The organism is Bacillus methanolicus (genome assembly GCF_028888695.1).
GTDB lineage: Bacteria > Bacillota > Bacilli > Bacillales > Cytobacillaceae > Bacillus_Z > Bacillus_Z methanolicus_B.
On record NZ_PNFF01000001.1, the window covers coordinates 115,343 to 168,704 of the forward strand.

At 39.6% G+C, this 53,362-nt stretch carries 78 protein-coding genes and 1 pseudogene; 70 read left to right on the forward strand and 9 right to left on the reverse strand.

What is annotated here, in order from left to right:
• The first annotated feature begins 5 nt into the window (after positions 1-5).
• Positions 6-503 carry a preQ(1) synthase gene (queF, locus tag C0966_RS00470; RefSeq protein WP_274853197.1) on the forward strand — a complete coding sequence of 166 codons (498 nt, stop codon included), beginning with the start codon at positions 6-8 and terminating at the stop codon, positions 501-503.
• Positions 504-589: 86 nt separating this feature from the next.
• Here queF and C0966_RS00475 read toward each other — a convergent pair whose 3' ends face one another.
• The 3 genes from C0966_RS00475 to C0966_RS00485 all read right to left on the reverse strand — a co-directional run bounded on the left by C0966_RS00475 (position 590) and on the right by C0966_RS00485 (position 3,627).
• Complete coding sequence (locus C0966_RS00475; protein ID WP_274853198.1) at positions 590-865, reverse strand: acylphosphatase; 276 nt, start codon at positions 863-865, stop codon at positions 590-592.
• 164 nt (positions 866-1,029) lie between these two features.
• Entirely contained in the window at positions 1,030-2,262 is a 1,233-nt protein-coding gene (locus tag C0966_RS00480; protein WP_274853200.1) for an aminopeptidase, read from the reverse strand.
• 81 nt (positions 2,263-2,343) lie between these two features.
• Entirely contained in the window at positions 2,344-3,627 is a 1,284-nt protein-coding gene (locus tag C0966_RS00485; RefSeq protein ID WP_274853202.1) for an MDR family MFS transporter, read from the reverse strand.
• A gap of 185 nt (positions 3,628-3,812) precedes the next feature.
• Here C0966_RS00485 and C0966_RS00490 point away from each other — a divergent pair, with 185 nt between their 5' ends.
• Positions 3,813-5,165, forward strand: a complete 1,353-nt coding sequence (locus C0966_RS00490; RefSeq protein ID WP_274853203.1) for a hypothetical protein — start codon at positions 3,813-3,815, stop codon at positions 5,163-5,165.
• Positions 5,166-5,539: 374 nt separating this feature from the next.
• Complete coding sequence (locus tag C0966_RS00495; protein ID WP_274853204.1) at positions 5,540-6,736, forward strand: IS256 family transposase; 1,197 nt, start codon at positions 5,540-5,542, stop codon at positions 6,734-6,736.
• 106 nt (positions 6,737-6,842) lie between these two features.
• Here C0966_RS00495 and C0966_RS00500 read toward each other — a convergent pair whose 3' ends face one another.
• Positions 6,843-8,936 (reverse strand): DNA topoisomerase III, encoded by a 2,094-nt coding sequence (locus tag C0966_RS00500; protein WP_274853206.1) that lies wholly within the window; start codon positions 8,934-8,936, stop codon positions 6,843-6,845.
• A gap of 185 nt (positions 8,937-9,121) precedes the next feature.
• Between C0966_RS00500 and C0966_RS00505 the strand changes: the two genes are divergently transcribed.
• Positions 9,122-9,586 carry a GNAT family N-acetyltransferase gene (locus C0966_RS00505; RefSeq protein ID WP_274853207.1) on the forward strand — a complete coding sequence of 155 codons (465 nt, stop codon included), beginning with the start codon at positions 9,122-9,124 and terminating at the stop codon, positions 9,584-9,586.
• Positions 9,587-9,627: 41 nt separating this feature from the next.
• Here the strand turns inward: C0966_RS00505 and C0966_RS00510 are convergent.
• The 5 genes and pseudogenes from C0966_RS00510 to C0966_RS00530 form a co-directional block, all read right to left on the reverse strand.
• Positions 9,628-9,885, reverse strand: a pseudogene (locus tag C0966_RS00510) (YbjQ family protein); the annotation flags it as partial.
• A gap of 38 nt (positions 9,886-9,923) precedes the next feature.
• Positions 9,924-11,372 (reverse strand): recombinase family protein, encoded by a 1,449-nt coding sequence (locus tag C0966_RS00515; protein ID WP_274853211.1) that lies wholly within the window; start codon positions 11,370-11,372, stop codon positions 9,924-9,926.
• A gap of 16 nt (positions 11,373-11,388) precedes the next feature.
• Positions 11,389-11,871 carry an ImmA/IrrE family metallo-endopeptidase gene (locus C0966_RS00520; protein WP_274853212.1) on the reverse strand — a complete coding sequence of 161 codons (483 nt, stop codon included), beginning with the start codon at positions 11,869-11,871 and terminating at the stop codon, positions 11,389-11,391.
• 74 nt (positions 11,872-11,945) lie between these two features.
• Positions 11,946-12,572 (reverse strand): DUF4352 domain-containing protein, encoded by a 627-nt coding sequence (locus C0966_RS00525; protein WP_274853213.1) that lies wholly within the window; start codon positions 12,570-12,572, stop codon positions 11,946-11,948.
• 162 nt (positions 12,573-12,734) lie between these two features.
• Positions 12,735-13,109 carry a helix-turn-helix domain-containing protein gene (locus C0966_RS00530; protein ID WP_274853214.1) on the reverse strand — a complete coding sequence of 125 codons (375 nt, stop codon included), beginning with the start codon at positions 13,107-13,109 and terminating at the stop codon, positions 12,735-12,737.
• Between the two features lie 144 nt (positions 13,110-13,253).
• On the opposite strand from C0966_RS00530, the gene C0966_RS00535 reads away from it, so the two are divergent.
• From C0966_RS00535 to C0966_RS00860, 66 genes are all read left to right on the forward strand, one after another.
• Positions 13,254-13,493, forward strand: a complete 240-nt coding sequence (locus C0966_RS00535; RefSeq protein WP_425535906.1) for a helix-turn-helix transcriptional regulator — start codon at positions 13,254-13,256, stop codon at positions 13,491-13,493.
• Positions 13,494-13,528: 35 nt separating this feature from the next.
• Positions 13,529-13,708: a hypothetical protein gene (locus tag C0966_RS00540; RefSeq protein WP_274853215.1), complete on the forward strand. Its 180-nt coding sequence runs from the start codon at positions 13,529-13,531 to the stop codon at positions 13,706-13,708.
• Positions 13,705-14,457, forward strand: a complete 753-nt coding sequence (locus C0966_RS00545; RefSeq protein ID WP_274853216.1) for a phage antirepressor — start codon at positions 13,705-13,707, stop codon at positions 14,455-14,457. Before C0966_RS00540 ends, C0966_RS00545 begins: the two co-directional genes overlap by 4 nt.
• Before the next feature lie 72 nt (positions 14,458-14,529).
• Positions 14,530-15,045, forward strand: a complete 516-nt coding sequence (locus tag C0966_RS00550) for a helix-turn-helix domain-containing protein (RefSeq protein ID WP_274853217.1) — start codon at positions 14,530-14,532, stop codon at positions 15,043-15,045.
• Positions 15,042-15,308, forward strand: a complete 267-nt coding sequence (locus C0966_RS00555) for a hypothetical protein (protein WP_274853218.1) — start codon at positions 15,042-15,044, stop codon at positions 15,306-15,308. Before C0966_RS00550 ends, C0966_RS00555 begins: the two co-directional genes overlap by 4 nt.
• Before the next feature lie 335 nt (positions 15,309-15,643).
• Complete coding sequence (locus tag C0966_RS00560; RefSeq protein WP_274853219.1) at positions 15,644-15,808, forward strand: hypothetical protein; 165 nt, start codon at positions 15,644-15,646, stop codon at positions 15,806-15,808.
• Between the two features lies 1 nt (position 15,809).
• Positions 15,810-16,025 carry a YqaI family protein gene (locus tag C0966_RS00565; RefSeq protein WP_274853220.1) on the forward strand — a complete coding sequence of 72 codons (216 nt, stop codon included), beginning with the start codon at positions 15,810-15,812 and terminating at the stop codon, positions 16,023-16,025.
• Positions 16,026-16,124: 99 nt separating this feature from the next.
• Positions 16,125-16,328, forward strand: coding sequence for a hypothetical protein (locus C0966_RS00570; protein WP_274853221.1), 204 nt, complete (start codon positions 16,125-16,127; stop codon positions 16,326-16,328).
• Positions 16,322-16,885, forward strand: a complete 564-nt coding sequence (locus C0966_RS00575; protein ID WP_274853222.1) for a host-nuclease inhibitor Gam family protein — start codon at positions 16,322-16,324, stop codon at positions 16,883-16,885. The genes C0966_RS00570 and C0966_RS00575 overlap by 7 nt, the downstream gene beginning before the upstream one ends.
• A 2-nt stretch (positions 16,886-16,887) precedes the next feature.
• On the forward strand, positions 16,888-17,706 hold the full coding sequence (locus C0966_RS00580; protein ID WP_274853223.1) for a hypothetical protein: 819 nt from the start codon (positions 16,888-16,890) through the stop codon (positions 17,704-17,706).
• Between the two features lie 181 nt (positions 17,707-17,887).
• The gene (locus C0966_RS00585; RefSeq protein WP_274853224.1) at positions 17,888-18,847 is read left to right on the forward strand and encodes a hypothetical protein; all 960 of its coding nucleotides are present in this window, start codon (positions 17,888-17,890) and stop codon (positions 18,845-18,847) included.
• Positions 18,804-19,613 (forward strand): ATP-binding protein, encoded by an 810-nt coding sequence (locus tag C0966_RS00590; RefSeq protein ID WP_274853225.1) that lies wholly within the window; start codon positions 18,804-18,806, stop codon positions 19,611-19,613. The genes C0966_RS00585 and C0966_RS00590 overlap by 44 nt, the downstream gene beginning before the upstream one ends.
• Positions 19,606-19,782, forward strand: coding sequence for a hypothetical protein (locus tag C0966_RS00595; RefSeq protein WP_274853227.1), 177 nt, complete (start codon positions 19,606-19,608; stop codon positions 19,780-19,782). The genes C0966_RS00590 and C0966_RS00595 overlap by 8 nt, the downstream gene beginning before the upstream one ends.
• Before the next feature lie 116 nt (positions 19,783-19,898).
• Positions 19,899-20,084 (forward strand): DUF7336 domain-containing protein, encoded by a 186-nt coding sequence (locus tag C0966_RS00600; RefSeq protein WP_274853228.1) that lies wholly within the window; start codon positions 19,899-19,901, stop codon positions 20,082-20,084.
• Positions 20,081-20,365 (forward strand): hypothetical protein, encoded by a 285-nt coding sequence (locus C0966_RS00605; RefSeq protein ID WP_274853229.1) that lies wholly within the window; start codon positions 20,081-20,083, stop codon positions 20,363-20,365. The genes C0966_RS00600 and C0966_RS00605 overlap by 4 nt, the downstream gene beginning before the upstream one ends.
• Positions 20,362-20,550, forward strand: a complete 189-nt coding sequence (locus tag C0966_RS00610) for a hypothetical protein (protein WP_274853230.1) — start codon at positions 20,362-20,364, stop codon at positions 20,548-20,550. Before C0966_RS00605 ends, C0966_RS00610 begins: the two co-directional genes overlap by 4 nt.
• 20 nt (positions 20,551-20,570) lie before the next feature.
• The gene (locus C0966_RS00615) at positions 20,571-21,176 is read left to right on the forward strand and encodes a hypothetical protein (protein WP_274853231.1); all 606 of its coding nucleotides are present in this window, start codon (positions 20,571-20,573) and stop codon (positions 21,174-21,176) included.
• 202 nt (positions 21,177-21,378) lie between these two features.
• Positions 21,379-21,606, forward strand: coding sequence for a hypothetical protein (locus tag C0966_RS00620; RefSeq protein ID WP_274853232.1), 228 nt, complete (start codon positions 21,379-21,381; stop codon positions 21,604-21,606).
• A gap of 137 nt (positions 21,607-21,743) precedes the next feature.
• A complete protein-coding gene (locus tag C0966_RS00625; protein WP_274853233.1) occupies positions 21,744-21,917 on the forward strand; it encodes a hypothetical protein in 174 nt (57 codons plus the stop codon).
• Positions 21,918-21,950: 33 nt separating this feature from the next.
• Positions 21,951-22,184, forward strand: coding sequence for a helix-hairpin-helix domain-containing protein (locus tag C0966_RS00630; protein ID WP_274853234.1), 234 nt, complete (start codon positions 21,951-21,953; stop codon positions 22,182-22,184).
• Between the two features lie 21 nt (positions 22,185-22,205).
• Complete coding sequence (locus C0966_RS00635) at positions 22,206-23,177, forward strand: hypothetical protein (RefSeq protein ID WP_274853235.1); 972 nt, start codon at positions 22,206-22,208, stop codon at positions 23,175-23,177.
• 29 nt (positions 23,178-23,206) lie between these two features.
• Entirely contained in the window at positions 23,207-23,479 is a 273-nt protein-coding gene (locus tag C0966_RS00640; RefSeq protein WP_274853237.1) for a hypothetical protein, read from the forward strand.
• Between the two features lie 51 nt (positions 23,480-23,530).
• The gene (locus tag C0966_RS00645; protein WP_274853238.1) at positions 23,531-24,061 is read left to right on the forward strand and encodes an HNH endonuclease; all 531 of its coding nucleotides are present in this window, start codon (positions 23,531-23,533) and stop codon (positions 24,059-24,061) included.
• Positions 24,062-24,241, forward strand: coding sequence for a hypothetical protein (locus C0966_RS00650; RefSeq protein ID WP_274853239.1), 180 nt, complete (start codon positions 24,062-24,064; stop codon positions 24,239-24,241).
• 67 nt (positions 24,242-24,308) lie between these two features.
• Complete coding sequence (locus tag C0966_RS00655; RefSeq protein ID WP_004438565.1) at positions 24,309-24,491, forward strand: DUF3954 domain-containing protein; 183 nt, start codon at positions 24,309-24,311, stop codon at positions 24,489-24,491.
• Between the two features lie 39 nt (positions 24,492-24,530).
• Positions 24,531-24,836 carry a hypothetical protein gene (locus C0966_RS00660; protein WP_274855687.1) on the forward strand — a complete coding sequence of 102 codons (306 nt, stop codon included), beginning with the start codon at positions 24,531-24,533 and terminating at the stop codon, positions 24,834-24,836.
• Between the two features lie 43 nt (positions 24,837-24,879).
• On the forward strand, positions 24,880-25,032 hold the full coding sequence (locus C0966_RS00665) for a hypothetical protein (RefSeq protein WP_274853240.1): 153 nt from the start codon (positions 24,880-24,882) through the stop codon (positions 25,030-25,032).
• Positions 25,033-25,168: 136 nt separating this feature from the next.
• On the forward strand, positions 25,169-25,363 hold the full coding sequence (locus C0966_RS00670; protein ID WP_274853241.1) for a hypothetical protein: 195 nt from the start codon (positions 25,169-25,171) through the stop codon (positions 25,361-25,363).
• A 12-nt stretch (positions 25,364-25,375) separates the two neighbouring features.
• A complete protein-coding gene (locus C0966_RS00675) occupies positions 25,376-25,864 on the forward strand; it encodes a sigma-70 family RNA polymerase sigma factor (protein WP_274853242.1) in 489 nt (162 codons plus the stop codon).
• A gap of 118 nt (positions 25,865-25,982) precedes the next feature.
• Positions 25,983-26,183 carry a hypothetical protein gene (locus tag C0966_RS00680; protein WP_274853244.1) on the forward strand — a complete coding sequence of 67 codons (201 nt, stop codon included), beginning with the start codon at positions 25,983-25,985 and terminating at the stop codon, positions 26,181-26,183.
• 42 nt (positions 26,184-26,225) lie between these two features.
• A complete protein-coding gene (locus C0966_RS00685; RefSeq protein WP_274853246.1) occupies positions 26,226-26,456 on the forward strand; it encodes a hypothetical protein in 231 nt (76 codons plus the stop codon).
• Between the two features lie 53 nt (positions 26,457-26,509).
• Positions 26,510-27,364 (forward strand): terminase small subunit, encoded by an 855-nt coding sequence (locus C0966_RS00690; protein ID WP_274853247.1) that lies wholly within the window; start codon positions 26,510-26,512, stop codon positions 27,362-27,364.
• Positions 27,342-28,607: a PBSX family phage terminase large subunit gene (locus C0966_RS00695; protein WP_425535907.1), complete on the forward strand. Its 1,266-nt coding sequence runs from the start codon at positions 27,342-27,344 to the stop codon at positions 28,605-28,607. Before C0966_RS00690 ends, C0966_RS00695 begins: the two co-directional genes overlap by 23 nt.
• A gap of 14 nt (positions 28,608-28,621) precedes the next feature.
• Positions 28,622-29,989 (forward strand): phage portal protein, encoded by a 1,368-nt coding sequence (locus tag C0966_RS00700; protein ID WP_274853250.1) that lies wholly within the window; start codon positions 28,622-28,624, stop codon positions 29,987-29,989.
• A 47-nt stretch (positions 29,990-30,036) separates the two neighbouring features.
• Entirely contained in the window at positions 30,037-30,162 is a 126-nt protein-coding gene (locus C0966_RS00705) for a hypothetical protein (RefSeq protein WP_274853251.1), read from the forward strand.
• A 14-nt stretch (positions 30,163-30,176) separates the two neighbouring features.
• Complete coding sequence (locus C0966_RS00710; protein ID WP_274853252.1) at positions 30,177-30,470, forward strand: hypothetical protein; 294 nt, start codon at positions 30,177-30,179, stop codon at positions 30,468-30,470.
• A 129-nt stretch (positions 30,471-30,599) separates the two neighbouring features.
• Complete coding sequence (locus C0966_RS00715; RefSeq protein WP_274853253.1) at positions 30,600-31,319, forward strand: DUF4355 domain-containing protein; 720 nt, start codon at positions 30,600-30,602, stop codon at positions 31,317-31,319.
• Between the two features lie 15 nt (positions 31,320-31,334).
• Positions 31,335-32,198, forward strand: a complete 864-nt coding sequence (locus C0966_RS00720) for a phage capsid protein (RefSeq protein WP_274853254.1) — start codon at positions 31,335-31,337, stop codon at positions 32,196-32,198.
• A gap of 51 nt (positions 32,199-32,249) precedes the next feature.
• Positions 32,250-32,399 (forward strand): DUF7302 family protein, encoded by a 150-nt coding sequence (locus C0966_RS00725; protein ID WP_274853255.1) that lies wholly within the window; start codon positions 32,250-32,252, stop codon positions 32,397-32,399.
• Positions 32,396-33,322, forward strand: coding sequence for a phage minor head protein (locus C0966_RS00730; protein WP_274853256.1), 927 nt, complete (start codon positions 32,396-32,398; stop codon positions 33,320-33,322). Before C0966_RS00725 ends, C0966_RS00730 begins: the two co-directional genes overlap by 4 nt.
• The gene (locus C0966_RS00735) at positions 33,295-33,549 is read left to right on the forward strand and encodes a hypothetical protein (protein WP_274853257.1); all 255 of its coding nucleotides are present in this window, start codon (positions 33,295-33,297) and stop codon (positions 33,547-33,549) included. The genes C0966_RS00730 and C0966_RS00735 overlap by 28 nt, the downstream gene beginning before the upstream one ends.
• Before the next feature lie 9 nt (positions 33,550-33,558).
• Positions 33,559-33,858 carry a head-tail connector protein gene (locus tag C0966_RS00740; RefSeq protein WP_274853258.1) on the forward strand — a complete coding sequence of 100 codons (300 nt, stop codon included), beginning with the start codon at positions 33,559-33,561 and terminating at the stop codon, positions 33,856-33,858.
• Entirely contained in the window at positions 33,855-34,466 is a 612-nt protein-coding gene (locus C0966_RS00745; RefSeq protein ID WP_274853259.1) for a hypothetical protein, read from the forward strand. The genes C0966_RS00740 and C0966_RS00745 overlap by 4 nt, the downstream gene beginning before the upstream one ends.
• A gap of 10 nt (positions 34,467-34,476) precedes the next feature.
• Positions 34,477-34,818: a hypothetical protein gene (locus C0966_RS00750; RefSeq protein WP_274853260.1), complete on the forward strand. Its 342-nt coding sequence runs from the start codon at positions 34,477-34,479 to the stop codon at positions 34,816-34,818.
• Entirely contained in the window at positions 34,815-35,294 is a 480-nt protein-coding gene (locus tag C0966_RS00755; RefSeq protein WP_274853261.1) for a phage neck terminator protein, read from the forward strand. The genes C0966_RS00750 and C0966_RS00755 overlap by 4 nt, the downstream gene beginning before the upstream one ends.
• A 1-nt stretch (position 35,295) precedes the next feature.
• Positions 35,296-36,312, forward strand: a complete 1,017-nt coding sequence (locus C0966_RS00760) for a DUF3383 family protein (RefSeq protein WP_274853262.1) — start codon at positions 35,296-35,298, stop codon at positions 36,310-36,312.
• Between the two features lie 12 nt (positions 36,313-36,324).
• The gene (locus C0966_RS00765) at positions 36,325-36,720 is read left to right on the forward strand and encodes a phage structural protein (RefSeq protein ID WP_274853263.1); all 396 of its coding nucleotides are present in this window, start codon (positions 36,325-36,327) and stop codon (positions 36,718-36,720) included.
• Between the two features lie 5 nt (positions 36,721-36,725).
• Positions 36,726-37,073, forward strand: a complete 348-nt coding sequence (locus tag C0966_RS00770) for a hypothetical protein (protein ID WP_274853265.1) — start codon at positions 36,726-36,728, stop codon at positions 37,071-37,073.
• A 215-nt stretch (positions 37,074-37,288) separates the two neighbouring features.
• Positions 37,289-41,188: a transglycosylase SLT domain-containing protein gene (locus tag C0966_RS00775; protein WP_274853267.1), complete on the forward strand. Its 3,900-nt coding sequence runs from the start codon at positions 37,289-37,291 to the stop codon at positions 41,186-41,188.
• Complete coding sequence (locus C0966_RS00780) at positions 41,188-41,730, forward strand: lytic transglycosylase (protein ID WP_274853268.1); 543 nt, start codon at positions 41,188-41,190, stop codon at positions 41,728-41,730. Before C0966_RS00775 ends, C0966_RS00780 begins: the two co-directional genes overlap by 1 nt.
• A gap of 9 nt (positions 41,731-41,739) precedes the next feature.
• Positions 41,740-42,078, forward strand: coding sequence for a phage baseplate plug family protein (locus C0966_RS00785; protein WP_274853269.1), 339 nt, complete (start codon positions 41,740-41,742; stop codon positions 42,076-42,078).
• Positions 42,068-42,874 (forward strand): phage protein, encoded by an 807-nt coding sequence (locus C0966_RS00790; RefSeq protein ID WP_274853270.1) that lies wholly within the window; start codon positions 42,068-42,070, stop codon positions 42,872-42,874. The genes C0966_RS00785 and C0966_RS00790 overlap by 11 nt, the downstream gene beginning before the upstream one ends.
• Complete coding sequence (locus C0966_RS00795; protein ID WP_274853271.1) at positions 42,874-43,215, forward strand: hypothetical protein; 342 nt, start codon at positions 42,874-42,876, stop codon at positions 43,213-43,215. The genes C0966_RS00790 and C0966_RS00795 overlap by 1 nt, the downstream gene beginning before the upstream one ends.
• Complete coding sequence (locus C0966_RS00800; protein WP_274853273.1) at positions 43,212-43,577, forward strand: DUF2634 domain-containing protein; 366 nt, start codon at positions 43,212-43,214, stop codon at positions 43,575-43,577. The genes C0966_RS00795 and C0966_RS00800 overlap by 4 nt, the downstream gene beginning before the upstream one ends.
• On the forward strand, positions 43,564-44,745 hold the full coding sequence (locus tag C0966_RS00805; RefSeq protein ID WP_274853274.1) for a baseplate J/gp47 family protein: 1,182 nt from the start codon (positions 43,564-43,566) through the stop codon (positions 44,743-44,745). The genes C0966_RS00800 and C0966_RS00805 overlap by 14 nt, the downstream gene beginning before the upstream one ends.
• Positions 44,742-45,374 (forward strand): hypothetical protein, encoded by a 633-nt coding sequence (locus tag C0966_RS00810; protein WP_274853276.1) that lies wholly within the window; start codon positions 44,742-44,744, stop codon positions 45,372-45,374. The genes C0966_RS00805 and C0966_RS00810 overlap by 4 nt, the downstream gene beginning before the upstream one ends.
• Positions 45,375-45,386: 12 nt before the next feature.
• Positions 45,387-47,558, forward strand: a complete 2,172-nt coding sequence (locus tag C0966_RS00815) for a phage tail protein (RefSeq protein WP_274853277.1) — start codon at positions 45,387-45,389, stop codon at positions 47,556-47,558.
• A 281-nt stretch (positions 47,559-47,839) separates the two neighbouring features.
• Positions 47,840-49,543 carry a hypothetical protein gene (locus tag C0966_RS00820; RefSeq protein ID WP_274853278.1) on the forward strand — a complete coding sequence of 568 codons (1,704 nt, stop codon included), beginning with the start codon at positions 47,840-47,842 and terminating at the stop codon, positions 49,541-49,543.
• An 11-nt stretch (positions 49,544-49,554) separates the two neighbouring features.
• Complete coding sequence (locus C0966_RS00825) at positions 49,555-49,944, forward strand: hypothetical protein (protein ID WP_274853279.1); 390 nt, start codon at positions 49,555-49,557, stop codon at positions 49,942-49,944.
• Entirely contained in the window at positions 49,944-50,096 is a 153-nt protein-coding gene (locus C0966_RS00830; protein ID WP_274853281.1) for a hypothetical protein, read from the forward strand. Before C0966_RS00825 ends, C0966_RS00830 begins: the two co-directional genes overlap by 1 nt.
• Positions 50,089-50,247, forward strand: coding sequence for a hypothetical protein (locus C0966_RS00835; RefSeq protein ID WP_274853282.1), 159 nt, complete (start codon positions 50,089-50,091; stop codon positions 50,245-50,247). The genes C0966_RS00830 and C0966_RS00835 overlap by 8 nt, the downstream gene beginning before the upstream one ends.
• 47 nt (positions 50,248-50,294) lie before the next feature.
• A complete protein-coding gene (locus C0966_RS00840; protein WP_274853283.1) occupies positions 50,295-50,594 on the forward strand; it encodes a hypothetical protein in 300 nt (99 codons plus the stop codon).
• A gap of 6 nt (positions 50,595-50,600) precedes the next feature.
• Positions 50,601-50,873, forward strand: a complete 273-nt coding sequence (locus C0966_RS00845) for a hypothetical protein (RefSeq protein WP_274853284.1) — start codon at positions 50,601-50,603, stop codon at positions 50,871-50,873.
• Positions 50,857-51,483, forward strand: coding sequence for a M15 family metallopeptidase (locus C0966_RS00850; RefSeq protein ID WP_274853285.1), 627 nt, complete (start codon positions 50,857-50,859; stop codon positions 51,481-51,483). The genes C0966_RS00845 and C0966_RS00850 overlap by 17 nt, the downstream gene beginning before the upstream one ends.
• 98 nt (positions 51,484-51,581) lie before the next feature.
• Positions 51,582-51,776: a hypothetical protein gene (locus C0966_RS00855; RefSeq protein ID WP_274853286.1), complete on the forward strand. Its 195-nt coding sequence runs from the start codon at positions 51,582-51,584 to the stop codon at positions 51,774-51,776.
• A gap of 288 nt (positions 51,777-52,064) precedes the next feature.
• On the forward strand, positions 52,065-52,730 hold the full coding sequence (locus C0966_RS00860) for a DUF3800 domain-containing protein (protein WP_274853287.1): 666 nt from the start codon (positions 52,065-52,067) through the stop codon (positions 52,728-52,730).
• Positions 52,731-53,362 lie beyond the last annotated feature (632 nt).

Sequence of the window (53,362 nt, forward strand, 5' to 3'; positions counted from 1 at the left end):
TTTTTATGTCTGGAAGAAAACAGGAAGAATTGAAAGATTTAACGCTGCTTGGAAATCAAGGGACGAAGTATGTGTTCGATTATGCACCGGAAGTGTTAGAGGCGTTTGATAATAAACATCCGAATCGTGATTATTTTGTAAAATTCAATTGTCCGGAGTTTACGAGCTTGTGCCCGATAACTGGCCAGCCTGATTTTGCGACCATATATATCAGTTATATTCCTGATAAAAAAATGGTCGAAAGCAAATCTTTAAAACTATATTTATTCAGTTTCCGCAACCACGGAGACTTTCATGAAGACTGTATAAATATTATTATGAATGATTTGATTGACTTAATGGACCCGAAATATATCGAAGTGTGGGGGAAATTTACTCCTAGAGGCGGCATTTCCATTGACCCTTATGTAAACTACGGCAGACCGGGCACAAAATATGAACAAATGGCAGAATATCGCCTGATGAACCACGATCTTTACCCGGAAAAAATTGATAATCGCTAAAAGAAGAATATTAATGGATACTGGGATCCCAAGGTTTGTCATGGAAGATGGAAACAAAAGGAACAAAGTGGATCGCTTTGTTCCTTTTAATATTTAATCGTAAAAGATGTAAAACCGCTGATTTCATTTGTTTCTTCTGTTTCTATATGGCTGACCCTTGAAAAAGGGTTTCCTTCCTTAATGCTTTTGAGAAAAAGTACTAAGTCATCCTTATTTCCTTCTGCGATGATTTCTACATTGCCATTAGACAGATTTCGCACCCAACCTGTTATACCATACGTATTGGCCTTCATTTGTGTAAAATAACGAAAGCCCACTCCTTGAACTTTTCCTGAAACAATGATCCGTAATTGTTGTACCATAACGTTTCCCCCTCCGATTATAAAATTACGGATTTCATAAAAGTGACAGTAGCTTTTATCCTCCCATATTTACGGGAAAGTTGCAATGACTCTTGTCACACTGCGGGGGTCTTTTCAAAAAAAGATCATGCCAAAAAGGGTGCATGATCTTTTCAAAGGTGTTTTTAAAAAGCCCAGTTGCCGCTCCTGAATACAGGCTCTGATTTTCTGTCAGCTGTAATTCCATCAATATCCATTTTTGCTGAACCGATCATAAAATCAACGTGCGCGATGCTTTCATTTACACCATTTGCTTTTAATTCTTCTGATGACATTGATTTTCCGCCTTCAAGACAAAACGCGTACCCACTCCCGATTGCAAGGTGGTTAGAGGCGTTTTCATCAAATAAAGTATTATAGAACAAAATGTTTGATTGGGAGATCGGCGAGTTATGCGGAACAAGTGCAACTTCACCAAGGTAGTGGGAGCCTTCGTCCGATTCGATCAACCGTTTTAATATTTCTTCTCCTTCTTCAGCTTTCACTTCGACAATTTTTCCATTTTCAAAAGTAAGCGTAAAGTTATTGATGATATTTCCGCCGTAGCTCAAAGGCTTTGTACTTGAAACATATCCGTTTACTCCATCTCTGTGCGGAACGGTGAATACTTCTTCCGTCGGCATATTGGCCATGAAATCGATGCCTTTTTCATTTACGCTGCCTGCACCTACCCAAAGATGTTTTTCCGGCAATTCGATTGTTAAATCTGTACCGGGAGCTTTGTAATGCAGCTTTTTATACCGTTTGCTGTTCAAATATTGTACTTTTTCGTGAAGGGTTTCATTATGTTTTTTCCAGGCTTCAACAGGGTTATCCAAATCAGTGCGCGTCGCTTTAAAAATAGCATCCCAAAGCATTTGGACCCTTGTTTCTGCAGGTTCATGAGGGAATACCTTTTCCGCCCATGCCTCTGATGGAGCAGCGATGACAGTCCAGCTGATTTTATCGGATAGGACATATTTGCGGTAGTTCGCGAGTGCTTTTCCTGCTGCCTTTTGAAAGTTGGAAATGCGCTCCGGATTTACTCCTTTTAATAAATCAGGGCTGGAAGAAACAATTGACATAAAGGCCGCACCTTTTTCTGCTAATTCTTCGGTTTCCTTTGCCCGCCACTTAGGATATGTAAGAAAAGCTTCATCAGGAGCCAAATCATATTTGATTCTTGTGACAATATCGTCGGACCAATTAACGACGACATTATCCGCACCGGTTTCGTAAGCTTTTTTTACAACAAGCCTTACTAATTGTGCAGCATCGATCGCTGCGTTAACCACGAGCGTTTGCCCTTTTTGAATATTGACACCGACTTTGACTGCCAGTTCAGCGTATTTTTCTAAATTCGTTTGAAAATCATTCATCTTTTTTATTCTCCTTATCAGAATCTTTTTTAATATTGTACTCGATTCTACTCTTAATATGAAACTCTGTGAAAGTTGTTCCTAAACCGATCCTTTTTCAATTGTCCTTATGCGATTGCCTTCGTATACTTTGAACATTAACCAATAAAGAAAGCCGCTCAATAATGATAATAAAGAAAGAACTGCAACTGTCCAATCATATCCAATCCAAACGGTCATTGGGATCGATATTGGGGCAATTGTTCTCCCGATTGTGAACCTTAAAATTGCGGCCGCAAAATATTGGCCCCTCATCTGTTCAGGAGCAATTTTTGAAATGAAGCTTTGCTGAATGCCTGCCGTCATCAGTTCTCCGACGGTAAATAGTAACATTGCAAAAATCAGCCCCCAAATCCACTCCAATTGCCCGAATAAGTAGATGGCAATCGCATATGTGACCGATGATAAAATAAACACATTTTGTTCCCTAAATTTCGTCATCCATTTTGTTACAAAGACAGTAAACAAAGCAACGAGAAAACCGTTCTCGGACAGAAGGATTCCAAATGCTTGTTCACCGCTTACAGTTAAAGAACAATTTCCAAAAGAAAGGATTGTTTGTTGATCGATAACCTCTTTCGTATAAACCGGAATAAGCAAATCAAGCTGCATAAAAGTTTGGGCCACTAATATTCCTGCTAAAATGTATAGTAAGAAGGTTTTATCCTTTATAATAATCTGATAATCTTTCAACTGGTTTTTTAGGAAAGAATACCACTTTTCATTCTCATTTGATGTGATTTTATGCTGATTGGGGGCAGTTTCCCGCGTCCATTTTACAAAAATGAAAGCAAGCGTCATACAACTGAAGCCGGCAACGAGCAATAATTCATTCCAGTAATTTGCATAAAAAATAGCACCGAGAATCGGACCGACAACAACGGCAATATTAATAGAAGTATAGAAAACTGCAAATACACTGCTTCGGTGTTTTTCTTCAACGACATCCGCTACCATCGCTTGGCTTGCAGGCCAATAAAAGGAACTGAAAATTCCTACAAGGGTAAAACTAAAAAATGCGAGCCAGGGAGAGGAGAGGCCAGGGATGTTTGCCAGCGCGAATAAAAGAAATGAAAAGCCCTGCCCGAAAGCTGACAACACCATCATTTTCTTTCTGCCGTATCGGTCAGCACAATAACCCCCCATTAAATTTGCAAAAACTGAAAAAAGCTGGGAAAAAATGAAGAGAAATCCTACTTTGTCTTTTCCAAACTCATCAGCAAAGTAAATCGTCAAAAACGGAAAGAACATCCAAAAAGTAATATTCATGAGTGCTTCTCCGAACAGGCGAACTTTCAGGTTTTGATCCCAGTCTTTGATTCTCATTAAAAACTCCCCTTTTTGGTCAATAAAGCTATCATACTACTGAATGAATTAGTCAATCAAACCTTTCAACTAATCGAAACAATTTGAATGAACAAAATATATCCGGTGCCCCGGCAAATTGAAAAGAAAGAATGCCACTTCTGTCTAAAAGCATGGTATCCTTATTTGGAAGGGAGAACGATATGTTGAAGAAGTTTTTTTTGATGTTTTTAGGATTAGCAATTTTAACTGCTTGTGCAAATGAGAAAACGACAAAAGAAGATGAAACTCCAAAAGCAGAGTTACAACAAACATTTACGAAGGAAGACTGGATCCGTGAAAGCGGAATTCAAGATGATATAGAAACGACTGAAAAACCAACGATTGAAGTGCTTCATTTATCCGGGGGAAAAACTCCGGAAATAATAGCGACTTATACAACCATTGATAAAAACAAAGTACAAAAAGGCGTTTTAATGGCAAAAAGCTACAATGAGGAAAATAATAAATGGGAAATCTTTTTTAAGGAAGAAGTTCCCGGTGCAACTCGTTTTGCTATAGCAGGACCGCTTACCATTGACCAAAACGGAAAACGGGAAACGAGGCTTGTTGTTGAACACCAGCAAAAAGCAGGCACAACAAGCCAAACAGAAGCCTGGTTGTACGGTTATGATCAAAATTCCCTCCAGAAGCTTCAAAAACTAAAAAGTGAATACGTTCAATCCGGGGAAGTGAAAATTGAGGATAATTTGCTCGTATTTAAAGGGAAAGAGCAGCAAGAGACTTTTCACTGGGAGAATGAAATTTTTAGAGGCAGCCCGCAATTTTTCAATGTACGGAATCATTTGAAAGAAAATTGCGATGTTTTATTAGAATATGAGACTTTAGGGGAAGAACTGCATGTAAAAGGAATATCAGATCATACGATAAGAGTAAAGCCTGGCGATACAATTGGGATCAGGCAGTCCGGACTTGTCAAAGGAACGGTACAAATTCGCCATAATTTAGCAGAAGAAGAGGATGAAGGACAATTTATTATTACGGTTGAGGATCATAACCGTGAAATTGTATTTGACTACGAAAATGGAAAGCAAGTTGTAAAAATTACGATTCAACTCCGAACAGAACTCGAAAAAAAGGCGAGTAAATCTGTTTATTTTGACCACACTTTTTCAGATGAAATAAGAAACGGCAGGCTGAAGGGGGTTCCTTATTCGATCGGCACACTGGTTAAACTGATTAAAGATGAGAAAGGAACACCAGATTTTGAGGAAAATTGGAACGGATCACTTGTTTTTGGCTACAGTGACCATGTTTATGGCTATTTACAATCTGATCAGCCATCTATTCACTTCATAAGCTATTTTCCAAAGAAAGAAAAGCTTTATATGAAAGATGCAGAGAAAATCATGGGGCTTCCTGCAGCAGAAGGAATCAGTGAAATGGACGGCCATTATTTTCAAACGTATATCATTAGCGGCGGAAAAGAATTATGGCTTGAAGGATCTTCTGAATCAAAAGACGATCCAATCAAGGAAATAAGGTTGATTCAAAAATAAGAAATGGCATGAAAACATTATAAAGGCAAATAAGAACCAGGCGAGCATTCGCCTGGTTAATTGAGTTAAGGCTTATAAATCGGACTGAAGGCTCATTTATCGGAACGACGGCTCATAAATCCGGATAAAGGCTAATAAACGAGAATGACGGCTCATAAATCAAAAAGAAGGCTGATAAGTCAGAACGACGGCTCATAAATCGAAATAAAAGCTCATAAACGAAATTGAAGGCTTATAAGCCAGAATTTAAGCTCCTAACCATCCCGGATTTGATTAAGTCCGTATAATTGTGTAAAAAGAAAAAGGGTCAAATTAATCCCTTTTGGTTACAATGTTTTAATGCCTACATAAAACATTGAAAAGGAGATTTAATTATGACCCAATTACAGTTTACCCTAAATATGGACCTTTTAAAAGATTCGGTCATGAATTCAAATATTGATGCGGTAGTTAAATCAACCATTGTTTTAGTCTTGAATGAGTACATGGAAAAAGAGCGTGATGAGTATTTACAGGCTAAGGCTTATGAGCGCACCTCCGAACGCCAAGACTACCGAAATGGCTACTATGACCGTGACTTTATTGTAAGTATTGGAAAGATTAAATTAAGAGTTCCCCGTACACGTAATGGTGACTTTTCACCATCTGTTTTTGAACGCTATGCGCGTGTGGACCAAACCTTTGTCTTATCCATGCTCGAGATGGTTGTAAATGGAGTGTCTACACGCAAAGTGACGAATGTTGTAGAACAATTATGCGGGGAAAAAGTTTCGAAATCCTTTGTTTCATCCTTGACAGAAAAGCTTGATCCAGTTGTCAAACAATGGGCAAACCGACCGTTAAATGTCCAATATTACTCTTATATTTTTGTAGATGCCATGTATATCAAAGTGCGTGAACACCATAAAGTCGTCTCTAAAGCGGTGTATATTGCGACCGGCATTAACCAGGACCAAAAAAGGGAAGTGATCGGTTTTAAAATCGATCATAAAGAAAGCTATGAAGCATGGCGGGAATTTTTGAGTGAGTTAAAGTCAAGGGGGTTGCAATCCCCCAAGCTGGTGATTTCAGATGCCCATAAAGGATTAAAGAAAGCGATAGAAAAGGAATTTATCGGAACATCATGGCAGCGTTGTACCGTTCATTTCAAACGAAATATCATCGAAGCATTGCCTAAAAAAGGCATGGGAGAGGTCATTGTCGATTTAAAAAGGATATTCGAAGCCGTTACGGTAGAAGATGCCCGTTTCTTTCGCAATGTGTTCTTTAAGAGCTATGAAGAGAATCCGAAACTTGAAAAGGCACTGGAGATATTAGATGAGGGCTTTGAAGACGCCATCCAATATTTAAGTCATCCCGCAAAATGGCATCGCTTAATCCGTAGCACCAACTCTCTGGAACGATTAAATCAGGAAGTTCGCCGTCGTGAAAGGGTGATCCGCATATTTCCAAATACGCAGTCTGCCTATCGGCTGATTGGAGCTGTCTTAATGGATTATGATGAGGAACAAGCCAAGAAAAAAAGCATTTTTGCGAAAAACGAGAATGTCCCGCGCGAGCGCGAAATTTAATTTGATTGGAAGGGGGTACCCCCTTCCAATCAAATTAAATAAATAGGCTAAAACCTTGTAATTAGTATTTTACACAATATTAAGGACTTGACTCCGGATTTGGCATTTATTCTTTATCTTCCAACGCCTGCTTCAATAAATCTCCCAAACTTGTTCCAAAGGGCTCATTTTTTTGGCTGTATTTCTGAATCAATTTTCGTTCCTCACGCTTTGTTACGGCTTTTTTCTTTTCTTCCGCTTTTTCGACGACATTACATGGGCGGCATTGGAAATAGACTCCGGCTTTGCCTGCGTGAATTTCCATCCGTTTTTTGCATTGCGGGCAGCGCCGTTTTGAAAGTTTCGGATCTTTATGTTTACGGAAACGGCATTCCATATTCGAACATACTAAAATTCGGCCTTCTTTTGTCGACCGTTCTTTTAAGAACGAACCGCATTCTGGACATTTTGAACCAGTCAGATTATGGGCCCGATAGGAGCGGTCGCTTTTTTTAATTTCAGAAACTAGATGTTCTGTTTGCTTGCGAATATTTTGCAGAAATGTTTTCGGATTTCCTTTGCCGCGGGCAATCGCTTCAAGTTCCTTTTCCCAGCGGGCAGTCAACTCCGGAGATTTTAATTCTTCGTTAACGAGTTCAATCAGCTGTTTCCCTTTCCTTGTCGGATAAATCCTTCCGTTTTGGCGTTCAACTACCTCTGTTTCGACAAGCCTTTCAATAATGTCCGCCCTTGTTGCCGGTGTTCCGAGACCATACTTTTCCATCTGCGAAAGAATGTCGGCTTCCGAATACCGAAGCGGGGGCTCGGTCAGCTTTTGATCCATCACCACATTTTTAACCGTAAAAGATTGGCCTTTTGTAAGGTCACCAAGCTGCTCGTTGTCCGGCTCATCGTCATTTTTGCCAAGAACTGCTTTAAATCCGGGATCGACAACTACGGTTTCACGGGCGGAAAGTGTTTCTCCGTTTACGTCAAAGACCGCATGGACAGTTTCATATTGGTATGCTGGATAAAACAGCGCCAAAAAGCGGCGGGCAATCAGATCATAAAGTTTTCGTTCATCGGCGGAAAGGTCGCTAATATTCAAGCATTCTTCCGTCGGGATAATGGCATGGTGATCGGTGACTTTTTCATTATTAAATACCCGTCTTGCGATGACTCGCCCCTTGTTGGCAAGCAACGGACGAACTTCTTCTTTGTAGCCTGAAGACATTGCCTGAAGGCGGTCAAGCATAGTAGCTTCCATGTCCGTTGTTAAATAGCGGGAGTCTGTTCTTGGATAAGTCACAAGCTTATACTGCTCATACAGCCTTTGCAAAACAGACGATGTTTTCTTTGCTGAAAAGCCGAAACGCTTGTTGGCATCCCGCTGAAGTTCCGTTAAGTCATATGGAAGTGGCTGTTGTTCGCTTTTTTTCTTGCGGTCAATCGAGATAACAACTGCTTTATTGCCTGCAAGCTTATCGTAAATTTTATCAGCCGTTTCTTTTGAAAAAATCCGCTTTTCGCCGTTTCGTTCCCACGATGTAGTGAGGGAGCCGATCTGTGCTTTGATTGTCCAATATTCTTTCGGCACAAACTTCTGGATTTCTTTTTCCCGATCCATAATCATAGCAAGCGTGGGAGTTTGCACGCGGCCTGCAGAAAGCGGGTCATTATACTTTGTAGTAAGCGCTCTAGTTACATTTAGCCCGATCAGCCAGTCGGCTTCCGCCCGGCAGACGGCAGAGTCATATAACGCATCAAATTGTTTTCCCGGCTTTAAATGGTTGAAGCCGTCGCGGATCGCTTTGTCAGTCTGTGAAGAAATCCATAAGCGAAGGATCGGCTTTTTCCAATGGATTTTTTTTAGAATCCAGCGGGCAACAAGTTCGCCTTCCCGTCCGGCATCGGTCGCGATAATACAATCCTTAATGTCCGGGCGTTTTGCAAGGTTTTCAATTCCTCTGAATTGATGGCTTGTTTGTTTGATCACCTTCAAGCCCATTTTATCAGGGATAATCGGCAAATCCTCAAGCCGCCATGTTTTATATCTTGTATCATAATGCTCCGGCATTTTTAATTCGATTAAATGGCCGAGAGCCCATGTAACGATATACTTATTTCCTTCAAAGTAATGTTTATGCTGTTGTTTGCAGCCGAGTACCCGGGCAATTTCACGTGCGACACTCGGTTTTTCTGCAAGAACGAGAGATTTCATAGCTTCTCCTTTCTGTATTCGTCCATAAAACTCCAACCTTCATAGGTAGGATTAACGGGCGTTTAGAACTCGATTCGTTCAAAGGCTAATAATCCCCATGATAAAGTTTCACTCCATAAGTATAACGAATATGGAGGGATTTTTACATCAAAAGCAAAATATGTTCCTGCAAGGGAGGAGAAACCGTGGCTGATTGTATAAAGGAAATAAATATTCGTGACGAGGACACTGCGAAACGCGTTTTATCACTTCAACGAGAAGCTTATAGAATCGAGGCCGAGCTAATCGGTTCAATGGATATTCTGCCATTAAAAGAAAGTTTGCAAGAACTGATGGCTTGTGAAGAAAAATTTGTCGGGTTATTTGAACAAGAAGAACTGATCGGAGTAACTTCATATAAAGTTGAGAATGGTCAGCTTGATATACATCGGCTGATGGTCAAGCCCGGCCATCTTCGAAAAGGAATTGCAAGAAAACTATTAAATTATCTGGAAAAAGCTATCCCGGATGTGCATGAAATAATCGTTTCAACGGGTGCTGCTAATCTGCCTGCTGTTCAACTTTACCAAAAACTTGGCTTTAAGAAAACCGGAGAGCAGATGAAAAAGGAAGGGATTACCCTCGTTCATTTCAAAAAATTTGTGAAGTAATCAAAAAGGCAGGGAATCTTAAAGATTTCCCTGCCTTAACATTAGGACTGATCCTTAACGAAAACAGCTGTCCCTGTTGCAACACACATCATCATGCCGTCCCGGAGCGTTTCAAAATCGAGGTCGACTCCAACGACAGCATTGGCTCCCATCCGGCGTGCTTTTTCTTCCATTTCCCTGATAGCAACGTCGCGTCCTTCTGATAGCTTATTTTCGTAAGCACTGCTTCTTCCGCCAATGATGTCAGTAACACTTGCCAAAAAGTCTCGGACTACGTTCGCTCCCATGATCGCTTCCCCGAACATATTAAAAAGCAGGTATAGGGTTACTATACCTGCTATTTTGCACTTACAATCCAAAATGGTTTAGAGTTGCCAGGACTTACTTTCGCGTTTTCATCCGCGTCGACAACAATCTCCCTAAAAATTTCAGACAAGAGGATTTTTCGCTCTTCATCTGTAGATACTTCCCAAAGTCCTGGGAAATCCTGAACTAACATTTCAAGTTCTTCCAGAGTATAAGAAGAAGTGGGAGAAGAGTGATCGTTGGAAAGATTGTATTTCAATTCTTTTTCTTTTTCCCTTAGTACATGCATTTTTTCGTTCAGCTCATCGAAATCAATCAAGTCATTCACAAACATCATTTTATATTTTTCCATTGTACGCTGCACATTTTTTAATTCTTGTTCCCATTCATCTTTTGCTTGAGCTTCATCTTTTTGAATGACATTCTTTGGCTGGATCCATCCAAAAACTAGCTTGTGAAAAGAATTTAATACTTCATCTGCAAGACGGTTTTCTTGGATACTTGGCATTTTGCAGGAACGGCCATTCGCCTTGCTACTACAACGATAGAATTTTACTGATCTTTTCGATTTTTTGTAATAATAAACTGTTCCTTGCATAGGCGCTCCACATTTCCCGCACTTAAGAATTGAAGTAAAATAATATCTTCCGGTCATTCCTCTGCCTTTTCTTCCGCTTCTTCTTTCAAGAATTTCTTGTACTTCCCAGAATTCTTGTTCATCGACCATTGGCTCCACTAGATCGGTATCAAATAATTGTTGTTCGCGCAAAGGTTTTCGCAATTGAAATCGTTCATTATTAAAACGGAGTTTCGCAATGTAAAATGGGTTAGTAACAATGTAATGAACCGTATATCCAGCCCACTCTGCTCCTTTTCTAGTCCGATATCCTTGGCTATTCAATATGCGAGCCACACGATCTGATCCCATAGTTCGTATCATTTTAAACATTTTTTGCACAATCTTTTTCTCATGTTCGATATGGTGGAAACGTCCGTCTCTAAATTCAGCACCATAGGGAGAGGTACCTCCAAGCCATTCGCCTAAATTCGCTTTTCTTAACATGCCCATTTTTACACGTTCTGCAAGATTTTCTCGTTCCCATTGAGCAAGAGCAGCAACCAATGTGATGAATAGGCGTCCGGTTGCAGTTGTTGTATCATAAATTTCAGTTGCGGACTTAAACTTCACGTCATATTTATCAAACTCTTCTAGTAGTTTGTATAAGTCCAACACGGAACGAGTAAGGCGGTCCAATTTGTACACTAAGACAACATCAATTAGGCCAGACTTAATATCTTTTAATAGCCGTTGTAATTCTTTTCGTTCAAGGTCTTTTGCTGATCTTCCTTCATCTTTATATACGTCGAATATCTCCCAGTCTTGGGAAATGCAATAGGCTCGGAGTCGATCTTCTTGCGCACCAATAGAGTATCCTTCTTTCGCTTGTTCTTCTGTACTTACTCGGATGTAAATTGCCACCCGCACATTTATCACCTCAACTAATTTTTTTGAAGTAGATTCGGTTTTTGATCTGCAAAAGCCTTTGCTCACAAAGTTTCTCTGTAACGCCGAATGTATCTGATGCTTTTTGGACAATGTTGTCATTCCGCAAATCCCAGTCCTTCACCATATCAAATGGAATAGCCGCACACTTCACAAAACGTTTAGCATCAAGTTCCTGCCATTCTCGAAAAGAAACAGGAACAATGGATTGGCTCCCAACATGACGCAGAACATGACAAAGCTCATGAAAAAATTGTTCACGCTGTTTTTTAGGACTGTCACGTGCATCTACATAGATTGCATCGACTCCACAAACCCGTGTGTGAAAAGCAGGGCCATTATCACGAAAAAATAAGATTCCAAGCCTCGCTGCAATGTATTCTTCTGATATCTGGTGAGGCTTAAAAATGCCAAGGCTTTTGTAAAGATTTGAGATGAATTCTTCTAAATATGTTTGAGTATATGTTGTTTTCATGATGAGCACCTCAATTATACGAATATACGTTCGTATTTATAGTTGAAAGAAAAAGCCCAAAAAGGGCTGAATGATTATTTTAAGGAAATTTGACCTTGTTCTGCTCCGTAGAACCCTGTTTGAACATTTAGTATCAGATCAGGTTTGTTTGCTATATCAGCAGGTACATCAAAAGCTATTTTTCCCTTGTTTTCAATTCCAGGATTAACCTGCTGCAAGAAGAAGCTTGTGCCATTTTCGTTTATATAAGCATCTGCTACGGCATCAGCTTCATACTCTACATCCCCAGCTTTTAGTTTGAAGAATGAAGAATCTGTAGTTATGGCTTTTTTACCTTCATTTTTAACAACTACATCTAGAATCAAATATGTGCCTTGGGCTTTTTGACCAAACTCTCCACCTACTTGTGCAGCAGTGCTTTTTCCTGTTACAGTAAAAGTAACATCGCCAACCTTAAGCGGTTGATTCATACCAACAGTAGTCTGTTCTTTTTTAGTTTCTTCTTTTGGTTTTTCTTGTTTTGTTTCTTTCTTCTTAGGTTCCTCTTTTTTAGATTGGTCTGTTTTTGTTTCCTTTGGCTCTGTACTAGCTTGTTCAGTATCTTCCCCTCCGCCAGAAGCGATAGCAGCAATAATAATAATACCTAAAAGCCACACCCACCATTTCTTATAGAATGGTTTTTTTGTTTTTTCACTAGCCATGTGAATAATACCCCCTATTTTGTAATAATTTATAATTTTAATAGTCAAAATGACTATTAATATATCAATAGGAATAAGAAAATTTAACTATGTAAAAACCAAAAAATATATAGAGAGATAAAATTTTCCGTATATGGTTCTAAGAAAAGACACGTTTAAATTTTATTCCGTGTCTTTTCTAAGTTGCTTTGCTTTTTTCTGTAAAAACTCTATTTGATTTTTGATGAACTCTATATCTTCATCAGTTAAACCTTCCAGATCGAAGAAATGAATTTCTTCGCCTTCTTTCAGTCCGAGTTTTCTGAGCTTGTCCATTTTGGAAGGCTCGGGATCGTCAGTTCTCCCAAGCAAATAGTCAACTGATACATCATAAAAATCGGCTAATTTCGTTAGGATGTCATAATCAGGTTGGCGAGTACCACGTTCGTAAGCTGTATAAGCTGGTCTGGTGATACCTAAGAAGTCAGCTACTCTTTGTTGTGTGTAATTATTTTCTTTTCTTAGTTTAACTAATCTTTCAGCTAACAGTGTACTCACCTCTTTCTACATATATATTACAGTAACAAATAGTTACATTAAATAATTAGTAACAAAAAGAAACGTTTTTTGAAAAAAATGTTGACAGTGTAACGAAATGATACTATTATTTAAGTAACGTATCGTTACAACGGAGGTGAGACAGTGAAAAAACAAATAGCAAGAACTTGGCTTAAAGAGTTTCGTATAGCAAAAGGTTTCACTCAATATGACGTTGCCAAAAGGGTTGGTATCGAAAGATCGTACTATACAATGATTGAATCAGGAAATAGAACACCAAGTGTTTCTGTTGCCCAATCTATCGGGGGTGTTCTGGATTTTGATTGGACAATTTTTTTTACCCAAAATAGTAACGAAACGTTACAAAAAACAAGTTCAGCCTAAACACAATTCCACTAAACAGAAAGGCGGTGACAAAGATGAATGATAAAGACATCCAACCGATCATCATTTCCCCTGAAAAAGCTGAGCGACTTAAAACCATTGTCGAGGGAATTGTCTCTCGACACTACGGCAAAGAAATCAAAATTACTAAGTACACACAAGATTTTTCAGGGCTGGAACAGTTAGAAAAATCGAAGAAGGAGGCTATTGGATGAACGAACTCCAAAGAATTTTCGATTTTCAAGGTCATCAACTTCGAATGGTTATTCATAATGATGAACCTTGGTTTGTTGCAAGTGATGTTTGCAAGATATTAGAACTTTCCAATCCAACAATGGTCATGCAAAGACTCGAAGAAAATGAACGGTCTAAGTTCAATTTAGGTCGTCAGGGTGAAGCTAATATCGTTAATGAATCCGGTCTTTATGAGTTGATCTTCGCAAGTCGAAAATCGGAAGCGAAGGTTTTCAAGAAATGGGTCAAGCAAGAAGTTCTTCCTTCCATTCGAAAACATGGAGCTTATCTAACTCCTCAAAAAATTGAAGAAGTTTTGCTAAATCCTGATACGATCATCAACCTTGCTACCCAGTTGAAGGAAGAGCAACAAAAACGGCAGCAAGTCGAGATCGCCTTGCAGAAACAGCAGCCATTGGTTCATTTCGCCGAGGCGTGTATGGCTTCTGAAAAATCACTTTTGGTTAGAGAAGTCGCAAAATTGGCAACAAAACAAGGCATCGTGATTGGCGAAAAACGGTTATGGCAAAAGCTGCGTGACTGGAAATTGGTTTTCCCAAACAAGAATGAGCCTTACCAGGAATATCTTGACCGTGGCTATTTTGAAATCTCTCAAGGTGTCAAAGAAAACGAAAAAGGCTCTTTTACCTGGTTAACCATGAGGGTTACACCTAAAGGACAAATTTATATCATGAATCGGCTTAGAAAAGAGAATATGAAAGTCTCTTAACCTAGTTAAAATTTACCACCATCAGCAGGAACAACACTATATGGCGATAGGTACAAAAGGGGGAGTGAGATTATGGCCACCATCGGAAAGGAGCTGGCCAAAGCGAGGAAAAGACAGGGATACACTCAAGAACAACTAGCAATGGACCTTCCTGTATCGAGAGAAAGCCTTGCCAAATATGAAACAGGGGCAAGAAAATTGCCGGATGATATGCGCCGGCCGATTGCAGAAGCAGTCGATGATGTGGAGTTTTATTTTATCACTTGGAACGAAGCAGCTGGGGAAGTATCAATCCCGTTTTTCAACGGGGATTACGTCGATCATCATCCCAGTAGCATGGTCTTCCTGGTTAAACAGGAGACGGACGAAGCACTTGAACAACTTAGAAGGGTTTGTTGGTTCAAACCCGTACATATGAGGACTGAAACAGAACGGGAAGACATGCAAAAAGTAGTTTTTGAGCTGCTGGACGCAGCAGCAAGCACGATTAATCTAGTCGCTGTTGTTTGCCGGGAATATGGGTTTTCAATGAGAAAACTCTTCAAACAGTGGCGACTCACATTAAAGGCCAGGAGGTTACAAAAGTGAATAAAGATCAGTTTTTGCAGAAGGACAGACCGACTGCCATTGCAGAGTACAGAGCTGCTTGGACGTGTATCGGCCGTATTGAAGAATGTTTGATGAAGGGTGATCTAAAGGAAGCAAAGTTAACGATCAGTGATTTGTCAAAGTCTCTTCGTGAGTTGGAGCGCCTAACTGAAAGAAAACAAAATCATGAACAACTGATGACGTTTGTAGCAGAACTAAAGGAAAGAGGAATTTTAGTCTCAACAGTAGTGAGGGTTCGTTGATATGGGATACATCGCATTCGGAGTGATCTTTTTAGGGCTGGTCTTTATCGGAATTTTAACACTTGTGGCATTCGACTTAGGAGAGAGATAAATGCAGAAAAACAAAATAAAAAGCAATGAGCAAGGGTTCCGATCAACCAAGCTCACTGCAAACGGCAAGTGAATATCACTATTATTCTACCATTCTTTGAAATGGTACGGCAAGCTTTGTTCTTGCCGTGATGAGCCGGGTTTATCCTTACTATCTCCTAATAAAGACGACCCTTTTCCCGACTCATCACGGTGCGAATAAAGCGCCATGTTCTTTGAAAATTGGATAGAGAGGAGGGTTTAGTATGAACCAACCAAAGATTTTGATCAACGGGGAAATATACACTGTTGCATCAATTTGGTGGGTAGATGGTGAAATCCACAATATAACCTATATCCTTGAAAACTCAGTCGACACGATTTTTGGGCCGCATGAATATCTAAAATCGCTATTGATAAAGGAGGCTTAACATGCGAGATCATCCAGTCATTGAGCAAATCAATCGGACAGGCTTTCCGAACATGGTTGCTCAGCCGGAACATAACGGGATTGACTATTTTGGCACGGAGATCCTGGCCGGCGATGAGATTGTCATCGATGAGAACAATGGGGAAGTTGTTTTGAAGGAGAATCTGGAAGATTACTTAGCAGAGGTTTATGAGTTTCGGTTTACTACAGCCGAATAAAAAAGACCCGTGTTCACGGCACGAGTCAGTCATTCAAAAAACATTCGATTACCGTCATTTTATCACGAAGTGTAATGACGGTTCAAGGGAGGAAGTAAATTGTATATTGACACAAAATCACGCGGGCTAATCTATGAGCCTGCCAATCCAGTTAACAGACCACTGTTCGATTTTTTGTCCAAATACCAATCAACATTAGACGGTAGCCGTTTATATGACGATCTTATCGATATTTACCTTACTCAAGAGTTTGATTTGAAAAATGAGATGGCTCAGTCAAAAATGGAGGAATTAAAATGCTAGACGCTTTACGTGAATATGAGTTGAATGAGTGGGAACAAGAGAAAGATCAAGTGGAAGAAAAACAACGCTTTGAAATCACCAGTTTAGATAGTTTGAATTGGGCTTTTCGCAAATTGGCTGCATTTAAAGCTAAGGAAGCTGAAATTATTGAACTTGCTAAAGCAGAACGTGAGCGAATTGATATGTGGGAAGAACAGCAAAAAGCTTCTATCAAAAGCGAGATGGAGTTCTTTGAAGGACTGATTTATCAGTATCACGCAAAAATCCTTCGAGACGATCCGAAAGCGAAGACTCTTTCTACTCCTTATGGAAAATCAAAAGCACGGAAAACCAAAGAGCAGCCGGAAAAAGCAGACGAGAGCGCGATTTTAAAACACGTTCTTGATAACGATATGGAAGAGTACACAAAAAAATCTCTAAAATGGGCTGATTTTAAGAAATCACTCAAGATTGTTGAAACCGGAAATAACAAATATGTGGTCGATGAAAATGGACAAGTTGTGCCTGGTGTAACGATAAAACCAGAAGAAATCAAATACAGTGTGGAGGTTGAATAAAGATGGGCGAACCAGCATTACAACAACAAAATACTGCGCTGTCTTTGATAGACAGCGTGGATATAAATTCAGTCCAAAGCACGTTAACGAAGATTAGTCAGTTTCAAATGGTTGTACAGAATACGCTTAAACCTAATTTTGATTTCGGTGTTATTCCTGGAACTCCGAAACCTACATTGTTTAAGCCTGGTGCAGAAAAAATCCTTATGATGTTTGGTGTTACAAGTGAATATGAGGTTGTCGAGAGAGTTCAGGATTACCAAAAAGGCTTTTTTGCCTTCACAGTTAAATGTCTCATATTTAAAAATGGAACGAAAATTACCGAAGGTGTCGGACATTGCAACACTAAAGAGAAGAAATACATTAACCAAGACCCGTTCACACTAGCTAATACATGCCTAAAAATGGCGAAAAAACGAGCCCAGATAGACGCCACTTTAACCCTAGCTAGCCTTTCAGAAGTGTTTACTCAAGATATTGAGGATATGCATGAATACATGCAAACAGAACAGATTGAAACGATGACTGCACAAGATGCAGCGCAAATCAAAATTACGTTTGGTAAACACAAAGGAAAAACATTGAAGGAGATTTACAAAACACAGCCGGACTACCTCGAATGGCTAGTTAAGCAAGATAGAACGGATCCAGTCATCAAAAAAGGCATCGAGTTAATGTTCCAAGCGGTAAAACAACAAAATACCAAAAAGAAAGATGAGGATCCAAAAGAAGAAGCTCCATTAACAGATAATCAAGATGTTGAAATGTTCAGCGGTGAAGATATTGAAATCAAAGACGAGGATTTACCTTTTAATCTATGATTCACAAAGAAGTTCCGTATCGAGTGTTATTACCGAATTGGTGTAAAGAGAAGGCTAGAACAAAAGATGAGTTCAAAGCGAATATCGCTAAGTACATGCGTGATAGTTATCCAAATTACATTGTTTTTAAAGTTGAAGATGGTTACGCATTATGTAGACGAAAATGAGGAGAGTGGTCGGGGTGGAAAAACAAATACAAGCGTCGGGGTTTGTTATCCAGCCCCGACTGCAATTCAAAAATATTAAAGATAAAATGCTCTATCAGCTGTTTTTAGATTTAGCAAATTTTAAAGACGACAACCTTTGTAAAAGAGGGCAATTGATTACATCTTCATTAAGACTTTCCGATGAAACTGGTTGGTCAAGGGGTGAAATAAGAGGTTCTATTAAGAGATTAGAAGATGATGGATACATTAAATCGGAGCCTTTTAAAAAAAATAAAGGGTTAATCATTACAATTATAGGTTATGACGATTTCCAAAAATTAGGTAACTATAACCTAAAAAATAACCAACTCGATAGCCAACATGATAGCCAACATGAAAACCAACAAGATAACCAACAGACAGAATTTTCAAACCCTTGCGACAGTAAGGAGGAATGCACTTTGAAAGAAGAAATTAACCAACAGGACAGTCAACAGGATAACCAACAGAAAAACCAACTCAATAACCATACTATAACAGCATATATAAACAGCATTAATAACATCAATAAAACATTAAAAGAATATATCGTCGAAGCTCCGGTAAAAAACAAAAATTTGTGCTCCACAGAGGATATTGAAACCTTTGTTGATTTCGCTTTGCGAACCAACGCTTTACCCGTTGGAACATCTAAGAAAATATTAATCTCTTACTTTGATTGTATTCGTCTTACAAGACAGACATGCACGATTTCAGCCAATATCCTAGTGAACTTCATTGAGAAGATCCAAAAATACTCTATCAACCAAATCCACTACGCCTTATGGAAACACATTGAGCAGCACGATGACAAAAAAGAATCTTATACGCTTGGAATTTTACGGAATACAAATGAGCATGAAGCGCGGCGCGGGCTTATCAAGCTTAAAAATAAAGGTGGTGGATTAGATCATGCGGTCGGTTCGGAAAATAGCGAATATGACTACGGATTTTAATGGCAAGGTCATAAAAAAATACTTGTGTGAAGGCTGCGGCAATGAAGTTACTGTTATTCGTGCAAAAATGTTATTCGGTCCAAAAAAAGGTGAGTGGTTCGAAGGGAAAAAGGGTTGCGATTGCGAGGTTTATGAGATTGTCCGCAAAGAGCAGGAGCAAGCAAAGGCGGCGCGATTGAAAAGGATTTTTGATGAAAACAGCCTGATCAATCCGGCGCTAAAAGAAGCGACTTTCGAAAACTTTGAGCCTAATGAATTTGGACAAGCTTTACAAAAAGCAAAACGCTATGTTGAGGAATTTGACCTAGGGAAGCCGAAAAACTTGTTTTTTCAGGGCTCATTCGGAACAGGAAAAAGCCATCTATCTTTCTCGATTGCAAAAGCGTTGCAAGAAAAAGGATATTCAACCATTTTCATTTCAACTCCGAAATTGCTGACCAAAATACGGACTACATATGGCAAGAGTGAAATGAACGAAGAACAAATCATAAACGCATTAGCGGATGCGGATCTTGTAGTTTTTGATGACATTGGCGCAGAAGGAGAAATTTCCGGTTGGCCAATACAAAAGTTGTTTGAAGTGATAGATCAACGAGCAGGGAAACACAACATTTACACAACAAATTTGAGCTCTAGTGAGTTTGAAGTGTCAAAGGATCTGCGACGGATTTTCTCTCGAATGATGATGGACGCAGAGCCAATTATCATGAACGGAACGGATTTCAGAAAAAAACAGTTTTTGAAAAAGGTGAAAGAGAATGTGTGAACTTTGCGGCGGCACTCATGTAGTGCACGAGATTGATAGTTTTTCAGTTGGATTTGCAACATGCCCGGAATGCGGTCCGGAACCAGCAGAACAATTCCGGGCCCGGATGGATGAGCTTCAAAGACGGATTGAGCAGGCTGAAATGGATTTCGAGAGAAAAGGGGCGTGATGCGAAATGATTATCTCTCATTGCCCTGATTGCGGCTGGGAAGAATGGGGAATCAAACCGGTTATTAAAGTATGTTGCGGGTATTACGTCTGTCATGAGGAAGTGGAAGGAACGAAATGAAAGTTTACGTTGTATCAGCGTATGACAGAGAGGTTTATTCAAGGCAAGTTTGGGCGGTTTTTTCTAATCGATCATCTGCCGAAAAGTATAAATCTCATTTAGAAAACAGCAAAGATGTAGATGTATTGAATGTCAAAGTTGCTGAATGGGAAGTTTGCGACACATGGGAGGGGGCGGAATGAACGATAAAGGGCGATTGCAGGAAATAAAAGAAAAGATTTCAGAAATTAAAAAATTTTATTCGGAAGATGAATGGATTCAAGCGGATGATATTTTATTCTCGATTCTGCATGATGGTCATTTGGATTGGCTCATTCAAACGGTTGAACGGTATGAGAAGGCGTTGGAAGACATATCCAAAATAGGTTGGTCAGACAGATTTGGTGGTGGGTTTTCGTACACAGGTGAAAACCATGCTGAATGTGTAAAAATAGCCAAACAAGCATTGGAGCAATCATCATGAACTGCCCTATTTGCCAAGCGGAAAAAGTGGCGCAATTGGAGAAAGAAAACACATTGTTACACAGCTTGGTCGATGAGAAGAGCAACCTAATCGAAATTATGGCGAATGAAATCGGGCAACTAAAACAAGAAATCGAACGCTTACGAGTTGTCGAACAGGCTTATCAAGCCTTATTAAAGGTGTAGTAAGGGGGATGTGTTTGAAGATGGAAAAAGTGAAATTGACGCCGGAGCAAGCGGAAGCAATTGAATTCGCTTTGAATACTGAAAGATTAGCTTATTATCAGAATCCTGATGCACTTTTGGATTCCCATATTCGATCGAAGCAATTTCTGCATGAACTAGAACCATTAAAAGAAATTGATAACGTCACTTTAGCAAAAGCCCTCTACATCGGTTATGAAGTAGAACCAGAGTTTAAAGTTGAGGATTGGGTCAAGTTTGAAACTCTCGAAGGAATTTATGTTTACGGGAAAATCGAAAAAATAAATGAGTTTGGTAGTGCAGAAGCGCAATGGAGCGATGGAAAAGGCGGCGGTGTGCCACTATATGAATTGGAACGCATGACACCGGAAGAAATCTCAACCGAAAAAGAGCGCCGGAAATGGGAGACGATTGGGCGGAAGGTCGGAGAGTATAAAACAAATGATATCGTGTATCACGAAAAATACGGATACGGTGTTTATGCTCATGGTCAAATGATTGAACCTTTTAACCAAGAAAAGTTTTATGGATGGTTTGATGTTGAAATAGAAGAATTGGAACTTATTTGTCCGGCTGAACATCGCTTCGATTTGAAGGAGGATGAATGATGGGAATTCTCTATGACAAAGTGATGGTGACAAAGGAAGCAAAGCGCTAAGTGTTTATTTCCCGTTTGCTCGAAAAAGGCATAACCGAAACGAAGGATGGGACAAGCATTTTTGACCTTGACTATTATTCGTTACGGCACGAGCTAGTGATAGCGGACTTTCGTGATAGAGATATAGATTCACCGGAAAATCGGTGGTTTTGATGGCTCGGCCTCCATATTGGGATCATTACATGCAAGCGCCGAGGCAAAATCGGGTCATTGTTCTGGAAGAGTTGAACTTCCTGTGGGATGAATCCGAGAATGGCGGGAGAAAGTCGATTCCTTATGAATGGTTCCTGTTGAACTGTGAACTGGTGAAATCAAAGAATGGTATCTTGCTAGATTACTTAGGGGTGATCTTGGGTGAAAAAGAAAAAACGCAAGCGTAAAGGGTATTTACTTTTCCGTATAGAGGAAGGTCAAAAAGTATGGTTGTACGAGGAGTTGCGAAAGTATGAGCTAGACGCACGGTTGAGAAGTGGTTGGAAGATTCGAGGTTGACACAAAAAGCGAAGGAGTGAATGACGTGGATGAAAGATTTGAAACGTGTAAATGGTGTAATGGCTCAGGCGATGACAGCGGAGGTTATGGTGCTTGCCCTGATTGTGAAAGCACAGGTTTAAAAGGTGGGCGTTCTGCTTTAGAGGCGTTTGACGAAATGATTGAAAAACAGTACCAAGAATCATTAAAAAGCGAGTAGTACGAAGATAATCTGAATGATGAAGGTGATCCAATGGGCAGCACACTCAGTAAATTAAAACGGGAGAAGAAACCTGCTTCTCCCTTCAATCTAGACGAAATGCAAGCATGGAACCGGGGATTTTCAGCAGGGGCCAGGGAGCAGCGGAAAGCGGATATTGAACATTTGGTGAGGATTTTAGAAGGGCTGGAAGAAATACCGGGCATTGGCGAAAAGACAGCTTGGAAAGTAAGGGAGTTTTTCTTGCAGAGGTTTGGAAGTGATTAAGTTTCATAGGAGGGGGTGAAGATGCAGAATCATATTATTTTCTTCTCTGGAGGCAAGAGTAGTTTTTCGGTTGCTGATTACGTTAAGACAAATTTTCCTGATGACAATATCATCTTGTACTTCACAGACACGCTTTGGGAAGACGAGGATCTTTACCGGTTTATCTATGAAGCTAGTGACAAGCTTAAACTACCATTATTAACCCATAGTCGAGGTATAACTCCGCCTCAATTAATGGTTTTACAGAGATTTATGGCCAATAGTCGAGTTGGTACTTGTTCAAAAGAATTAAAAATGAAAGTTGCAGCTAACTACTTAAAAAAAGGTGTCGTTCCAGAGATTGAAAAATGGTATAACAAGCATTTTCTTAAAAGCGATGACTTTGTAAAAGACGCGACGCTTTATTTTGGAATCGGCTTTGAAGAAATGCACAGACAAAGACCAATTGTTGAGAACTGGAAACCGTTTAAAGTAGAAATGCCTTTAATAGATAACATCATTGATAATGATGAAGCGCTGAGGAAATACAACATTAGACAGCCTAGACTTTATGAAATGCAATTCGCCCATAACAATTGCAAAGGTCGATGCGTAAAGGCTGGACAAGGACATTTTAAAAATTTACTGATGAAAGATAAAAAAACATTTTTTGAGCTTATGGAACAAGAAATTGTTATCAGCGAGTATATACGGTATTGCAAGCAACCGGCAATCAAGAGTGGTAAACAGCCGGATTATATGTACAAAGATGTTTGGGAGTTTGTTAGTACAGGAAAGAAGTCGGACAAAATCAAAAACATTTTGGAAAACGCTGATTATCTGAAATCTAAGCGCCGTCTATTCGGAGAGGATAATAAAGGGCGACCGATCAACAAGCCTTATACGTTTATGAAGTCGATGTCACTTGAGGAATTAGAAAAACAGCCAATCCAGTGCGATATTTGGGACATCGGTGGATGCGGGTGTTTTGTAGAGTATGAATCACAAGAGTAATTCAGTTTCATAAGGCGGTGATCAGGCAGATGGAAGATAGAATTCTTGTTTTTGCTTACAACGAGGACAGTGGCCCTCATCCCAAATATCGAGGCTATTTTGACGGAGAAAACTTCGTTCCGAAGATTGGTTTTTGTCAATCGCTAACAGAGTTGTCTGATTACGATTATATCGAATTGTATGGTATGGACGGAATGATTAGTCATACTCCTAAAAGGTATTGCAGTGATGTTTTAGGTTTAATGAAACGTGCGTTTGCCCGGGAATATGGTGAGATTCAGCAAGGTAGTTTGTTTGATTAGGAGGGAAGCCGGTGCACGGAAAAGTTGCAACATGGCAGGTGGGATTACTAAATGAAAAATGATTATGAAATTTGCGGAGATATAACGAAAATCTTTATTAAAAGCCCTAAGCATGGGGAATTTATAACGATAATAAGTACTTCTGATTTGCCTAGAGTAAAAGAATTTCCAAACAGCTGGTGCCTCTCTTTCGATAGAAAAGTAGGTTCGTTTTATGTGTATGGGATGACTCCAAGACCTAACCGAAAAGCTATTACGCTTCATAGGTGGATTATGGGAGATCCAAAAGGTTTTGTTGTAGATCATATAAATCATGATACTTTAAATAACACAAGAGAGAACTTGAGGGTTCTATCACATGCAGAGAATATGCAGAATCGAAAAGGTATACAGAAAAACAACAAGACAGGCGTTAGAGGTGTGGGCTGGGACAAGAAAAACCAAAAGTGGTATGCAAAAGTGACTATAAATAGAAAAGTTATCTGGCTAGGTTATTACGAAAATAAAGAAGATGCGATAAAAGTTGTAGAAGAAAAAAGGAAAGAAATATTGCCGTACTCAGTTAATAAAGAGGTGAATTAAATGAGCGCACATGGAAAAGTTACGACTTGGTATATGACACCTGAGCAGTTGGCTGAATACATTAAGAAACACCCGATCAAGCCGCAACCAAAACGAAAGAATGATAAGGATTTTGCCAATATCCATACCGACTACAAATGGAGACCGAAAAAAGCCGCAGCAAAACGTTTGGGTGAATAATTTCATAAGAAAAGCCAGGATCTCTCCCGGCATGCCCATCCTAATTTTAACACGAGGAGTGGTCCTGGTGAACGTAAATGTTGAGAAAATGACGGCTGAGATTAGTCTTATGGATAACTCATTGTATGTAGTAAAGGACGGCAAAATTACAAAAATCGAAGCCCCTCAAACGGGCTATGGAGAATATACGGCTGTTTGGAAAGACGGGAAGGTCTTAGACGTGATAAAGAGTGAGAGGGTGCGGATTTGACACATACTGCACACCAAAATTGGAGGGATTTTAGTGAAAATGAAAGTTTTTAAAATGAATGACTTTGATTTGGTTTGTGCTGAAACAGAAGAACAAGCGAAAATATTTTATTGCGAAGAAAGCGGTATTGATATGGGTGATGTTGAGGAATTTTTTCAAGGAGAAGTAAGCCTTGAAGAGAAAATGCTTGTTAGCGTAGACGATTTACCAGAAGAAGAAAAAATGATGACTCAGTTAAATATGAAAAATATTGGCGGTGAATTATTTGTTTATAAACCTTTTTCTTGGGTGATTAAACATCAAAACATTACAAGTCCTTGTATTATTGCTACAACAGAATTTTAATGTACAGTTCGAAGATATTGTTCATTAGAGAGAGGGTGAGAATATGAAATTTTTAGTAGTGTATGAAGTTCCACCCATGAGAGGGATTTTTCAAACAGAAATAAATGCAGACAGCGCAACGGATGCAGAAGAAAAAATTCGAACGAATCCAGAAACAGCACATTATCGAATAAAAGAAATTCAATTAATTAAATAAAGCCTTACGGAAGAACCGAGGGCACTAATCAAGAGCAGGAAAACCCTGCCCTGATTGGTGTCCTTTTTTATTGTTCTACTCTTTGCAACTGAATTACCCAAAAAACGAATTTTTGGCAACTAAGGGAGTTGAGGATATGAATCCAACATTAAAAGACCAATTGAAAGAGTGGGAAAAGAAAAATTCTTTTCATCGGCCAAAGAAGAAGCACGTAGAGAAGAAGCCGGCAAAGAAAACGGAAAAGCTTTCTAAAAGTGATCTTATTTATCTCATGGGAACGAATATGCCCGTATATCGGCGTGGAAAAGGCGGAGCGTTTAGGCAAAGATAAGGGGGCAATTTCATGGAGAATTGGGCTGACGACTTATTAATTGAATATAGAAAGGGAAAAAAACAACTGAACAAACTAAAAAACAGCCTGGATCAGAAAGACCCGGCTATTAAGGAGGATATAAAAATAATAAATAGCATGGCTAGTGATATGGACTTCGTGATTGAATGGCTGGAAACAGGTAGACAACCCGGTTTAAGACGAGGCGTTGATAAAAGAAAAATTTATCAAATCAAGTATCTTGAAAATATGGATTTAATCCCGGACATTTCCGAGCAATTAGAGCCTAGAAATAAGCAATTATATTTATCTGAATCACAAAAGAGAATTCTATTAAACATTTTTTCCTCTTTTTCGTTGAGAGAAAGGCAGTGCTATATTTTATATGCTGCACAAGGATTGAGTATGGCGGAAATTGCTGAAGAATTAGGAATTAAAAAGCGAACTGTCCAGCAATATATTGAAAGAGCCAGAAAAAAAATAAAAGAAAGAATTTCATGACGTACGATTTGACGTACGAAGTCTGTATTAGTGAAGAGAATCTTTTAAAAAATAGAAAAACTTGGATAGGATTTTCCTTCCTTTTGTCGAAATGAGTAGGTGGAAGGAGGGAAAAGCAATGAAAATAGTTTTTAAATTTAAAGACGGTATGAATGTAACTCAAGATGTTCCCGAAAAAGTTAAAATTACAGGTAATGGGAATTTTTTTGAAGAGACAAGAAAGGGTATTGAGCAAAATGGCGAAATAAGAATACCTACTAATGACGGAGATATTGTTAGGCGTTATAGTGAATTGTATTCTATAGAAATTATTATTTGAACAACGGCATCCTTCGGGGTGCTTTTTTATTTGGAGGTAAATATGGAGCCATGGATTCCAGAAATACCGACATTCAGAAGAGCGCAAGGCAAAAAAGATGGCAAAGAACGTCTCTATTTACTAGCAAATAACGAAGCTGACATTGACGCGATGTTAAAGGCTGCTGGGTTAATGAGTGCAGGAATCCACAGACAGGATGACAAACATTTCAATGGTTATTATCGGATTATCAAGAAATGGGAAGAACCAATAATTAAAAAAGTTTTTCCTTGAATCATAGATTTTCAAAACAACTCGAAATAACAACTGGAGGTGGGTGAAATGTAGTGCCACGCCAAAGAGATCCTAAACGAGATGAAGCATTTGAGATTTTTAAAAAACACAATGGGAACATACAGAATCGTGAAATCGCTCGTATTTTGGATGTTCCAGAAAAAACCGTTAGCGGTTGGAAATCAAAAGACAAATGGAATGAAAAGTTGAACGGAGTACTCCAAACAAAAATACGGAGTACTCCAAATAAAAAAGTTACTAAAAAAGCACGTTCTCCAAATAAAAAAGAAGAAAAGCCTATTGTCGAAAGTGATGAACTCACTGAGAAACAAAGGCTTTTCTGTATTTATTACGTGAAAAGTTTTAACGCTACACAAGCGGCGATTAAAGCGGGATACGCTCCAGAAAGTGCTCATGTCGAGGGTAGTAGGTTGCTAAGAAATGCTAAGGTTTCGGCTGAAATTAAACGTATTAAACAGGAAATGACAAGCGGTTTGTTTATCGAAGCAATGGATGTACTTCAAAAGTATATTAAAATCGCCTTTGCTGATATTACAGACTACGTCACATTCGGTCAAAAAGAAGTTCCAGTTATAGGAATGTTTGGCCCGATCGAAGATGATGAAGGCAATCCGGTTACGCAAATGGTCAATTACGTAGAGTTTAAAGACTCTAATATGGTTGACGGTACTATCATTTCCGAAGTGAAGCAAGGCAAAGATGGTATATCCATCAAGTTGGCTGACAAAATGAAAGCACTTGATAAGCTTGCTCAATACTTCGATTTATTCCCGGATCAATTTAAACGCAAGATTGAGGAAGAAAAATTGAAGCTGGCCAAGCAACAAAAACAACAGGTAGAAGTAGAAACTCCAATCTTTGTGGATGATGTCGATGAAGAAGATTAGCATAAAAAATCTTATTGGCGGAGGCTACAATCGCTTTTGGCATAATAAGAACTTCTACCGTGTTGTGAAAGGTTCGCGTGGTTCCAAGAAATCCAAAACAACAGCATTAAACATCATTTATCGCATGATGAAGTACAGCTGGTCAAACACATTGGTTGTCCGGCGTTTTTCAAACACGTTGAGGCAATCAGCCTATACAGATTTGAAGTGGGCCATCAACCAACTAGGTGTGTCTCATCTTTGGAAAACCAATGAAAGCCTTCCGGAACTAACTTATTTACCGACTGGACAAAAGATTATCTTTCGTGGTCTTGATGACCCATTGAAGATAACGTCAATTACAGTTGATGTCGGTATTCTTTGTTGGGCATGGTTCGAGGAAGCGTATGAAATCGAATCAGAAGACAAATTCAGGACCGTTGTCGAGTCCATCAGGGGTTCGTACGATGATCCAGAATTCTTCAAACAGGTAACAATCACGTTTAACCCTTGGTCAGAGCGCCATTGGTTGAAGCGTGTTTTTTTTGATGAGAAAACAAGAGAAGATGATACGTTTGCTATCACGACTACTTTCCGCGTTAATGAATGGTTGGACGACCAAGACAGAAAACGCTACATGAGTCTTTATAAAACGAATCCACGCCGTGCCAGAATCGTGTGTGATGGTGAATGGGGAGTAGCGGAAGGACTTATTTATGAAAACTTCGAAGTCAATGACTTTGATATCGAGAAGGTTATCCATGATACACAATCAACCAGTTATGGATTGGATTTTGGATACGTCCACGACCCGACAGCGTTTGTTGCAATTGCTGCGGATCAAAAAGAAAAAGTCATCTACATCTTTGATGAACTCTATGAAAAGGGATTAAGCAACAAAAAAATCTATGAAAAACTGGTTGCGAAAGGCTACAATCGTAGTCCGATCATTGCTGATTCTGCTGAGCCAAAATCTATTGATGAGTTAAAGAGACTTGGTCTTACAAGAATTAAAGGCGCAGCGAAAGGAAAGGACAGCGTCATGCATGGTATTCAGTTCATTCAAAACTATAAGATTGTTATTCATCCAAAATGCGTTCACTTTATTGAAGAAATCAATAACTATACTTACGACAAAGACCGTGAAGGAAATACACTTAATAAACCGATCGATGAGTTTAATCACTTAATGGACGCGATGAGGTATGCAATGGAAGTGTTCACAGGAAAACGGAAAGCCCGTGCAGTTCCATCCCTGTACTAAAGCGAGGTGAAACCATGAAACGTTCAACCATACAATTAAATGTCAAAGGATCCATACCTGATGTCATAAAGAAAGTTCTTGACTGGCATAAGCCTCATCGAGACAAGATGATAGGTTTATACAACCGCTATCGAGGTGAGGGAGTGCCGATACAAAGCCGAGTGCTGCCGGACCCGAAAAAGCCGAACAACAAGATCCCAAACGACTATAGAGGATACATTATCAATCAAGTAGCCGGATATTTGTGGGGCCAGCCGATTTCTTATAGTTTAGACAGCCGGAATTATGATGAAACGAAAGCGAAAGAAAACCAAGATCGTATTTCACGATTTAATACACTTAATGCTATTGATGATTTAGATAGTGAGCTCGGTAAAGTCATGAGCATTTGCGGTTATGCTGCTCGTCTTTTATACATCGACAAAAATGGTGAAGAACGAGCGATGAACATTTTCCCGTGGGAAGCAGTGTTCGTTGAAGACGGTAATGATATTACACATGCAATACGTTATTACAAGGTAAAGGATAGTAACAATAATGAATACACAAAGGTCGAATGGTATGATAACAAAAACGTCACGTTCTTTGTTGAGAGCGATGGAGTTTTTATTATGGATCCAGAAGGTAGTAAACCTCACTTATTTGATTATGTACCGTTGGTTCTTTTTCAAAATAACGACGAAGAACAAGGAGATTTTGAGAAGGTTGAAGCGCTTATTGACGCATACGACAAGATTACGAGCGATTCAGTGAATGAGGTTGAAACATTCGCCAATGCTTATATGGCGTTCAAGGGTGTTGACGTAGATGAAGAGACCATTCAAAAAATGAAACAAACGGGCGGTATTGAAGTCGGCGTTGATGGCGATGTGTCTTTCATCACCAAAAATATCAACGACACATTCGTCGAGAACAATAAGAAAACATTGAACGAAAACATCCACAAGTTTTCCGCTAGTGTGGATATGTCCGATGAAAAATTCAGCGGCGGTGCACAAACAGGCGAAAGCCGCAAATGGAAACTCATTGCGCTGGAAAACAAAGCGGGAACGAAAGCAAGGAAGTTTGGTAAAGGGCTTCGTGAACAATTCAAAGTACTATGCAGCGCTTGGAAGAAGAAAAACATTGACATTGATTATCTCGACATCTTTTGGGAGTTTAAACGCAACATTCCGATTGATCTTGCTTATGTAGCTGAATATGCGTCGAAGCTGAAAGGTATCCATAGCGATCATACGTTATTATCACAAATACCTTATATAGATGACGTAAACTACGAGCGCGAATTGATGAGACAAGAGCGTGAAGACAGCATTGATTTAGATGATTTTGACGATGAGCATGAAGAAAATAAGGATGAGGAGCTGGTTACTAATGACTGATAAATCAAACTGAACTGTATCATGACGGGCAGATTGAGGGCTTAGTATTGGGTGTGAAATTAACGTCAGGGGAATTTATTTGCGGATTTACTCATACGATTAGCTTTCTTGAGAAGTTGGGGCTTTCACAGGCGATTATTAATGATATTCAGTATGCAGCAAATGAAGAGTAAAGGAGGTTCGGTAAGTGGCTAAATATCGTAAAAAGCCTGTTGTTATTGAAGCTTTTAAATGGACAGGAGATTCAAGACAAAAAGAAGATCCTAAATGGATGGTTGAAGCTTTACGAAGGAAAGAAGCTTTTATTAATTTCGAACCAAACGAAACTGGCGAAGAAGCTATACCTTATCTGTTAATAAAAACATTAGAGGGCGATATGAAAGCATATCAAGGTGATTACATTATCAAAGGTGTAAATGGTGAAATTTATCCATGCAAACCGGATATTTTTGAAAAGACATATGAAAAAGTAGCTGAGTAAGTCACTCGTCGTGAGGGGCTTTTTTTATTGCCTTTTTTTCATGTTGCAGGCGTTAAAGAACAACATGATTAAGAAAATTGAACATTGCAGGGGCGTTGCAACTGTAATGGGCAAGGAGGAAATGAACAAATGAAAGATAAAAAACAACCGTTCTATAGATCTTTACCGCTACGTCTTGATCTTCAATATTTCGCAGAAGGTGGAGAAGGCGGAGATGGTGGAGAAGGTAATCCGCCGGCAGGACAACAAGGTGGAGAGGGAGGTCAACCAAATGGTGGACAACAAGGCGGACAAGGCAACACTCAAGGGTTGGACCTAACACTTGATGTGGTGCAACAGTTCGTCAACGAAAATGACGACGCGAAAAAGTGGTTGCAATCACTCACTGATTCCCGTGTAACGGAAGCGATCAAGACTTATGAGAAAAAGACATTGCCGAAGAAGTTAGAAGAAGAAATTGCAAAACGCTACCCTCCGGAAACACCCGAACAGAAACAACTACGTGAATTGCAACAAAAACTCGAACAAATTGAGCAAGAAAAGATTCGCGAGTCATTACGAAATAAGGCATTGTCCTTAGCGACTGAAAAACAGCTTCCTACTAAGCTAGTTGACTTCTTTATTGGTCAAGATGAGGAAACTACCGTAAAAAATCTAGGCATGTTAGAAGAAGTTTTTTCGGCTGCCGTTCAGCAGGCAGTTGAAGCTAAGTTCAAGGATTCAGGTCGCAATCCTAATCCGCCAGCGCCACCAGGACAGCCACTTACAAGAGAAGCGATTGAAAAAATGACTCCCGAGGAAATCAACAAAAACTGGGAGCAAATCGAAAAATTCTTAAAAGGACAATAGGAGGTTTGAATTTTTATGGCAATCAATAACTTTATCCCAACAATTTGGAGCGCTCGTTTACTTCAAAACTTGCAAAAAACGCTTGTGTATGGACAAGCGGCGGTTATTAACCGTGATTATGAGGGCCAAATAAAAGCGTATGGCGATACAGTCAAAATCAACAACATTGGTCGTATCTCCGTTGGTGATTACACAAAGAACACTGATATGGATGATCCAGAAACATTGACAGATCAAACACGTACACTTGTCATCGACCAAGCGAAATATTTCAATTTCCAAGTCGATGATGTCGATAAAATTCAACAAAATCCAAAACTCATGGATGAATCTATGCGTGAAGCTGCTTATGCGCTACGTAATGCAGCGGACCAGTTCATCGCGTCTCACTATGTCGATGCCGCTCATACTATCGGTGATGACGCAACGCCTGTAGAACCAACGAAAAATGACGCTTACGAATACCTTGTTGACTTGTCCGTGAAATTGGATGAAGCGGATGTGCCAGAGCAAGGCCGCTTTGTTATCGTTCCACCGTGGTATGAAGGTTTAATGCTAAAAGACGACCGCTTTGTTAAAACAGGTAGCTTACCTGCGGAAGATCGTCTAGTAAACGGTGTAATTGGACGTGCCGCTGGATTCTTGGTGCTAAAATCTAACAATGTACCAAAAGTACCAGCAGGATCTGGCGTTACAGAAAACTACAAAGTTATCGCAGGCCACAACATCGCTTGGTCTTTTGCAGAACAAGTAAACCAAGTGGAAGCATATCGTCCTGAAAAACGTTTTGCGGACGCTGTTAAGGGCCTTCATTTATACGGCGCGAAAGTTGTCAGAAACGAAGCGATAGCAGTGTTGAGCGCAAAACGTCCAGCGTAATAAAAGGGGGTTAGTTGCTCCCTTTTCCTTTTGTGATAGGAGGTGCGCAAATTGTGGTTGAAAAATAAAAAAACGGGCTTGAAGTGGTACGTATCAAAGGAACACGCTGAACGTTTACTGAAAAGTGGCGATTTTGAACAGACAGAAGCGGAAGAAAAGCCGATTAAGAAAAAGTCAACAGCCAAACGTGATGAAGAATGAGCAATCTTAATTTGTCGGCCGAACAAATCAACCGTATCATAGGCCAAAGGGTTAAGGGGTCGGAGAGGGAAATTGCCAAGCAATACGCAAATACCCTTAACGAGATTCGCAAGGAGCTTGCAAAACTCTATGAAAAGTATGAAACAGGTGGCGTTCTAACATACGCTGAAATGGCCAAATACGACCGTCTTAGGAAGTTTTTGAAGCAAATCGATAGATTGCTAGACACTTGTTATAAATCGCTTAAAAAGCTTATTTATGACGTTTTAGGCGAGAGTTATTTAGATGGCTACTATCTTACGGCGTGGGCGGTAGAAACCGATACCTTAAGCAAGCTTGCGTATTCTCTTGTTTCTGCTGATGTTATCACGGCCATGATCGAAAACCCGATTTCCGGTTTAACGTTATCTCAGCGGTTAGAAAAAAATCGGGCAAATATCATTTATACAATTCAGCAAGAGATCACACAAGGCCTCGTAAAAGGTGAAACTTATCGAACAATGGCCAATCGCATAAAAAGTGCACTAGAAGGCGATACGGTCAAGGCGATGAGGATTGTAAGAACGGAAGCTCATCGAGTGAAAGAGAGTGGGAAACTTGATGCGGCTATACATGCAAATAAAAATGGTGTCATCATGTTGAAAGAATGGAACACTATGCAAGATGAGCGTGTTCGTCCAGGCGTAGGCAAGAAAAGTGGAGCTAATCATAGAATGCTAGACGGTAAAAAGATACCGGTTGATAAGGATTTTAACGATGGATTAAGTAAAGGGAAGGCTCCTGGGCTACTTCCTGCTGCTGGTTCATCGATTAATTGCAGGTGTTTTTTAACCTATTCTGTTGAAAAAGTGGAAAAACCGGATGCGAAAGAGTTAGAAGGTATGGTCTTTGAGCAATGGAAGAAAGAGAGGTTGAAGAAGTGAAATACACTATTCGTGTCGGTGATTACGAGAAGATATATGAGGGTACACCGGAAGAAATATTTAAGTTCATGCAAATCGAAAGCAAACCAAAACTTACTCCTACTGGCGTGGTAAGTCCGAACATAACAATAAATACAAGTTGTGAAGGGGCTAGAGAAAGAATCAACAAAGAATTGGAAAAGATTTTGCAAAAGATAGAAGAGAATGCTTATGAATCCTCGAAATGAGGTGGTTAAATGGATTTAGATGAATTAAAGGTTCGATTGAAAATCAATGATACTTCACAAGATGCCTTTCTTGCAGTCGCCTTAGAAGCTGCGATTGACTATGTGAAGCAATATTGCCGTCAATCATTCGATGAAGGATTACCGCCTAACGTAAAACAAGCGGTCGCAAAATTGGTCAAAGCCTATCAAGAAAACAGCAATGTCGCTTCTCAATCTCTTGGCGATATGAGCAAATCGTTTTTTGAAGGCGGAACGATGAACGAGGTCCATCGCTTGTTAAGACCGTATAGAAAGGCGAGATTCATATGAGAAAAAAGGTTGGAGTCACCATCAAAGACACCAATAATATGGACCAAATCGCTCGAAATTTAAACAAGCTTAATAAAAAGCGAATTAAAGTTGGTGTGTTTGGTGACGATGACGCTGAAATGGTCATGATCGCAAGGGTCCATGAATACGGGATAACTATAAAGCCCAAAAATGCGGAAGCCTTAACCATTCCTGTCAACCCTAAAGCAAAAGGGAAAAAAGCTTCGGATTTCCCAGGCATCTTTCGACCGAAAGGAACCGACGTTTTGGCCATTCCGAAGGGCAAAGATGACTTTGAAGTGCTTTTTGTTCTGGTTAAGTCGGTTACTATTCCAGAACGCTCATTCTTGCGTAGTGGCTACGATGAAAATATTGATTACATCAACGAAAAAATTGATTCTATGATAGAAGATGTTCTAACAGGCGGCATTGACCCTGATGTGTTTGCCGATATGATCGGCCTGGAATTTGCCGGGCTAATTCAAAAGAAACTGCGTTCTGTTTCCGATCCACCGAATAGTCCGATAACGATAAACGTAAAAGGTTCATCGAATCCGTTGATAGATACCGGGCATTTAGTCGGTGCAATCCGGCATGAGGTGAAATAGAGGTGAGCGGATGAAAACATTTGAATTTGCGCATTTAATCGAAGAATTTCAAGTTCCGTTCACTTACTATGAAGAAACAGAAGGCCATTGGGAAGAAATATATTATGTCAAAGACGACCCAACGCCTGTTGAAATGTACGGCGCTATTTTGCCGTTGTCAGAAGACGATCTCCAATATGCAGAAGCAGGAACTTACAGCGTTAAGGATCGCAAGATTTACACGACACAACCTTTAAAGTTAAACAGCACAATCGAATACAAAGGAGATAAATATACTATTCAATCTTTTAAGGATTACAGCGACTATGCCGATGTGTATATCTATCTTGCAAGGTGGCGCGAAAAGAAATGACAGAAGCTATTGAAAGAATTATGTTACAAATATTTAGGGAGATAGGAATACGCATTATTCCGGCAAATCAAACGACACCAAAACCGCCTTTACCTTATGGTGTTTACAATATTACATCAGCGTATATCAAAGATCGAAACCGTGGGAATATCTCCACTTATCAAGATGGGGAAGTCGCTTATGAGAAGCGCACCGAACCATTTAAAATGACAATCTCATTTAATTTTTATAACGAAACAAATGAAACCACTATCGAACTTGCTATGCAGGTCCGTAGGTGGTTTTTATTTTTAGGTTCCGACTTCATACAAGAACAAAACATTGCTGTTGTGAATGTCGGAAACATCGAGAATCGAACAACCTTTTTGTTCGACTCTTACGAATACAAACATGGGTTCGATGTTCAATTGCGTTTGACCGACGAGCAAATTCGAGCCATTGAAACAATTGAAAAAGTAAACATAGGAGGTATGTAGAATGCCGTTACAGGACGTAAAGGTAACTATTGACTTAAAAAAACCTGCGGGGCTTTTTGGTCTTGGGAAACCACTTATTCTTGCTGAAAAGGCAGGCGCAAGCGCTATTAAAAATTATAGCGATATCACAGCGGTAAAAGCTGATTTCGCCGAAAATACAAATGCCTATAAAAAAGCTGCGGCAGTTTTTGCTCAGAAACATCGACCAGCAAATTTGGCTATTGCAACATATGATCCTGCCGCGACAGGTGAGGGAGCAGTAAAAACTGCTAAAGACGCAGTTGAAAAGTATTATGACCATGACTGGTTTTTCCTCCTTACTGCAGACGCTGAATTGACCGAACAGATTGAAGTTGCTGACTATGTGGAGGGAAAAAAGTTCAAAATGTATGTGGTAAAAACCACCACGGCTGCAGATCGTAACGCTTTCAAAACAAAAGCTTATGATTTTGTCATTGATTTCTATCATCCAAAAGCAGAGGAGCAAGCGGATGCAGCGTTAGTCGGTGAATTGGGTAGTCAAACTGTCGGATCAATTACTTGGAAGTTTAAAACACTAACTGGCATTACCCCTATTGAAGTAAATGCTGATGAATTGAACCTTATACACGAGGATGGGGCTATTGCTTATGTCACCAAAGCTGGTATTCCGCAAACTAGCGAGGGTATTGTTTGTAGCGGAGAATATATCGATGTAATGCACGGGTTGTCATGGCTTAAGGTAGACGCAGAAAACAGAATCCAATCCGCATTTACAAACAATAAAAAAATTCCATTTGACCATCGAGGAATTAGCCTTTTGAGCGGACAACTAACAACAACATTCCGACAAGGCTACTCACAAGGAATTATTGCTGAGGATGATGACGGAAATCCTTTATACACAATTATTGCCAAATCTCGAAGCGAAGTACCTGCGGAGGAGCGCGCAGCACGTATCTACAATGGTCTTTTCTTTTCTTTAGAACTTGCTGGAGCGATTCATGGAGCAAATATTACAGGAGAAGTATTAGTATAGGGGGAGTAGAACATGGCAAGAACATATGATCCGAAAGATGTAACTGTGGTATTGGATGGTGTATTCATCACAGGCTTCCAAGAAGGGTCTTTCGTACAAGCGTCAAAAGATGAAGAAAATTTCAGTACAAAAGTAAGTGCGCAGGGCGAAGTTGCTGTTGCGTTTTCCAATAATCCGTTGGGAACCATTACTCTTACTTTATCGGCTACATCACCTTCGTTGCCTTATATTAAACAAAAAGCGAAGTCTAAAACCCCTTTCCCTATTTGGGTAACATACAGCGGAGATCCGAAAGAAGTTTCAGGAGGAACAGAAGCTCTTATCAAAAAGGCACCAGATAAAGAATATGGGGATGAAGTTGGAGATCGTGAAGTAGAGATTCAAGTCCTTGACTATACAGAAGAGTGATTTTGATGACAACAAAGAAAATCAATAACTTAACTAGGCAGTCCAATAGGGCTGCTTTATTAAATTTACATTACAAGGGAGAGATGTTTAAAATGCCAAAAATCGGAACTCAAAAAACAATCACAGTCGAAGGAATCGAATACACTCTGCAACATCCTGGAACTCGTGAATATTTACGAATTCAGGATCGTGCTCAAACAGAAACAGGCGTTCCTTCTACTGAAAAATTAGCAGAAGAATTGTTCAAGCATGTCATTGTGAATCCAAAAGTTTCTTTTGAGTATTTCGACGAGCATGAAGGTTTTGAAGAGGTCCTTAAAGAAGCTATGACCTTTCTTAGAACAGGAAAATAATAACCTAGACAAAACAACCTTACGACAGGAAGTTGAAAGGGAATGGTGGTTTTGGCGACCCATTGTCGCCAAAGTCATTAGTTATACAGAAGCAACTCAAATGTCTAAACGGCAGCTTATGAAGGCAAATATGGCCATGGATATTCAAGCGGAAAAAGAGGAACAAGCGATGAAAAAAGGTAGCAAAAAAAGATAAGAAGGAAAGGAGGGAAAGCATGGAACAACTCCGCGAATTAACGGTCGATATAGGTTTTAATGCCGACAGCTCCCCATTGAGTGAAATAACAAGAGAAATGAGTCGGTTTACACAACAAACAAAGGGAGCAAGCTCCGAAGTCGTTAAAATGAGCGCTGCAACACAGGCCATGAAGGCAGTAAACAAAGGGCTCATTGATGAAACTAAAGCATTAAATTCACAGCTTAGTCGTCAAAGCGATTTAATACGTCAGCTGGCAAGAACGTCCGGTATGAGCGCTACTCAGCTTGCGGCTGACTGGGCAGACATGTCGAAAGAAATGAAACAATCTATGATTCGAAACCATAATGATATGCGAAAATATCGCAAAGAACTAATGTCTGTCAGACACGATATGCGCAAACTTGGCATGCAGATGGGTCATTATACCGGTTCCACAAATGATTTCATGAAAGAAATCAACAAACTAGGAAAAGCCCATAAAAAAATCACTGATCAAATGATCAATAGTAATCTCTCTATGCGGCAAAGTCTTATCCAGACTGTCGCTACTATGTCGGCTATGAGCGGACAAAGTGAGAAAATCAGCGCCAACTATGACCGAATGGGCAATGCTGTGTACCTTGTAAACAAGCCTTTGCTTGCCATCACGAGTAATCTAGAACGTATGGCAAGACAAGGGAATGCAGCGTCCTTAGCTCTTCAAATGCTAGGGCCGAACGCAAGCATGAAGGCATTGCAGGACCAAATTCGATTGATTAACCAAGGTATCATGCGGCAACAAGCGGTAGTAATGGCGGCTAGCGTTGCATGGCTGGGCTTCACAGCAATCATGGCTCATGCAGCATTAGGGCCCGATCCGACGGAGATACGAAAACAACAGCAGGAACTGACCAGGATTTACCGTGAAGAGTGGCAAAAACGGGTCGATGAAATCTCTCACTTTGTCGGATTGTTTGAAAAGGTATCTGTACCGAAAGTAAAAGGTTCTGACCTTACAAAAGCTTTAAAAAGTCAGTTAGACGCAATCAAAATTTGGCGCACTAACTTACAAGGTCTCATCAAAAAAGGCGTAGACGAAGGACTTATTCAGGAATTACAAAAAGCGGGTCCAGCTGCTGCAGGTCAAGTAAAAGCCTTAAACACCATGAGCAAACCGGAACTTGATAAATATGTTGCGCTATGGCGTGAAAAAATGGGGCTTGCGAAACAGCAAGCAACTGATGAATTAGCAAAATTAAAACAACAAACAGACGCGAAAATAAGGGAACTTCAAAACAGCCTAACTCCATTAGGGAAGTCTTGGGAGAGGTTTAAAAGCACATGGGCTGACGCGCTTAAACCATTTGTTGATCTATGGGGTCAAATAGCCTCGAAGGTGGTTGATTTCGGCACGACGATCGGTAAATTTGTTCAAAAGCTGAACGAAATAAGCCCATGGATTACGAAGCTAGCGGGGATGTTCTTATATCTAGTTGTTACGTTTACATTATTGCTTTCCCCATTAGCGATAGGAATAGGTTACTTTATGGGATTAAAAGCGGCCTTTTCTGCGGCTTGGGTTATGATTAAACCATTAGTAACAGGTCTAGCGGCGATGAGCGGAACAGTTTTCCTTGTATCAGCGCTTGTTCTTGGTTTAGGAGTAGCCCTTTACCTCTTATGGACACGTTCAGAGACATTCCGAAACGCCGTGATAAATGGCTGGAATGCAATAAAATCGGCTGCTATTTCTGTATGGGGATTTATCAAGCCATACATCAACCAAGCCATTTCTGCTGTAGTCGGATTTGTACAAGAAAAAATGGCAGCGTTAAAGACTTTTTGGGATCAAAACGGCTCACAGATCCTGCAAGCGGCCAAAAACGTTTGGACACCTATCCAAGCTGTAATTGTCGTAGCAGCAAAGACGATTTGGGCTGTTATGAAGTTTGTCTGGCCATTAGTTCTTTCGCTGATCAAGTCCGTCTGGGGCAATATTAAAGGCGTAATTAATGGTGCTCTAAACGTCATCATGGGTCTTGTCAAGGTATTTTCCGGCTTGTTTACCGGTGACTTCGGTAAGATGTGGGAAGGTATAAAACAAGTCTTTTCTGGAGCAATTCAATTCATCTGGAACTTTATCCAGCTTTCCATGTTCGGAAGGGTACTCGGAGCTGGAAAAGCGTTCGTCGTCGGATTTAAAAATGTCTTTGTGGCGCTTTGGAATGGCTTGAAATCTCTATTTGTCGGTGGCGTCAGAGCTGTATGGAGCTTTCTTGTAAAAGGTTTCACCGGCATGAGGAATGCGTCAAATACCATTCTTACCGGTTTAAAAAATACAGCATTAGGCATTTGGAACACCTTACGAGGTGGCTTGTACGGTCTTATTTCTCGTATTGTAGGGAGTGTAAGAACCGCATGGACAACAGCAAAAACCAACACAGTCAATATGTTCAACAGCATTAAATCAGCAATAACGCAACGATTTAACGATATTGTTGACGCGGCAAAAGCCCTGCCAGGCAAGATTGGATCAGGAATAAAAAGCATGGCCGGAAAAGCGCTAAGCGGTGTTAAACACTTAGCGAATACGCTTGTTGGAGGACTTGCACAAGGAATCAACGGTGTTACTGGTGGTATCAACTGGGTATTAGACAAAATTGGAGTAGATAAGAAAATACCTACATGGACTCCACCGAGATACGCAAAGGGTACTAATTACCATCCTGGCGGTTTAGCAATCGTCGGTGATGGCGGCGGCCCAGAATTAATCCGTACACCATCCGGGCAAATCGGGCTATCGCCTGCGAAAAGTACGCTTGTTAACCTTCCAAAAGGTTCGGAAGTTTTACCACATAGAGAAACACAAGCATTATTGAAATCAGGCTTAATCCCTGCTTATGCGAAAGGTATTGGTACAAAACTAAAAAGTGTTGCAAGCAAAGCTGTCGATACCGCAAAGAATGTTGCAGGAAAAGCTTGGACAGGAGCAAAGAAAGCGGTTGGAAAAGCAAAAGATTTAGCTTTAGACGTATGGTCTTATATTGACAATCCTGGCAAACTCATGAAGAAGGTTTGGGAGCAATTCGGAGTAAAAGCACCAAGTGTTGCTGGATCCTTTGGTGACATTGGTAAAGGTGCTCTTACTATGATAAAAGACAAAGCAATAAGCTTTGTGAAAAAGAAGTTAGAAGATATTGGATCATTTGCGGGTGGATCTGCCGCACCATCACAAGTAAAAGCTTGGATTATACAAGCGTTGAAAATTACTAAGACACCTTTGTCTTGGTTGCCAGCGTTGTTGTTGAAGGCTCAAAAAGAGTCAACTTTTAATCCGAGGGCTATAAACCTATGGGATTCTAATGCAAAACGTGGCACACCATCGAAAGGTTTAATGCAGGTTATTGATCCGACATTTAGGCAATACAAATTGCCAGGATTCAATGATATTTGGAACCCAGTTCACAATACAATTGCCGCAATCAGATATATCAAGGCCAGATATGGAACAGTCTTTAATACACCTGGAATAAGGTCAATGAGAAGGGGCGGCCCGTACAGAGGATATGCTGCCGGAGGTATTGCAACCAAACCGCAGTGGGCGACTCTTGCAGAGAATGGCTGGAAGGAGTTTATAATTCCGACACAGCCGAGCATGAGAAAAAGAGCCCTTGCTTTGTTGGCGCAGGCAAATGCTGAACTTGGTTACACTCCGAGCAGAGAAAAATCTAGCACAAGCAACACTTATACACCATCTATAAGCGGAAGCGTTGGAGGAAGAACTTACACAGTTCATTATGCACCGCATGTTGAGATAAAAGTCGAAGGGAACCTTGACGCTAACACAACACAAAGTCTGAAACAAGAATTTCAAAAAATGTTGGATGAACATTACAAAAAGCTGAATGATTTATTCGGCTCCGAGGTGGTTTACTAATGGCAAGGCTTGGCAAAGTGAACCTTATCATAGAATCAGAAGGCGATAACAGTTCAATAGAAGCCACTTCCTATCCTGCTGAAAAAGGCATACCTTATACCGATCACGTTCAAGAAAAGCCGGACGAGTTTACGCTCTCCGGCTATATTATTGGGAAAAATTATCAATCTGATAAAGAATACTTAAAAAAAGAAATGAAAAAAGGAACGATTATGACGTATGTTGGGCGAAATATCGCCAAAAACGTCATTATTTTAAGCATTGATGGAAATGTTGATTCTAGCATTGCGAATGGTTCGGCAATTTCTATCAAATTACAAACTATTAGAATTGCAAATACATCCTGGGTCAGCGTGAAAAACAGCGGCAAGAAAAAGCCAGTATCGAAAAAAACAACAACAGCTGTTTATCATGTTACAAGGCGAGGCGACACATACTGGGAACTATCCAAAAAGTACGGTACTTCTATTGCTCAATTAAGGGCATGGAATAAGTACCCTGACAAGAAAATTCCTGTCGGCGTAAAATTGCGCGTGAAATGAGGGTTCTGAATGCGTGATTACATTCTAATAGACAAAGAAAATTTACCCGAACAATTTGAAATTGATCTAGCCAATGAAACTTATGTTTTAGAGTTCAATTACAATAAAACTTACGACTTTTTTACAGTCGATCTTTACGATATTAATATGAATCCTATTGTTCTAGGCGAAAAATTGGTTATCAATATTCCGTTATGGAGCAATATAACCGACAGCCGATTACCTGCGCCTTCTCTTGTTCCAATGGATGAATCGGGGAAAGCGGAACGGATCACATATGACAATTTTGGTGAAACGGTTTTTCTTTTCATTGATGATACGCCGGAGGATGAAGAAAATGGCGACTAAACAGCTATTTGGGCGCGTGGTCAAGGTTCATGTTGAAAGCGACAAATATAAAGCCGATTTTTCCGGTGATAATCTTCATATCGAGTTTGAAGTTCCATTTGACGATGATGAAAAGCCAAACCAAACAGAAATTCGGATATTTAACCTTTCCAAAACTTCAATTAGCCGAATTATCAAAGGAGCTTCCTGTACCTTACAAGCCGGATATCGTTCAGATTATGGAGTTATAGCGCAAGGGAAAATTACTAGCGTTTACACAAATAGAGAAGGTGTAAACAAAATTACCATCATAAAGATGCTAGAAGGTCAGGATTATTCCGGCAAAAAAACAAAGAAACCTATTACTTTCAAAGCCGGAACTAAAGCAGATGTAATTATTAAGCGTTTGGTTCAAGTTCTAGGGATCCGTTTGGCAGAAATGAAATTGCCAAAGAATGTGGTTTATAAAAAAGGCTATACCGTAACCGGAAACATCATGAACAATCTAGTCGAAGTCGTGAGAGATTCCGGGGCTTCTATGTATTGGCGAAAAGGTAAGATGATTATTCGTTCAATCAAAGAAGGAACGGACGAGCGTTTTCGTTTAGAGGAAAGTACAGGATTAATCGAATCGCCGGAAGCATTTGAGGAAGATGGTTACAAAGGCTATAACGTCAAATCATTGTTGCAACATCGTATTACAACAGCAAGTATTATTGAAATACGATCAAAAACAGCAAACGGAAAATATAGGGTCAAAAAAGGGAAGCATATCTGCAACGGAAGCGACTTTATAACGGAAATGCAGGTGATCTAATGGCCAACGATGACAAATTCTTTAACAATTTAATCCGGGAAATTGGTTTAAATATTTATGTTTCTGCACCTGCAAGGGTCGTAAATGTTTACGGTTCAAAAGCCGATGTAAAACCGTTATTCAAAACAAAGGATATAGACGGAGAAGTGAAAGAGCTGGCGGTTATTTTAGGAGCTCATATTCTGAAACATGTCGGGCCTGTGAATGTTGGTGATGTTGTTCATTTGAATTTTACGGATCGGGCTTTAGATAACATGAACGGAAATCAAACATTTGATCCTGGTTTTACGAGATTGCACAGCATGAATGATGCTGTCATTGTGGGGGTGTATCAATTATGATTGCACCTAAACTGGTAGACGGTGATCTTGTCGTCGAAAATGGCGAATTAGTCATGATAGATGGGGATGAAGAACTCGCTCAGTCCATTCGCTCTATTTTAGAGACGAGGAAGGGCGAGTTTTTTTTAGAACCAGAACATGGCTTGTCTTATGAAAATTTGCTTGGAAAGAACACAAACAAAGAAGCACTTAGAGACGACATAATAGAAGCTGTTTCACAAGAACCTAGAGTCGAATCTATACCAGACATTCAAATTATTGATGATCGAAAAGCAAGAAAAAGGAGCGTAAAACTTACTATCCAAAAAGAAACAGGTGAATTAGTGGAGATAGGGGAGGTGGAACTCGGTGGGGTTGGATAAGTACGGATTTAAAAGAAAAACTTACGATGAACTATTGACAGATATGGAAAATAAAATGCGCGGGCTCTTTGGTGAAAATGTAAATCTTTCACCGAGAAGCCCGTTTGGTCTTATATTAAGGCTTTTTGCCTGGGCGCTTTCTCTTGTGTGGGAACTAGCGGAAAAAGTCTATTATTCCGCATATGTGAGCAAAGCGGAAGGGGTTCAACTCGATAACTTAGCGGCAAATAAAGGGTTATCGCGAGAACAAGCCTCCGAATCAACGGTTGAACTTGTTTTCACAGGACAGCCAGGATTTACGATTCCGGAACAAACTCAATTTTCTACTGCAAACAATATATATTTCTTTCTCATTGAAGATGTAACACTAGACAGCAACGGAAACGGTCAAGGAAGGGCGGTTTCGGTAGAAAAAGGGATTCATACAAATGTTGGGCCTAATACAATCACCATTCAAGCTGAACCGATGGAAGAAATCACATCGGTTACAAATCCAGAGCCGGCGACAGGTGGCCGAGACGAAGAAACATACGAAGAATTTAGAGAACGCTTAAAAATTTCTCCTTCTAAGGGTGGAAAAGCAACAGTTCCGGCTATCATTTCGAATCTAAGGGAAACAGACGGAGTTATTTCTGCAAATGCAGTCATCAATAACAAAAATGTGCCAGATCAATATGGAAACCCTCCCAAATCGGTTCATGTTTATGTTTTAGGCGGTTTAAGAGACGAAATAGCGGAAGCCATTTTTGATGCCGTAGCAGGCGGAATTGAAACAGTCGGGCAAGAAATGGTTTTGGTTGAAGATATCAGCGGGGAACAGCATGAAGTACGGTTTGATTATGTCGATGAAGTGAACATTCGGATACAAATTTCATTGCAAACCAATCCTACTTTCCCTGTCGATGGTGAAAAACGAATAAAAGATGAATTGATTAAATTCATCGGTGGAACGGATAGCAACGGAATCTATTGGATCGGTCACAATATGGGTCAAGATGTTATTTATTCCAAGTTATTTAGAGTTATTGATTCAGCAGCCGATGGAATCGAAGATATTTCTCTATCCATCGGAAGGGATGGCGGCGCTTTAGCAAACGAAAATATAGAGATTGGCCCACATGAAACAGCTAAGACACGCGTCGATTTAATCGAGGTGACAGTTACATGATTAATGAATGGCTGTCAAAGCTTACGGATCATTACAAGAAAGACCCAAATTCAAACATCGGAAAGCTTCTATCGGTTGTTTATGATGAAATCGAAGAATTAAAGAGCACTTTTCTAAAGATCGAGGAATGGCGAAATATCAATAATGCCGAAGGAACAACGCTAGATTTAGCAGGCGAAAACGTAGGACAACCGAGAGGAAAAGCGACAGACGAAATTTATCGCGTGATGATCCGGGGGAAAGAGGCGCTTAATCAATCGGACGGAACGATCAATAAAATTATTGAAGTTTTATCTAAAACGCTTGATTGTAAACCATCTGATATAAATGTTTTCTCTGTAAAAGAAACAGAAGAAGATGATGAACCTGCGGCATTAATCGTGAAAAAAGCGCCATTGGAAGCACTAAATAAAGTCGGCATGACTCCTGGACAATTCGTTCAAATCGCTGAAAGGGCAGCAGCCGCAGGTGTTCGCGTTGCAAGTGTAAACCTTGAAGGAACTTTTAGCTTTGCAAGCGGAACCGATATCGAAACAAGCGAATTCGGTTTTGCTGATATAGAAGGAACGATTGGCGGTACTCTTGGCGGTGTATTTATGTCAGCTGATGATTATGAATTGCCTATTTAGGAGGTTGATAAAATGCCATTTGACCAAAATAATTTGCCGGAATGGAATGCACCAGGCGTTGAACCGCCGCAAAGTAAAAAAAATAGTGGATGGGGGCCGGGTGAAAAACCTCCTGGTGATTGGTTTAACTGGTTTTTCAATAAAACTTACAATGCTTTGAAATCGCTATTTACAAACGCACAGCACAAAGAAGAAAAAGGACAACCTAACGGTTACGCTAGTTTAGATGAAAATGGAAAAGTACCATCCAATCAGCTTAGTTTAACAAAAAATCAAGTCGGGCTTGGGAACGTCGATAACGTAAAACAAGCGTCAAAAACCGAATTTGACGCTCATAATAATGATAATGTCCGACATGTCACACAAGCGGACAAAGACAGATGGAATGGCGCACTCCCGGCATCTAGTTATACAGCTAATGATGTTCTAAACAAAATAAAAACAGTAGACGGCTCCGGAAGCGGATTGGATGCGGATATGCTTGACGGAAAAGATAGCAGCGCTTTTGCACAAAGCGCTTTTTCAAGTGTCAAAGTCGGTGCTACTACCGTTTCAGCAGACAGCCCGAACGATACAATTGAAATTGTTGCCGGATCTAATGTCACAGTAACACCGGACGCGGCGAATGACAAAATAACGATTGCGGCAAATGTTCCGGTTTCTAGCGTAAACGGAAAAACTGGATCGGTAAATCTTTCACATACAGATGTTGGCGCGGCTCCGGCAACACATAGCCATGCCATTGCAGATGTGACAGGATTGCAAACAGCTTTAGATAGCAAAGTTCCTTCTTCTGATGTGGTAACGACACCTGCCGCAAACAAAATACTGAAACTTGACGCTAATGCAAAACTTCCGGCTTCTATCACAGGGAATGCCGATGGAAACGCGGCAACAGCTTCTAAATTACAAACGGCTAGAACAATTTCATTGTCCGGGGATGTAACCGGATCAGCTTCATTCGATGGATCAGCGAATGCAACCATTTCCGCAACATTAGCGAACAGCGGAGTAACACCGGGAACATATCCGAAGGTAACGGTTGACGCAAAAGGTAGGGTAACAGGCGGTCAATTATTGTCTGCATCCGATATTCCAAGCCTAGATTGGAGTAAGATCACAAGCGGAAAACCGACAACATTGGCGGGTTATGGTATTACGGATGCGATCCCGACAAGCCAAAAAGGTACGGCCAACGGTGTTGCTTCACTTGACGGAAACACAAAAGTTCCAACATCTCAATTGCCGAGCGCAAGTACAAGCGCGGCGGGGATTGTTCAATTAAACGACACAACAAACAGCACATCTACAAGCCAAGCGGCAACGGCGAACGCGGTTAAACAAGCAAATGATAGGGCGGTTAGTGCGGAAAATAACGCCAAAAATGCAAGTCTCCCAAGAACGGGAGATACAAATGTTGAAATATCAGTAAAAAATGCTCTTAATGTCTCTGGATACAGAACATCTAATACAGAGGTTTCGAATGCTAATAAATGGACAAGATTATGTAGTTTAAGAGTTACCGCGCAATACGGTTATGTAGTTGCTGATATAGATTTATTGTCAGGACATGATGGTAGCGCAACCGCAAAATTTGCGACTGTTTATGTGAGATTAAAGCAAAAAAATCCTATGGGGCAATCTCCATATTGCCAATTAGTAATTAAAACGGCTAACGGACTCACTTCTAATGATATTAAAGGTGTTGTAACAGCTAATAGCGCAACAGAAACCATTTTGGAATTATGGGCTAAAATTCCGTGGGGATATGAAGAAATTCATTTTTATCCTCAAAACTTAATGACAAGTAGCGGTTCTTTTACTCCTTTTGAATTACAAGCATTTTCCGATACTTTACCGACAGGGACACAAGTAAATGCAGATGTTATTTTTGAAACACCAAACGGCGCTCAAGCCAAAGCCAACCAAGCAGAAACAAACGCTAAAAACTATTTTAATAGTCAAAAGGGTGTACCAAACGGCGTTGCAACTCTTGGGGCAGATGGAAAAGTACCTGCTTCTCAATTAAACATTAGCATGACAGGTTCAGCGATCAGTATTACAGATAACGGAAATTATTATACAAGTGCAGATGTTGAAGGCGCGTTGCAAGAAATCGGGCAAACACTCAACGCAATGCGTGGCGATTTAATTACGTCAGTCAATAACATTTTGAATATGTGAGGTGATTCGTAATGCCAACAAGAACGGATGTAACAATCGTCAACCAAGCGTATGACACATCGGGCAACGGCGGGCGTAAGTTGGTAAGATTATCAAATGGTTGGTTGGTTGCGGCAGTTTCTCAAAATTCATCTCAACCAAAAACAATTTATCTTTACAAGTCAACGGATAATGGTAATACATGGTCACAATTATGTTACATTCAGCATACTAGCGGAGGAATAAATGATGTAACCTACCCTTCACTAGCTAGCAAGGGTAATTTTGTTTATTGTACGTTTGTGCGAAACAATAACGTTTTTTGCGCTGTTTCAATAAACGCTGAAACACAAACTAATACGAATGTTTATACTAACAGAGTAGAAATATACACAGCAATAACAGATGCCTACAATTCATCTATTGCTATTAACGGAAATGAAATACATGTAACCTATGACGCAGTCGTTCCTTCGTTTCCGAATTCACGTAACATTTTTTATGTGAAAGGTACGATTAACGCTGACGGAAGCGTGACGTGGGGTGCGGTGGAGCAATGGACAACGGCTAATAATAATGGTTCAGATTTTAAAAATCCAACTATACAAATGCACGGAAATATTCCGATGGTATTCGCCGAAACTCCGTGGTTGAATGTTACTCAAACAGGCGCATCTTTAGGTTCTTCTTATCGAGGAATTATTGTTTTAAAACGTGACAATACATTAACCACTCATACGGGAAGTTATTTGAATGGCTCGCTTATTTCATTTAAATATGTGTATTCAAACACAGGAGGCTACACCCAATCCTCACCATCCGCATGTGTCGATAAAAACGGGCGGATATGGGTGGCGTGGAGTGGTACAGATGCAACGGATAGTAGCGTAAATAATATTCGTGTTGCTTATTCGGATGACGGTGGCGTAACATGGTCAGCGATGACGAAATTGACGAGTGGAAATAGTTATAGTCAAGACAGACCTTCTATTACAGTAAACAGAAATAATGAAGTATTTATAGTTTGGCATGGTAGAGATGTCTCGGACGTTCGCACAGATATTAGAATGATTAAATATTCGAATGGTTCGTGGGGAAGTATTTCTACTGTTTCCGCAGGAACAACAAACCATAAATACTATCCGTCAGTTTTATTTGATACAACACTTGATTTTTCTACACCGTTATTTATTTATCAAGATTTACAAAGTGGAAAAGTCGGCTTCTACGGAACATGGACAATTACAACTATTTCCGTCACACCGGGTTACATCGGACAAAAAACGTCAGCCGATAAAAGCAATATTTTATCGTACTCCATCACGACAGACGGTACGATGTCCACTATCACCGAAAAAATCAACGGTACAACCATCGCAACACGAACGAATCCAACAAACGGACAGCAATTTACCGTTAGCTTATCGCAAGCCCAATGGGACGCGATTAAATACGGCAACGCTCATACGCTCACAATCGAAATGGGTAGCGATACGTGGACATATACGTTTGATAAGCGTTTGAACGCCAACGATGACATATTAAGCGCGGTGAAAGGTGTACAAGATTTACAAAGTCATTTGAATGGAATTAAAGCACAATTAGGATCAGCGATTCGTTCGAAGGGCGGAACGGTGAATGATACGGATGCGTGGAGTGCGTTTGTGAGTGCGGTTAGTAATATGCAAGTTAAAAGATGGGCGAGTGGTTCGACAGCTACCGTATCAAACCTAACTAAAGTAACAATAAACAACTTAACTTTTACACCTTCGCTTGTTTATATATATACTTTATCAGATAACGCTTATTACCAAGCAGGAATCGTTACAAATACAAATTTACAAGCAAAGTTTCAAGGTTCATTTTACGATTCTGTTGGTTATGCCAACGCTGCAGGATATGCCTATCAAACAGCCGACACGAAAAACAATATAATTACCAATGGTTTTGAATTTACAAATTTAACAGGCGGTTCATCTTCATTTTATTGGGTTGCTTACGAATAGGAGGGGAGTAAATGAAATATATCGGAAGAAAAATTTATTATGATAAATCAACAGGAAATGTAATTTTAGATACAGGTGAAATGATAGGCGCAGTTGTTGAAACAACAATCGAGCAGGATTTTGAAACATACGAAGCATTAAAAGAACGTGTTCGTGATACTGTCGGCGTTATTCAGCTTGAATACGGCCAATATGCGGCAGATTTTGCTCAATGCAACGGATACCGAGTGAATCCGCAAACGTTAGAATTAGAGTTTTCATATCCCGATCCAAACCAACCTACACAAGAGCCTGTTTTCGTGAAGCCATTAACAGAACAAATCGCGGAAGTTAGAAGCGAAATAGATAATGCGATTATCGAGCTTACAATGGCTATTGCAATGCAGGGAGGAGGTGCGTAATGTTCAACGAAAATTCAGTCGTCGTTCAAGCATGGGTGAGGAAAATTCGTGAAGGGGCGGTGACATTTGATGATGTTCCGGCTCTTTCTAATTTGCGCGATATTGTTCGCGACATTTTGGATCATAAGAAAGGGGAGGAAGCAAATGTTTAACGAGAATAGCGTTGTGGTTAAAGTGTGGTTTACAGCTGTCTTATCGGGGACTTATAAATACTCTCAAGTGCCGAATTTATCAAACTTACGCGAAGTAGTTGGCGAAAAATTAACCGCGATAGGTTACGATATTAATAATGAGAATGCGTAAGTAAACTATATAGAAGCAAACCAAACACCTCAGAAGGTGTATTTTTTATGCCTTTTTACAGAAAGATTGGGGGTTCAAAATTGGAGCAAAAGGATTACGAAAGAATTGCCACATTAGAGACCCAACTAGCGGCATTATCGAAAAGTCTTGAACGTATCGAAAGTAAATTGGACGCGTATAGCGCAAATTTTTTAACAAGAAACGAAGCCGATATTCGATTTAAAAACATAGAAGATGAGATGAAAGAAGTTAAGGAAAATAAACGAGCGAATCTTTCATTATTAGTGAGCGTCGCAGCGGTGGCTGTCACTTTTGTTTTTTCGTTATTAACTTATTTAAAAGGATGATGGTAGATGGAAGCAATTCTTTCGATTGAATTTACGGCATATTTGGCGTTGGCAGTACTTCTTTATGCTATCCGTCAAGCTACAAACCTTTCAAATCGCTATATCCCGATCGTTGCGGTTGTACTCGGCGTTGCTTTCTCTATCCTAGAAAGCGGCGCTTTTTCTTTTGAAGTTCTAGTCAGAGGCCTTCAATTCTCTTTGTATGGCGTTGGTTCTGTGGCAACCATTAAATATGCAATTGAAAAAGGGAATGGTGAAAAAAATGACAATAGGGCTTAAGGAATTGTTGGAGAAAGCAGAAAAAAAGTTAGCCGGCGTCCATCCTACTGTTTCAGCAAAAGCGCGTCAATTAATCTCGTTGGCATATAAAGAGGGAATCAACGTCATCATTACCCAAGGACTTCGCACGATCGAAGAACAGAATGCCCTTTATGCGCAGGGCAGAACTAAGCCCGGAAAAATCGTCACGAATGCACGTGGTGGCTATTCATATCATAATTTTGGACTTGCCTTTGATTTCGCCGTGCTGAATGCTGACGGCAGCGTGAACTGGAATGTTGATGTGAAATGGAAGCGTGTCGGACAAATCGGAAAAAGTCTAGGTCTCGAATGGGGAGGCGATTGGAAGGACTTTAAGGACTATCCTCATTTTCAGATGACGTTCGGGCTATCCCTTGCTGATCTGCGGGCAGGAAAAAGACCAAATATAAAGGAGGAAACAAAAGTGGCTGGATATCAATTGAGCGAACAAGAAAAGAAAATGATCGAAGAACTGAAAAAGTTAGGTATCACAGATGGGAAAAATCCAGAGCGGACAGTGAATCAGCTTTATCTTTGGAAAGTGGTATATGCTGTTATTAAAAGTATTAGAGAAGGAAAGATAAAATAAATTTGGATAACCCCTGCCTATTAGGTGGGGGATTTTTTTGTTTTTGGAAGGAATTTCAATTCTAGTGGAGAATAAACAATAGTTGGGAGGTGGGGCATATGTTTAAAGTTTTAGGAAAATTGCGGTGCGGCATTTGTTCTGAGGTAGTTGAAATAGACGATAAAGTGTTCCTGGACCAGTTGAATACTATTACACACCAAAAATGTTATCACAAAACCTCAACACCACAAATTCCGATTAAAGACGAGGGCACGTTCAGAAAAATGCTCTTTAAATATCCTTTTTTTAAATAGAAAAGCCCTTCTCACTCAAGAAGGGCTTTTTTGATATTTTTCTTTTCTGTCCTCCATGCAAATCTTTTTCCCGTTTAATAGCAAAAATTTTTATAAATAGGTTTATAAATTAATCGAAAAATGTATATTAATAGACATAGAGTTTAGTGTCGAATATTTAAAAATCTTAATTATTTAATGGCATTTCCTGTAGAAAAAAATCATGTTATAATCTAATTTGTCCACAATATCCACAATGTTTATAGACTACGATATTAGAAGAAAAATATGAAAGGAAGCTTTTATATAATGGGTGATAAAGTGATATTGAACTTTGATGAGTCTGGAAATATGGGAACAAAAGGAAAATATTTCACAATTGCTTGTATAGAATCAAAAAATATAAAACCATTATCAAATGTAATGAAAAAAACAGTTTTAAAAACTAAAAAGACCTTTGCTGAATACCAAAATTGCAGGGAAATTAAGGCTAAAGATTCTTATCCAGCGATCAAAGACTATTTTCTAAGAAAAATCGCTTCTAAAGATATAAACATTAGATATATTGTTGCAGATCTTGAGCATGTAAAACAAGAATTAAAAGATGATGAAAATCTTTTGTATAATTACATGTTACAATTTTTAATTGTTCCAGTTGCAAAACAATCATCTGTTTCCAGCTTGGTAATTAATCTAGACAAAAGAACTATAAAAGTTAAATCAACAAACTCGTTTGCTGACTATATAAAAATAAAGCTTAATTATGAGCTGGGTTGCAATGTTAGTGTTGAGGTAAATTACATAGAATCGCATAACTCATATGCAATACAAGCAGCAGATTTTGTGGCAAATGCAATTAATACTAAATATGAGTTTGGAAAAAATTATTACTATGATTTAATAAGTAATAAAGTCGTTCAGAGAGAGTTATTTCCTTACAAGAATTTTGGTCAGAATAAAGTAGTGAGTTTTTAAAGCATTTGCAAATTATGGATATATATAAATTTTATTAAAAATGTTTACATCTAAAAAAAACTGTTGTATTATTTCAGTAGTTAAAGTTATCGGCGCAAGTAAACCCTAAAATAACGTGTGATTGTTTGAACACATAAACTGCCTATTTGTGGTAGTCGTTGTTTAGGTTTTGCGCTTTATCACCCATTATATATAAAAATTTTGTGGACCATGTATAAATGGTCTTGTTTTTTTAATAATATTTAATAATGTAGAGTAAGCCCTATATAACGTGTGATAGTAAATTACACATAAGCGGTCTGTTAAGGCAGCCGTTATATAGGCATCTACTATTATATACAGGGAAGAATCCCCTTCTTTTATGCAGAGGGGGGATTTTTTCTTTTTTTGTAGGGTTTTGGAACCAAATGATGTATTAACAATTTTAAATATCCTTTTTTTAAATAGAAAAGCCCTTCTCACTCAAGAAGGGCTTTTTTGATATTTTTCTTTTCTGTCCTCCATGCAAATCTTTTTCCCGTTTAATAGCAAAAATTTTTATAAATAGGTTTATAAATTAATCGAAAAATGTATATTAATAGACATAGAGTTTAGTGTCGAATATTTAAAAATCTTAATTATTTAATGGCATT

What these genes read in the sequence shown, in the direction of transcription:
- queF (WP_274853197.1), top strand. Translation starts at nt 6, where the DNA reads ATGTCTGGAAGAAAACAGGAAGAATTGAAAGATTTAACGCTGCTTGGA.
- C0966_RS00475 (WP_274853198.1), bottom strand. Translation starts at nt 865, where the DNA reads ATGGTACAACAATTACGGATCATTGTTTCAGGAAAAGTTCAAGGAGTG.
- C0966_RS00480 (WP_274853200.1), bottom strand. Translation starts at nt 2,262, where the DNA reads ATGAATGATTTTCAAACGAATTTAGAAAAATACGCTGAACTGGCAGTC.
- C0966_RS00485 (WP_274853202.1), bottom strand. Translation starts at nt 3,627, where the DNA reads ATGAGAATCAAAGACTGGGATCAAAACCTGAAAGTTCGCCTGTTCGGA.
- C0966_RS00495 (WP_274853204.1), top strand. Translation starts at nt 5,540, where the DNA reads ATGACCCAATTACAGTTTACCCTAAATATGGACCTTTTAAAAGATTCG.
- C0966_RS00500 (WP_274853206.1), bottom strand. Translation starts at nt 8,936, where the DNA reads ATGAAATCTCTCGTTCTTGCAGAAAAACCGAGTGTCGCACGTGAAATT.
- C0966_RS00520 (WP_274853212.1), bottom strand. Translation starts at nt 11,871, where the DNA reads ATGAAAACAACATATACTCAAACATATTTAGAAGAATTCATCTCAAAT.
- C0966_RS00525 (WP_274853213.1), bottom strand. Translation starts at nt 12,572, where the DNA reads ATGGCTAGTGAAAAAACAAAAAAACCATTCTATAAGAAATGGTGGGTG.
- C0966_RS00540 (WP_274853215.1), top strand. Translation starts at nt 13,529, where the DNA reads ATGAATGATAAAGACATCCAACCGATCATCATTTCCCCTGAAAAAGCT.
- C0966_RS00545 (WP_274853216.1), top strand. Translation starts at nt 13,705, where the DNA reads ATGAACGAACTCCAAAGAATTTTCGATTTTCAAGGTCATCAACTTCGA.
- C0966_RS00550 (WP_274853217.1), top strand. Translation starts at nt 14,530, where the DNA reads ATGGCCACCATCGGAAAGGAGCTGGCCAAAGCGAGGAAAAGACAGGGA.
- C0966_RS00560 (WP_274853219.1), top strand. Translation starts at nt 15,644, where the DNA reads ATGAACCAACCAAAGATTTTGATCAACGGGGAAATATACACTGTTGCA.
- C0966_RS00565 (WP_274853220.1), top strand. Translation starts at nt 15,810, where the DNA reads ATGCGAGATCATCCAGTCATTGAGCAAATCAATCGGACAGGCTTTCCG.
- C0966_RS00575 (WP_274853222.1), top strand. Translation starts at nt 16,322, where the DNA reads ATGCTAGACGCTTTACGTGAATATGAGTTGAATGAGTGGGAACAAGAG.
- C0966_RS00580 (WP_274853223.1), top strand. Translation starts at nt 16,888, where the DNA reads ATGGGCGAACCAGCATTACAACAACAAAATACTGCGCTGTCTTTGATA.
- C0966_RS00590 (WP_274853225.1), top strand. Translation starts at nt 18,804, where the DNA reads ATGCGGTCGGTTCGGAAAATAGCGAATATGACTACGGATTTTAATGGC.
- C0966_RS00595 (WP_274853227.1), top strand. Translation starts at nt 19,606, where the DNA reads ATGTGTGAACTTTGCGGCGGCACTCATGTAGTGCACGAGATTGATAGT.
- C0966_RS00600 (WP_274853228.1), top strand. Translation starts at nt 19,899, where the DNA reads ATGAAAGTTTACGTTGTATCAGCGTATGACAGAGAGGTTTATTCAAGG.
- C0966_RS00605 (WP_274853229.1), top strand. Translation starts at nt 20,081, where the DNA reads ATGAACGATAAAGGGCGATTGCAGGAAATAAAAGAAAAGATTTCAGAA.
- C0966_RS00610 (WP_274853230.1), top strand. Translation starts at nt 20,362, where the DNA reads ATGAACTGCCCTATTTGCCAAGCGGAAAAAGTGGCGCAATTGGAGAAA.
- C0966_RS00615 (WP_274853231.1), top strand. Translation starts at nt 20,571, where the DNA reads ATGGAAAAAGTGAAATTGACGCCGGAGCAAGCGGAAGCAATTGAATTC.
- C0966_RS00620 (WP_274853232.1), top strand. Translation starts at nt 21,379, where the DNA reads ATGGCTCGGCCTCCATATTGGGATCATTACATGCAAGCGCCGAGGCAA.
- C0966_RS00630 (WP_274853234.1), top strand. Translation starts at nt 21,951, where the DNA reads ATGGGCAGCACACTCAGTAAATTAAAACGGGAGAAGAAACCTGCTTCT.
- C0966_RS00635 (WP_274853235.1), top strand. Translation starts at nt 22,206, where the DNA reads ATGCAGAATCATATTATTTTCTTCTCTGGAGGCAAGAGTAGTTTTTCG.
- C0966_RS00640 (WP_274853237.1), top strand. Translation starts at nt 23,207, where the DNA reads ATGGAAGATAGAATTCTTGTTTTTGCTTACAACGAGGACAGTGGCCCT.
- C0966_RS00645 (WP_274853238.1), top strand. Translation starts at nt 23,531, where the DNA reads ATGAAAAATGATTATGAAATTTGCGGAGATATAACGAAAATCTTTATT.
- C0966_RS00650 (WP_274853239.1), top strand. Translation starts at nt 24,062, where the DNA reads ATGAGCGCACATGGAAAAGTTACGACTTGGTATATGACACCTGAGCAG.
- C0966_RS00660 (WP_274855687.1), top strand. Translation starts at nt 24,531, where the DNA reads ATGAAAGTTTTTAAAATGAATGACTTTGATTTGGTTTGTGCTGAAACA.
- C0966_RS00665 (WP_274853240.1), top strand. Translation starts at nt 24,880, where the DNA reads ATGAAATTTTTAGTAGTGTATGAAGTTCCACCCATGAGAGGGATTTTT.
- C0966_RS00670 (WP_274853241.1), top strand. Translation starts at nt 25,169, where the DNA reads ATGAATCCAACATTAAAAGACCAATTGAAAGAGTGGGAAAAGAAAAAT.
- C0966_RS00675 (WP_274853242.1), top strand. Translation starts at nt 25,376, where the DNA reads ATGGAGAATTGGGCTGACGACTTATTAATTGAATATAGAAAGGGAAAA.
- C0966_RS00680 (WP_274853244.1), top strand. Translation starts at nt 25,983, where the DNA reads ATGAAAATAGTTTTTAAATTTAAAGACGGTATGAATGTAACTCAAGAT.
- C0966_RS00685 (WP_274853246.1), top strand. Translation starts at nt 26,226, where the DNA reads ATGGAGCCATGGATTCCAGAAATACCGACATTCAGAAGAGCGCAAGGC.
- C0966_RS00695 (WP_425535907.1), top strand. Translation starts at nt 27,342, where the DNA reads ATGATGTCGATGAAGAAGATTAGCATAAAAAATCTTATTGGCGGAGGC.
- C0966_RS00700 (WP_274853250.1), top strand. Translation starts at nt 28,622, where the DNA reads ATGAAACGTTCAACCATACAATTAAATGTCAAAGGATCCATACCTGAT.
- C0966_RS00715 (WP_274853253.1), top strand. Translation starts at nt 30,600, where the DNA reads ATGAAAGATAAAAAACAACCGTTCTATAGATCTTTACCGCTACGTCTT.
- C0966_RS00720 (WP_274853254.1), top strand. Translation starts at nt 31,335, where the DNA reads ATGGCAATCAATAACTTTATCCCAACAATTTGGAGCGCTCGTTTACTT.
- C0966_RS00730 (WP_274853256.1), top strand. Translation starts at nt 32,396, where the DNA reads ATGAGCAATCTTAATTTGTCGGCCGAACAAATCAACCGTATCATAGGC.
- C0966_RS00735 (WP_274853257.1), top strand. Translation starts at nt 33,295, where the DNA reads ATGGAAGAAAGAGAGGTTGAAGAAGTGAAATACACTATTCGTGTCGGT.
- C0966_RS00740 (WP_274853258.1), top strand. Translation starts at nt 33,559, where the DNA reads ATGGATTTAGATGAATTAAAGGTTCGATTGAAAATCAATGATACTTCA.
- C0966_RS00745 (WP_274853259.1), top strand. Translation starts at nt 33,855, where the DNA reads ATGAGAAAAAAGGTTGGAGTCACCATCAAAGACACCAATAATATGGAC.
- C0966_RS00750 (WP_274853260.1), top strand. Translation starts at nt 34,477, where the DNA reads ATGAAAACATTTGAATTTGCGCATTTAATCGAAGAATTTCAAGTTCCG.
- C0966_RS00755 (WP_274853261.1), top strand. Translation starts at nt 34,815, where the DNA reads ATGACAGAAGCTATTGAAAGAATTATGTTACAAATATTTAGGGAGATA.
- C0966_RS00760 (WP_274853262.1), top strand. Translation starts at nt 35,296, where the DNA reads ATGCCGTTACAGGACGTAAAGGTAACTATTGACTTAAAAAAACCTGCG.
- C0966_RS00765 (WP_274853263.1), top strand. Translation starts at nt 36,325, where the DNA reads ATGGCAAGAACATATGATCCGAAAGATGTAACTGTGGTATTGGATGGT.
- C0966_RS00770 (WP_274853265.1), top strand. Translation starts at nt 36,726, where the DNA reads ATGACAACAAAGAAAATCAATAACTTAACTAGGCAGTCCAATAGGGCT.
- C0966_RS00775 (WP_274853267.1), top strand. Translation starts at nt 37,289, where the DNA reads ATGGAACAACTCCGCGAATTAACGGTCGATATAGGTTTTAATGCCGAC.
- C0966_RS00780 (WP_274853268.1), top strand. Translation starts at nt 41,188, where the DNA reads ATGGCAAGGCTTGGCAAAGTGAACCTTATCATAGAATCAGAAGGCGAT.
- C0966_RS00785 (WP_274853269.1), top strand. Translation starts at nt 41,740, where the DNA reads ATGCGTGATTACATTCTAATAGACAAAGAAAATTTACCCGAACAATTT.
- C0966_RS00790 (WP_274853270.1), top strand. Translation starts at nt 42,068, where the DNA reads ATGGCGACTAAACAGCTATTTGGGCGCGTGGTCAAGGTTCATGTTGAA.
- C0966_RS00795 (WP_274853271.1), top strand. Translation starts at nt 42,874, where the DNA reads ATGGCCAACGATGACAAATTCTTTAACAATTTAATCCGGGAAATTGGT.
- C0966_RS00800 (WP_274853273.1), top strand. Translation starts at nt 43,212, where the DNA reads ATGATTGCACCTAAACTGGTAGACGGTGATCTTGTCGTCGAAAATGGC.
- C0966_RS00810 (WP_274853276.1), top strand. Translation starts at nt 44,742, where the DNA reads ATGATTAATGAATGGCTGTCAAAGCTTACGGATCATTACAAGAAAGAC.
- C0966_RS00815 (WP_274853277.1), top strand. Translation starts at nt 45,387, where the DNA reads ATGCCATTTGACCAAAATAATTTGCCGGAATGGAATGCACCAGGCGTT.
- C0966_RS00825 (WP_274853279.1), top strand. Translation starts at nt 49,555, where the DNA reads ATGAAATATATCGGAAGAAAAATTTATTATGATAAATCAACAGGAAAT.
- C0966_RS00830 (WP_274853281.1), top strand. Translation starts at nt 49,944, where the DNA reads ATGTTCAACGAAAATTCAGTCGTCGTTCAAGCATGGGTGAGGAAAATT.
- C0966_RS00835 (WP_274853282.1), top strand. Translation starts at nt 50,089, where the DNA reads ATGTTTAACGAGAATAGCGTTGTGGTTAAAGTGTGGTTTACAGCTGTC.
- C0966_RS00840 (WP_274853283.1), top strand. Translation starts at nt 50,295, where the DNA reads ATGCCTTTTTACAGAAAGATTGGGGGTTCAAAATTGGAGCAAAAGGAT.
- C0966_RS00845 (WP_274853284.1), top strand. Translation starts at nt 50,601, where the DNA reads ATGGAAGCAATTCTTTCGATTGAATTTACGGCATATTTGGCGTTGGCA.
- C0966_RS00850 (WP_274853285.1), top strand. Translation starts at nt 50,857, where the DNA reads ATGACAATAGGGCTTAAGGAATTGTTGGAGAAAGCAGAAAAAAAGTTA.
- C0966_RS00855 (WP_274853286.1), top strand. Translation starts at nt 51,582, where the DNA reads ATGTTTAAAGTTTTAGGAAAATTGCGGTGCGGCATTTGTTCTGAGGTA.
- C0966_RS00860 (WP_274853287.1), top strand. Translation starts at nt 52,065, where the DNA reads ATGGGTGATAAAGTGATATTGAACTTTGATGAGTCTGGAAATATGGGA.